56 protein-coding genes and 1 tRNA gene (2 of these 57 only partly in view) are annotated in these 55,214 nt (G+C 64.3%); 44 read left to right on the top strand and 13 right to left on the bottom strand.

The features are described 5' to 3' along the window. Window positions 1-1,755 carry the 3' portion of a penicillin-binding protein 1C gene (gene pbpC / locus ACK4FZ_RS05820; RefSeq protein WP_409818765.1) on the top strand. 456 nt of this gene lie to the left of the window's left edge, so only the last 1,755 of its 2,211 coding nucleotides appear in the window; the start codon falls outside the window, past its left edge; it ends in the stop codon at window positions 1,753-1,755. 8 nt (window positions 1,756-1,763) lie between these two features. Here the strand turns inward: pbpC and wrbA are convergent, their stop codons facing one another. After that, the gene (gene wrbA, locus ACK4FZ_RS05815) at window positions 1,764-2,354 is read right to left on the bottom strand and encodes an NAD(P)H:quinone oxidoreductase (RefSeq protein WP_409818763.1); all 591 of its coding nucleotides are present in this window, start codon (window positions 2,352-2,354) and stop codon (window positions 1,764-1,766) included. A gap of 61 nt (window positions 2,355-2,415) precedes the next feature. Here wrbA and ACK4FZ_RS05810 point away from each other — a divergent pair, with 61 nt between their 5' ends. Then, window positions 2,416-3,621: a YihY family inner membrane protein gene (locus tag ACK4FZ_RS05810; RefSeq protein WP_144372740.1), complete on the top strand. Its 1,206-nt coding sequence runs from the start codon at window positions 2,416-2,418 to the stop codon at window positions 3,619-3,621. Here ACK4FZ_RS05810 and ACK4FZ_RS05805 read toward each other — a convergent pair. The 3 genes from ACK4FZ_RS05805 to ispB all read right to left on the bottom strand — a co-directional run bounded on the left by ACK4FZ_RS05805 (window position 3,567) and on the right by ispB (window position 5,657). Beyond that, window positions 3,567-4,400 carry a DUF3025 domain-containing protein gene (locus tag ACK4FZ_RS05805; protein ID WP_409818760.1) on the bottom strand — a complete coding sequence of 278 codons (834 nt, stop codon included), beginning with the start codon at window positions 4,398-4,400 and terminating at the stop codon, window positions 3,567-3,569. The genes ACK4FZ_RS05810 and ACK4FZ_RS05805 overlap by 55 nt on opposite strands. 190 nt (window positions 4,401-4,590) lie before the next feature. Then, a tRNA-Arg gene (locus ACK4FZ_RS05800) sits at window positions 4,591-4,665 on the bottom strand. A gap of 20 nt (window positions 4,666-4,685) precedes the next feature. Beyond that, window positions 4,686-5,657, bottom strand: a complete 972-nt coding sequence (gene ispB / locus ACK4FZ_RS05795; RefSeq protein ID WP_409818758.1) for an octaprenyl diphosphate synthase — start codon at window positions 5,655-5,657, stop codon at window positions 4,686-4,688. Between the two features lie 191 nt (window positions 5,658-5,848). Here ispB and rplU point away from each other — a divergent pair, with 191 nt between their 5' ends. From rplU to tpx, 12 genes are all read left to right on the top strand, one after another. Next, window positions 5,849-6,160 (top strand): 50S ribosomal protein L21, encoded by a 312-nt coding sequence (gene rplU / locus ACK4FZ_RS05790; RefSeq protein WP_144372737.1) that lies wholly within the window; start codon window positions 5,849-5,851, stop codon window positions 6,158-6,160. A 12-nt stretch (window positions 6,161-6,172) separates the two neighbouring features. Next, complete coding sequence (rpmA, locus tag ACK4FZ_RS05785; protein WP_017508668.1) at window positions 6,173-6,448, top strand: 50S ribosomal protein L27; 276 nt, start codon at window positions 6,173-6,175, stop codon at window positions 6,446-6,448. A 140-nt stretch (window positions 6,449-6,588) separates the two neighbouring features. Continuing rightward, window positions 6,589-7,791, top strand: a complete 1,203-nt coding sequence (gene obgE, locus ACK4FZ_RS05780; protein ID WP_409818754.1) for a GTPase ObgE — start codon at window positions 6,589-6,591, stop codon at window positions 7,789-7,791. A gap of 50 nt (window positions 7,792-7,841) precedes the next feature. Beyond that, window positions 7,842-9,113 (top strand): hypothetical protein, encoded by a 1,272-nt coding sequence (locus tag ACK4FZ_RS05775; RefSeq protein WP_240802194.1) that lies wholly within the window; start codon window positions 7,842-7,844, stop codon window positions 9,111-9,113. After that, window positions 9,114-9,842 (top strand): hypothetical protein, encoded by a 729-nt coding sequence (locus ACK4FZ_RS05770; protein ID WP_144372735.1) that lies wholly within the window; start codon window positions 9,114-9,116, stop codon window positions 9,840-9,842. Continuing rightward, window positions 9,842-12,652 carry an AAA family ATPase gene (locus tag ACK4FZ_RS05765; protein WP_409818751.1) on the top strand — a complete coding sequence of 937 codons (2,811 nt, stop codon included), beginning with the start codon at window positions 9,842-9,844 and terminating at the stop codon, window positions 12,650-12,652. Before ACK4FZ_RS05770 ends, ACK4FZ_RS05765 begins: the two co-directional genes overlap by 1 nt. A gap of 112 nt (window positions 12,653-12,764) precedes the next feature. Next, window positions 12,765-13,502, top strand: a complete 738-nt coding sequence (locus tag ACK4FZ_RS05760) for a M48 family metallopeptidase (RefSeq protein WP_409818749.1) — start codon at window positions 12,765-12,767, stop codon at window positions 13,500-13,502. 119 nt (window positions 13,503-13,621) lie between these two features. Next, window positions 13,622-14,491: an MBL fold metallo-hydrolase gene (locus ACK4FZ_RS05755; RefSeq protein ID WP_409818747.1), complete on the top strand. Its 870-nt coding sequence runs from the start codon at window positions 13,622-13,624 to the stop codon at window positions 14,489-14,491. 395 nt (window positions 14,492-14,886) lie between these two features. Continuing rightward, on the top strand, window positions 14,887-16,347 hold the full coding sequence (locus ACK4FZ_RS05750) for a sodium:solute symporter family protein (RefSeq protein ID WP_409818746.1): 1,461 nt from the start codon (window positions 14,887-14,889) through the stop codon (window positions 16,345-16,347). Between the two features lie 151 nt (window positions 16,348-16,498). Beyond that, window positions 16,499-17,392, top strand: coding sequence for a DMT family transporter (locus ACK4FZ_RS05745; RefSeq protein ID WP_409818743.1), 894 nt, complete (start codon window positions 16,499-16,501; stop codon window positions 17,390-17,392). Window positions 17,393-17,415: 23 nt separating this feature from the next. After that, complete coding sequence (locus ACK4FZ_RS05740; RefSeq protein WP_144372729.1) at window positions 17,416-17,817, top strand: carboxymuconolactone decarboxylase family protein; 402 nt, start codon at window positions 17,416-17,418, stop codon at window positions 17,815-17,817. A gap of 103 nt (window positions 17,818-17,920) precedes the next feature. Then, window positions 17,921-18,418: a thiol peroxidase gene (tpx, locus tag ACK4FZ_RS05735; RefSeq protein WP_144372728.1), complete on the top strand. Its 498-nt coding sequence runs from the start codon at window positions 17,921-17,923 to the stop codon at window positions 18,416-18,418. Between the two features lie 79 nt (window positions 18,419-18,497). Here tpx and ACK4FZ_RS05730 read toward each other — a convergent pair whose 3' ends face one another. Continuing rightward, entirely contained in the window at window positions 18,498-20,150 is a 1,653-nt protein-coding gene (locus ACK4FZ_RS05730) for a methyl-accepting chemotaxis protein (protein WP_409818740.1), read from the bottom strand. Between the two features lie 178 nt (window positions 20,151-20,328). Then, window positions 20,329-20,886 (bottom strand): gamma carbonic anhydrase family protein, encoded by a 558-nt coding sequence (locus ACK4FZ_RS05725; RefSeq protein WP_409818738.1) that lies wholly within the window; start codon window positions 20,884-20,886, stop codon window positions 20,329-20,331. Between the two features lie 69 nt (window positions 20,887-20,955). Here ACK4FZ_RS05725 and ACK4FZ_RS05720 point away from each other — a divergent pair, with 69 nt between their 5' ends. The 3 genes from ACK4FZ_RS05720 (at window position 20,956) to ACK4FZ_RS05710 (ending at window position 24,684) form a co-directional block, all read left to right on the top strand. After that, window positions 20,956-22,998: a M3 family metallopeptidase gene (locus tag ACK4FZ_RS05720; RefSeq protein ID WP_409818736.1), complete on the top strand. Its 2,043-nt coding sequence runs from the start codon at window positions 20,956-20,958 to the stop codon at window positions 22,996-22,998. A 223-nt stretch (window positions 22,999-23,221) separates the two neighbouring features. Further along, a complete protein-coding gene (locus ACK4FZ_RS05715) occupies window positions 23,222-24,220 on the top strand; it encodes an alpha/beta hydrolase family esterase (protein ID WP_409818733.1) in 999 nt (332 codons plus the stop codon). 86 nt (window positions 24,221-24,306) lie between these two features. Beyond that, entirely contained in the window at window positions 24,307-24,684 is a 378-nt protein-coding gene (locus ACK4FZ_RS05710) for a VOC family protein (RefSeq protein ID WP_409818731.1), read from the top strand. A 154-nt stretch (window positions 24,685-24,838) separates the two neighbouring features. On the opposite strand, the gene ACK4FZ_RS05705 is transcribed toward ACK4FZ_RS05710, so the two are convergent. Next, on the bottom strand, window positions 24,839-25,456 hold the full coding sequence (locus tag ACK4FZ_RS05705) for a LysE family translocator (protein WP_409818729.1): 618 nt from the start codon (window positions 25,454-25,456) through the stop codon (window positions 24,839-24,841). Window positions 25,457-26,017: 561 nt separating this feature from the next. Here ACK4FZ_RS05705 and xth point away from each other — a divergent pair. Both xth and ACK4FZ_RS05695 read left to right on the top strand, forming a co-directional pair. After that, window positions 26,018-26,788: an exodeoxyribonuclease III gene (gene xth / locus ACK4FZ_RS05700; RefSeq protein ID WP_409818726.1), complete on the top strand. Its 771-nt coding sequence runs from the start codon at window positions 26,018-26,020 to the stop codon at window positions 26,786-26,788. Between the two features lie 273 nt (window positions 26,789-27,061). Beyond that, window positions 27,062-27,265, top strand: coding sequence for a cold-shock protein (locus ACK4FZ_RS05695; RefSeq protein WP_144373265.1), 204 nt, complete (start codon window positions 27,062-27,064; stop codon window positions 27,263-27,265). 119 nt (window positions 27,266-27,384) lie between these two features. Here the strand turns inward: ACK4FZ_RS05695 and ACK4FZ_RS05690 are convergent, their stop codons facing one another. Continuing rightward, window positions 27,385-27,927 carry a DUF1523 family protein gene (locus ACK4FZ_RS05690; protein ID WP_409818724.1) on the bottom strand — a complete coding sequence of 181 codons (543 nt, stop codon included), beginning with the start codon at window positions 27,925-27,927 and terminating at the stop codon, window positions 27,385-27,387. A gap of 163 nt (window positions 27,928-28,090) precedes the next feature. On the opposite strand from ACK4FZ_RS05690, the gene ACK4FZ_RS05685 reads away from it, so the two are divergent. Then, complete coding sequence (locus tag ACK4FZ_RS05685; RefSeq protein ID WP_409818722.1) at window positions 28,091-28,729, top strand: ribonuclease T2 family protein; 639 nt, start codon at window positions 28,091-28,093, stop codon at window positions 28,727-28,729. Between the two features lie 9 nt (window positions 28,730-28,738). Further along, window positions 28,739-30,928 carry a patatin-like phospholipase family protein gene (locus ACK4FZ_RS05680; RefSeq protein ID WP_409818720.1) on the top strand — a complete coding sequence of 730 codons (2,190 nt, stop codon included), beginning with the start codon at window positions 28,739-28,741 and terminating at the stop codon, window positions 30,926-30,928. 20 nt (window positions 30,929-30,948) lie between these two features. On the opposite strand, the gene ACK4FZ_RS05675 is transcribed toward ACK4FZ_RS05680, so the two are convergent. Further along, window positions 30,949-32,013, bottom strand: coding sequence for a glycosyltransferase family 4 protein (locus ACK4FZ_RS05675; protein WP_409818718.1), 1,065 nt, complete (start codon window positions 32,011-32,013; stop codon window positions 30,949-30,951). Next, window positions 32,001-32,801 carry a UDP-2,3-diacylglucosamine diphosphatase gene (locus tag ACK4FZ_RS05670; RefSeq protein ID WP_409818716.1) on the bottom strand — a complete coding sequence of 267 codons (801 nt, stop codon included), beginning with the start codon at window positions 32,799-32,801 and terminating at the stop codon, window positions 32,001-32,003. Before ACK4FZ_RS05670 ends, ACK4FZ_RS05675 begins: the two co-directional genes overlap by 13 nt. A gap of 154 nt (window positions 32,802-32,955) precedes the next feature. On the opposite strand from ACK4FZ_RS05670, the gene ACK4FZ_RS05665 reads away from it, so the two are divergent. Next, on the top strand, window positions 32,956-34,608 hold the full coding sequence (locus ACK4FZ_RS05665; protein WP_409818713.1) for a phosphoethanolamine transferase: 1,653 nt from the start codon (window positions 32,956-32,958) through the stop codon (window positions 34,606-34,608). 59 nt (window positions 34,609-34,667) lie between these two features. Here the strand turns inward: ACK4FZ_RS05665 and ACK4FZ_RS05660 are convergent, their stop codons facing one another. Next, window positions 34,668-36,008 carry a sigma-54 interaction domain-containing protein gene (locus ACK4FZ_RS05660; RefSeq protein WP_409818710.1) on the bottom strand — a complete coding sequence of 447 codons (1,341 nt, stop codon included), beginning with the start codon at window positions 36,006-36,008 and terminating at the stop codon, window positions 34,668-34,670. A gap of 215 nt (window positions 36,009-36,223) precedes the next feature. Here ACK4FZ_RS05660 and cydP point away from each other — a divergent pair, with 215 nt between their 5' ends. The 14 genes from cydP (at window position 36,224) to ACK4FZ_RS05590 (ending at window position 46,851) form a co-directional block, all read left to right on the top strand. After that, the gene (gene cydP, locus ACK4FZ_RS05655) at window positions 36,224-36,415 is read left to right on the top strand and encodes a cytochrome oxidase putative small subunit CydP (RefSeq protein ID WP_144373275.1); all 192 of its coding nucleotides are present in this window, start codon (window positions 36,224-36,226) and stop codon (window positions 36,413-36,415) included. Then, complete coding sequence (locus ACK4FZ_RS05650; protein WP_409818708.1) at window positions 36,405-37,958, top strand: cytochrome ubiquinol oxidase subunit I; 1,554 nt, start codon at window positions 36,405-36,407, stop codon at window positions 37,956-37,958. Before cydP ends, ACK4FZ_RS05650 begins: the two co-directional genes overlap by 11 nt. Before the next feature lie 9 nt (window positions 37,959-37,967). Continuing rightward, entirely contained in the window at window positions 37,968-39,107 is a 1,140-nt protein-coding gene (gene cydB, locus ACK4FZ_RS05645) for a cytochrome d ubiquinol oxidase subunit II (RefSeq protein WP_409818705.1), read from the top strand. A gap of 10 nt (window positions 39,108-39,117) precedes the next feature. Further along, on the top strand, window positions 39,118-39,468 hold the full coding sequence (locus ACK4FZ_RS05640) for a NifB/NifX family molybdenum-iron cluster-binding protein (RefSeq protein ID WP_409818703.1): 351 nt from the start codon (window positions 39,118-39,120) through the stop codon (window positions 39,466-39,468). A 25-nt stretch (window positions 39,469-39,493) separates the two neighbouring features. Then, the gene (gene cydX, locus ACK4FZ_RS05635; protein ID WP_409818700.1) at window positions 39,494-39,619 is read left to right on the top strand and encodes a cytochrome bd-I oxidase subunit CydX; all 126 of its coding nucleotides are present in this window, start codon (window positions 39,494-39,496) and stop codon (window positions 39,617-39,619) included. Then, window positions 39,612-39,893 (top strand): cyd operon YbgE family protein, encoded by a 282-nt coding sequence (locus ACK4FZ_RS05630; protein WP_409818697.1) that lies wholly within the window; start codon window positions 39,612-39,614, stop codon window positions 39,891-39,893. The genes cydX and ACK4FZ_RS05630 overlap by 8 nt, the downstream gene beginning before the upstream one ends. A 30-nt stretch (window positions 39,894-39,923) precedes the next feature. Further along, window positions 39,924-40,391 (top strand): hypothetical protein, encoded by a 468-nt coding sequence (locus tag ACK4FZ_RS05625; RefSeq protein WP_409818694.1) that lies wholly within the window; start codon window positions 39,924-39,926, stop codon window positions 40,389-40,391. A gap of 123 nt (window positions 40,392-40,514) precedes the next feature. Further along, entirely contained in the window at window positions 40,515-41,516 is a 1,002-nt protein-coding gene (locus tag ACK4FZ_RS05620) for a sulfate ABC transporter substrate-binding protein (protein ID WP_409818692.1), read from the top strand. Further along, window positions 41,516-42,007 carry a hypothetical protein gene (locus tag ACK4FZ_RS05615; protein WP_409818689.1) on the top strand — a complete coding sequence of 164 codons (492 nt, stop codon included), beginning with the start codon at window positions 41,516-41,518 and terminating at the stop codon, window positions 42,005-42,007. Before ACK4FZ_RS05620 ends, ACK4FZ_RS05615 begins: the two co-directional genes overlap by 1 nt. A 186-nt stretch (window positions 42,008-42,193) precedes the next feature. Continuing rightward, complete coding sequence (gene cysT / locus ACK4FZ_RS05610; protein ID WP_409818687.1) at window positions 42,194-43,033, top strand: sulfate ABC transporter permease subunit CysT; 840 nt, start codon at window positions 42,194-42,196, stop codon at window positions 43,031-43,033. Then, on the top strand, window positions 43,033-43,923 hold the full coding sequence (gene cysW / locus ACK4FZ_RS05605) for a sulfate ABC transporter permease subunit CysW (protein ID WP_409818684.1): 891 nt from the start codon (window positions 43,033-43,035) through the stop codon (window positions 43,921-43,923). The genes cysT and cysW overlap by 1 nt, the downstream gene beginning before the upstream one ends. A gap of 1 nt (window position 43,924) precedes the next feature. Continuing rightward, a complete protein-coding gene (locus ACK4FZ_RS05600) occupies window positions 43,925-45,001 on the top strand; it encodes a sulfate/molybdate ABC transporter ATP-binding protein (protein WP_409818682.1) in 1,077 nt (358 codons plus the stop codon). Beyond that, window positions 44,998-45,927, top strand: coding sequence for a CysB family HTH-type transcriptional regulator (locus tag ACK4FZ_RS05595; protein WP_144373287.1), 930 nt, complete (start codon window positions 44,998-45,000; stop codon window positions 45,925-45,927). The genes ACK4FZ_RS05600 and ACK4FZ_RS05595 overlap by 4 nt, the downstream gene beginning before the upstream one ends. Before the next feature lie 99 nt (window positions 45,928-46,026). Next, window positions 46,027-46,851: an EAL domain-containing protein gene (locus tag ACK4FZ_RS05590; RefSeq protein WP_409818679.1), complete on the top strand. Its 825-nt coding sequence runs from the start codon at window positions 46,027-46,029 to the stop codon at window positions 46,849-46,851. A gap of 113 nt (window positions 46,852-46,964) precedes the next feature. Here ACK4FZ_RS05590 and ACK4FZ_RS05585 read toward each other — a convergent pair whose 3' ends face one another. Then, window positions 46,965-47,252 (bottom strand): hypothetical protein, encoded by a 288-nt coding sequence (locus tag ACK4FZ_RS05585; RefSeq protein WP_409818677.1) that lies wholly within the window; start codon window positions 47,250-47,252, stop codon window positions 46,965-46,967. Window positions 47,253-47,596: 344 nt separating this feature from the next. Between ACK4FZ_RS05585 and ACK4FZ_RS05580 the strand changes: the two genes are divergently transcribed. From ACK4FZ_RS05580 to ACK4FZ_RS05555, 6 genes are all read left to right on the top strand, one after another. Then, window positions 47,597-48,085 (top strand): rhodanese-like domain-containing protein, encoded by a 489-nt coding sequence (locus ACK4FZ_RS05580; protein WP_409818675.1) that lies wholly within the window; start codon window positions 47,597-47,599, stop codon window positions 48,083-48,085. 21 nt (window positions 48,086-48,106) lie between these two features. Then, a complete protein-coding gene (gene epsC / locus ACK4FZ_RS05575; RefSeq protein ID WP_409818674.1) occupies window positions 48,107-49,069 on the top strand; it encodes a serine O-acetyltransferase EpsC in 963 nt (320 codons plus the stop codon). 41 nt (window positions 49,070-49,110) lie between these two features. Beyond that, window positions 49,111-50,043 carry a family 2A encapsulin nanocompartment shell protein gene (locus tag ACK4FZ_RS05570; RefSeq protein WP_409818673.1) on the top strand — a complete coding sequence of 311 codons (933 nt, stop codon included), beginning with the start codon at window positions 49,111-49,113 and terminating at the stop codon, window positions 50,041-50,043. Next, on the top strand, window positions 50,018-50,545 hold the full coding sequence (locus tag ACK4FZ_RS05565) for a hypothetical protein (RefSeq protein WP_409818671.1): 528 nt from the start codon (window positions 50,018-50,020) through the stop codon (window positions 50,543-50,545). The genes ACK4FZ_RS05570 and ACK4FZ_RS05565 overlap by 26 nt, the downstream gene beginning before the upstream one ends. Further along, window positions 50,542-51,810, top strand: a complete 1,269-nt coding sequence (locus tag ACK4FZ_RS05560; protein WP_409818670.1) for a family 2A encapsulin nanocompartment cargo protein cysteine desulfurase — start codon at window positions 50,542-50,544, stop codon at window positions 51,808-51,810. Before ACK4FZ_RS05565 ends, ACK4FZ_RS05560 begins: the two co-directional genes overlap by 4 nt. Window positions 51,811-51,960: 150 nt before the next feature. Continuing rightward, window positions 51,961-52,959: a sulfate ABC transporter substrate-binding protein gene (locus tag ACK4FZ_RS05555; protein WP_409818669.1), complete on the top strand. Its 999-nt coding sequence runs from the start codon at window positions 51,961-51,963 to the stop codon at window positions 52,957-52,959. A gap of 77 nt (window positions 52,960-53,036) precedes the next feature. Here the strand turns inward: ACK4FZ_RS05555 and ACK4FZ_RS05550 are convergent, their stop codons facing one another. After that, entirely contained in the window at window positions 53,037-53,933 is an 897-nt protein-coding gene (locus tag ACK4FZ_RS05550) for an EAL domain-containing protein (RefSeq protein WP_409818667.1), read from the bottom strand. A 258-nt stretch (window positions 53,934-54,191) separates the two neighbouring features. Between ACK4FZ_RS05550 and tauA the strand changes: the two genes are divergently transcribed. Both tauA and tauB read left to right on the top strand, forming a co-directional pair. Next, window positions 54,192-55,172: a taurine ABC transporter substrate-binding protein gene (gene tauA, locus ACK4FZ_RS05545; RefSeq protein WP_409818666.1), complete on the top strand. Its 981-nt coding sequence runs from the start codon at window positions 54,192-54,194 to the stop codon at window positions 55,170-55,172. Window positions 55,173-55,185: 13 nt separating this feature from the next. Beyond that, window positions 55,186-55,214 carry the start of a taurine ABC transporter ATP-binding subunit gene (gene tauB, locus ACK4FZ_RS05540; RefSeq protein WP_409818665.1) on the top strand. It continues 754 nt past the right edge of the window, so the window shows 29 of its 783 coding nt (coding positions 1-29); the start codon lies at window positions 55,186-55,188; its stop codon lies beyond the right edge, outside the window.

The following is a 55,214-nucleotide window of genomic DNA, read 5'->3' as shown; positions in this document are numbered from 1 at the left end:
CGCAAGGACGAGATTCTGGAGGCCTACCTGAACCTGGTGAGCTTTCGCGGCGAGCTGGTGGGGCTGCCGGCGGTATCGCGCGCGCTGTTCGGCAAGTGGCCGCAGGGGCTGAACCGGCAGGAATCGGCCATCATCGTGGCCCTGCTGCGCGGTCCCAACGCCGGGCCGGAGCGGGTAGCCGCCCGCGCCTGCGGCATCCTGCGCGACATGGCGCTGGACACTGCCCGCCAGCAGCGCCGCCCGCCGCCACTGGACGCCACGCTGCAGCGCGATTGCGACCGCGCCAGCATCCAGACCCGCCAGGCGCTGGCGCGCCGGCTGCCGGTGGTGGACGCACAGGCGCAGCTGGCGCCGCACTTCGCACAAAAACTATTGCAACAGCAGCCACAGGCAGCTGGCAGCGTGCTGCGCAGCACGCTGGATGCGGCCTTGCAGCGCTACGCCAGCGCCTTGCTGCAGCGCCACCTGCTGGCGCTGCGCCAGCGCAATGTGCAGGACGGCGCCTTGCTGGTGCTGGACAACGCCAGCGGCGACATCCTGGCCTGGGTGGGCTCCAGCGGGGCCTTGTCGGCGGCGGCCAACGTGGACGGCGTTACCGCCTTGCGCCAGGCCGGCTCCACGCTGAAGCCTTTCCTGTACCAGCTGGCGCTGCAGCAGCATTACCTGACCGCGGCCAGCCTGCTGGACGACAGCCCGCTGGACCTGCAAACCGCCGCCGGCCTGTACGCGCCGCAAAACTACGCGCGCGACTTCAAGGGCCCGGTGTCGGTGCGCAGCGCGCTGGGCGCTTCGCTCAACATCCCTGCCGTGCGCACCATCACCATGGTCGGCCCCACTGCGCTGCGCGACCGCCTGTACGCGCTGGGGCTGCACAGCCTGCAGCAGGACGGCGACTACTACGGCTACAGCCTGGCGCTGGGCGCGGCCGACGTGCGGCTGATCGAGCTGGCCAACGCCTACCGCGCGCTGGCGCAAGGCGGGCAGTACAGCGCGCCGCGCTGGACGCTGGCGCAGCCGCCGGCCACGCTGCAACGCCAGCTGGACGCTGCGTCCAGCTTCATCGTCAGCGACATGCTGGCCGACCGCAGCGCGCGGGCGCGCACCTTCGGGCTGGAAAGCGTGCTGTCCACCCGCTACTGGAGCGCGGTGAAAACCGGCACCAGCAAGGACATGCGCGACAACTGGGCCATCGGCTACAGCCGCCACTACACGGTGGCGGTGTGGGTGGGCAACGCCAGCGGCGAACCGATGTGGGATGTGTCCGGCATGCACGGGGCGGCGCCGGTGTGGCAGGGGGTCATGGACTGGTTGCAGCGCGGCCGGCCATCGCTACCGCCCACGCCGCCGGCCGGGGTGAGCCAGCGCCGCGTGCGCTACGCCGGCGGCGAAGAAGCCGCACGGCAGGAGTACTTTTTGGCTGGCACCGAGCGCACGCTGATTACCGGCCAGCGGCGTGGCAGCGCGCAGCCGCCGGGCATCGTGTCGCCGCTGGGCGGCAGCATTTACGCGGTGGACCCGGACGTGCCGCCAGCCAACCAGCGCCTGTTGCTGCAGGCGCGCGGCGTGGCGGCGGCGCAGTGGTGGCTGGACGGCCGCCTGCTGGGGCGCGGCGAGCGCCTGCCGTGGTTCCCGTGGCCGGGCCGCCACGTGCTGGAACTGCGCGACGGCCGCGGCAAGGTGGTGGAGCGGGTGCGTTTCGAGGTGCGCGGCGCGCTGGCCAAGCCGGGCACGCAGCGCCCGGCTCGCGCAGGTTAGCGGCAGGTTTACGCGGCCAACCTTTTCGCCATCTCGGCCAGGCGTTTGCCTTGGGCGATGGCCAGCTTCTTTTCATCCTCGCTGATCGGCGCGTTGTTGCTGCCGCCCACGTGGGTCACGCCGTAGGGGCTGCCGCCGGTGGTGGTGTGGCTGAGCGCCGGCTCGCTGTACGGCAGCCCTACCAGCAGCATGCCGTGGTGCAGCAGCGGCACCATCATGGTCAGCAGCGTGCTTTCCTGGCCGCCGTGCTGGGTACTGCTGCTGGTGAACACGCAGGCCGGCTTGCCCGCCAGCGTGCCCTGCATCCACTGCGGCGCGGTGCCGTCCAGAAAGTATTTCATCGCAGCGGCCATATTGCCGAAGCGGGTGGGGCTACCCAGTGCCAGGCCGCTGCATTCGGCCAGGTCTTGCGCCTCCACGTACGGTGCGCCGCTGTCCGGCACCGCCGGGGCGGTGGCTTCGCACACGGTGGACACCTTGGGCACGGTGCGCAGGCGGGCGCGGCAGCCTTCCACACTATCGATGCCGCGGGCAATCAGGCGTGCCAGCTCGCGCGTGGCGCCGTGCTGGCTGTAGTAGAGCACCAGAATTTCCTGCATGGCCATTCCTATCGGTTAACATTGCGGATCTTAAAATTTTACCTGACATTGCAGACTTATCGTGACCAAGCCATTGTCGTTCTGGGGCTTTGCCGCCTTCCTGCGCCGCCGTCTGGCGCAACAACGCGTGATGCAGGTGGCCGGCAGCCTTACCTTTACCACGCTGCTGGCGCTGGTGCCGCTGCTGACCATCGCGCTGACGGTGATGTCGGCGTTTCCGGTGTTTTCCGACTACAGCACCCGCTTCAAGGTGATGCTGCTGTCCACGCTGGTGCCGGAATTCGCCGGCAAGGTGATTTCGGTGTACATGCGCCAGTTTGCCGACAACGCCGAAAAGCTTACCGCCGCCGGTATCGTGATGCTGGGTGCCACCTCGTTGATGCTGATGGCTACCGTGGAGCGCACCTTCAACAGCATTTGGGGCGTGCGCCGCGCGCGGCCGTGGCTGCAGCAGAGCATGGTGTACTGGACGGTGCTGACGCTGGGGCCGCTGGCGCTGGGCGGCGGCCTGCTGGGCTGGCGCTTGCTGTTCAAGCTGACGCATATCGAGCGCATTTCGCCGCTGCTGGACGAGACCCTGCAGTCAGTGGGCAGCGTCACGCTGACCATGCTGGTGCTGTCGCTGGTGTTTCGCATCGTGCCCAACCGCTACGTGCCGGTAAAGCACGCCATGCTGGGCGGCCTGCTCACCGCCATCCTGCTGGAAATCACCAAGCTGGGCTTCGGCTTTTACATCGGCCAGATCGCCAGCTACCAGCTGGTGTACGGCGCCTTTGCCAGCGTGCCGATCCTGCTGCTGTGGCTGTTCTGCCTGTGGCTGGTGGTGCTGGCGGGCGCGGTGTTGACGGCGTCGTTCTCGTACTGGGAAGGCGGGGCCTGGCAGCGCCGTAACGAGCCGCGCCGCCGTTTTCTGGATGCAGTCGAAGTGCTGGTGATGCTGGATCGCGCCCAGGACGAAGGCCGTGCGCTGCGGCCGGAAGACCTGCGCCGCGAGGTGAAGGTGGGCTACGACGAGTTGGGCAGCGTGCTGGACCGGCTGGCGCAAGCCGGTTACGTGCAGCGCGGCGCGCGCGATGGCTGGGCGCTGCTGCGTCGCGCCGAGCAGATTCCGTTGGCTGAATTGTTCCGCCTGTTTGTGTACCGGCCGGAGCAGCACGCGCAGGACGACGACATCGCTGCCGAGGTCGAGGCCTTGCTGGGCCCGGCCATGGCTCAGCTGGGCGAGGTATCGGTGGCGGCGTTTGCCCGCCGCGTGGGGCGGAAGTAAGTGGTGTTGGCGTAGAAGGCCGCATCCTGTTGCGGCCACCAGCCGGGCAGGCCCAGCAGCGGTAGCGGCAGCAGGGCGCGCGGGCGGGTCAGCCAGCTGTCGTCCTGCAGCAGGGCGGCCAGGCGGGCGTCCAGCTGTTGCTGGCGCTGCGTGTAGTCCAGCGTAAAGAAGGCCGGGTCTACCGGCAGCAGCAGCGCCTTGCCGCACCAGCCGATATGCATGGCCAGCCCCTGTTCGAATAGCGCGTGGCCCAGCACGTGGGTGTCGATGCGCGTGCCCCAGGCGCCGGCGTGCGTCACCAGCAGCGTTTGCCAATCCATGGCTTGTAGTGCAGTTGCCAGTGCCGGGTCGGCGACCGGCACGATCACCCCGCATTCATCCAGCAAGGTGGCCGCGTCGCGGAACGGGCCGCGGCCCACCTCGCCGCGCTCGATGGCGCGTACGTGGCGGGCGTTCAGCTCGGTCTTGCTGCGCGGCCACGATAGCCACGCCAGCGCGCCAAACCAGTCGTGCCAGTTTTGTGTGCGGGTGGGTACCTCGCCGTGTTCGCCGATGTGCATTTCGTAATACAGGGCGGGGTCGAGGTCGCAGGCAAAGCGCAGTCCGGGCGGCAGCGGCTGGCCCAGCTGCCGGGCGTGGGCGGTGAGGCGGTCGAAGTCGGCCTGTTGCGGCCAACCCTGCGGCTGCAGCGCCTGCCACGGCGCCAGGCTGCGGTACAGCGGGTGGTCCGGCCACGGGCGAAAGGCCGCCGGCAGGCAGCCCTGGGCGATCATGCGCATGGCGCGGGCTTACTGCGCCTGGCTGGCGGTGGCGTTGGCCGCGGCTTGCGGCTGGGTGTAATGGTGGATGGCGACGGACAGTACCACGCCGATGACGGCGAGCAGGGCAAGGCGTTGCAGCAGGTTCATGTGTATGACTCCGTGTTCGGAAAGACAAACGCCACCCGGCGGGGTGGCGTGCAGGTCGGGGTGGCGCCCCCGCCGGGAATCGAACCCAGAACTGCCCCTTAGGAGGGGGCCGTTATATCCATTTAACTACAGGGACAGCCAGAAAACGTTGCCTGGTCAGGCGTTGCGCGCTACCGACAGGCGGGCGATTTCCACCAGCGCCGCCTTGTGTTCGCTGTCGGGCAGCGGGGCCAGCACGGCCACCGCGCGCTCGGCGGCTTTTTCGGCTTCACGGCGGGCGTAGTCCAGCGCGCCGCAGGATTGTACCGCAGCCAGCACGTCATTGAAACGCTCGCGGTTGGCCGCTTCCAGCGCTTCGCGCACCACGCTGGCGGCGTCGGCCGGGCCCTGGCGCATGGTGTAAATCAGCGGCAGCGTGGGCTTGCCTTCGGCCAGGTCGTCACCCAGGCTCTTGCCGATGGTGGCGGCGTCGCCGCTGTAATCCAGCACGTCGTCGATGATCTGGAAGGCGGTGCCCAGGTGCATGCCGTACTCGGCCAGCGCTTGCTCTTGCTCCGGCGTGGCGGCGGCGATGATGGCGCCGACACGGGTAGCGGCCTCGAACAGCTTGGCGGTCTTGTACTGGATCACTTTCAGGTAGTCGTCTTCGCTGACGTCCACGTTGCCGATGTTCAGCAGCTGCAGGACCTCGCCTTCGGCGATGATGTTGGTGGCGTCGGCCATCACTTCCAGAATGCGCATGCTGCCGGTGGACACCATCATCTGGAAGGCGCGGGTGTACAGGAAGTCGCCTACCAGCACGCTGGCAGCGTTGCCGAACAGCGCGTTGGCGGTCTGGCGGCCACGGCGCATGTCGGACTCGTCCACCACGTCGTCGTGCAGCAGGGTGGCGGTGTGGATGAATTCGATCATCGCCGCCAGCTCGAACAGGTGCTTGTCGCCGTAACCCAGCGCGCGGCCGGCCAGCAGCGTCAGCATCGGACGCAGGCGTTTGCCGCCGGCCGAGATGATGTACTCGGCTACCTGGCGGATCAGGACAACATCGGAGTGCAGGCGCTGGCGGATGGCCTGATCGACCGTGTTCATGTCGCCGGCTACAAGCGTGCGGAAGTGCGGGGTAGAAGACATCGCGACCGTGTTCTTTATCGGAATTGGCTGGAAAACCGCGCGATATTAGCAGATATCACGCTGGTCTTGCCATTGCCGGCCTGTTGCGGCGTGTAGTTCTACAGAAAAAATTGACAGCAAACAGGCACTTGCGTATAGTGCTGCGTTCCTCGCGCACACCGCGCGTGGACAGAATATTAGGAGCTATACGAATGTATGCGGTCGTAAAAACTGGCGGTAAACAATACAAAGTTGCCGTTGGCGAAAAACTCAAAGTAGAACAGATACCTGCAGACATCGACAGCCAAATCGTACTGGAAGAAGTGCTGATGGTTGTGGACGGTGATCAGGTTTCCGTAGGTGCCCCGCTGGTAGCTGGCGCAAAAGTACAAGCTACCGTTGTTGCCCACGGTCGTGGCGAAAAGGTACGTATCTTCAAGATGCGTCGCCGTAAGCACTACCAGAAGCACCAAGGTCACCGTCAAAACTTCACCGAAATCCGCATCGACGCGATTTCCAAGTAAGGATAAACAGACATGGCACACAAAAAAGCAGGCGGTAGCTCCCGCAACGGTCGTGACTCCGAAGCCAAACGCCTGGGCGTTAAGGTTTACGGCGGCGAACTGATCCCGGCAGGTTCCATCATCGTGCGTCAGCGCGGTACCAAGTTCCACGCTGGCGAAAACGTCGGCATGGGCAAAGACCACACCCTGTTCGCCAAGGTGGATGGTTACGTTGAATTCGCCGTTAAAGGCTCCTTCAACCGCAAGACCATTACCGTTGTTCCGTACACCGGTGTTGACGCCGAGTAATCTCGCGTTGACGGAAAAAAGCCCTATCCTGTGATAGGGCTTTTTTGTTTGACATACCTTACTGAGGTGTGAGGCGCAAGCGGCTGCGGCCAACCTTGGCGGCTGTTTGCGCCTGACTCCTCGGCAATACTGGAGGTTCCATGAAGTTTATCGATGAAGCACGCATTGAAGTGCGTGCCGGCAAGGGCGGCAATGGCTGCTGCAGTTTCCGTCGCGAGAAGTTCGTGCCGCGCGGCGGCCCGGATGGTGGCGACGGTGGTCGTGGCGGCAGCGTGATCGCCATTGCCGATGAAAACATCAACACCCTGGTGGAATACCGCTTCGTTAAGAAGTACCTGGGTGGCCACGGCGAAAACGGCCGTGGTGCCGATTGCTACGGCAAGGGCGCCGAAGACGTGTACCTGCGCATGCCGGTGGGCACCCAGATCATCGACGCCGACAGCGAAGAAATCGTGGCCGACCTCACCCACAACGGCCAAGAAGTGATTCTGGCCAAGGGCGGCAAGGGCGGCTTGGGCAACATCCACTTCAAGAGCTCGGTTAACCGCGCCCCGCGCCAGTTCACCCGTGGCGAAGAAGGCGAGATCCGCAACCTGAAGCTGGAACTGAAAGTGCTGGCCGACGTCGGCCTGCTGGGCATGCCCAACGCCGGCAAGTCCACCTTCATCCGTTCCGTGTCCGCCGCCAAGCCGAAAGTGGCCGACTACCCGTTCACCACGCTGCACCCCAACCTGGGCGTGGTGCGCATGGATGACACCTCCAGCTTCGTCATCGCCGACATTCCGGGCCTGATCGAAGGCGCGGCCGAAGGCGCCGGCCTGGGTCACCGCTTCCTGAAGCACCTGCAGCGTACCGGCATCCTGCTGCATCTGGTGGACCTGGCCCCGTTCGACGAAGAAGTGGACCCGGTGCGCGAGGCGCGTGCCATCGTCGAAGAGCTGAAAAAGTACGACGAAGAGCTGTACCACAAGCCGCGCTGGCTGGTGCTGAACAAAGTCGACATGCTGCTGGACGAAGAGCGCGACGAGAAGGTGAAAGCCTTCCTGGAAGCCTACGACTGGCCACAACAGCAGCCGGACGACCGCTTCGGCTTCGACATGAACGCGCAGCGTTACTTTGTGATCTCCGGCCTGACCGGCGAAGGCACCCGTGACCTGGTATTCGCGATGAACGAGTACATCAAGGTACTGCGCGAACGCGAACGCAAGGCGCGCCAGGAAGCCGAAGAAGCCGCCCGCGCGCTGAAGCTGGCCAAGGCCGCTGCCGCCGTGATCCAGCCGGCCCCGGCTGACGGTGCCCCGGTGGCCGATGCCGCCGGCGATACCGTCGCCATTGACGAGTAAGTCATCCCGCTCTGACAATCCGGTCTGTTTCTGCAGACCGGATTGTTTCCTTGGATTCCCTCTCCGATTTCTTCCGCCCGGGCATGGCCCCGGACAGCCTGCCGGCGTTATCGCGCCTGAGCGCAGCCTGGCCCTACCTGGCGGTATTCGTCACGCTGTTCCGCGGCGGTGACGAAGAAGTGCTGATGCGCCTGCTGGTGCTGCGCGAGCTTGGCAACCGTGCCGATGCGCCGTACTGGACGCCGCAAGACATCGCCCAGCGCTTTGCCTACCTGAACGACACCAAACTCGGCACCATTCTCGGCCGCCTGCGCGAAGGCGAGCTGCTGGTCTACGACAGCGACGCCGGCCACTACGCGCTGAGTGAAGGCGCGCGCGTGGCCCTGGCTGCGCTGGCCACGCTGATCGACTTTGCCGGCGACGACGTGGAACTGGGCTACCTTACCAGCCAGGTGGCCGCCGGCCAGTCGGTGGGGCAGGTATCGGACGAGGCCATGCAGCATTTGCTGGCGCGCCTGAACGAGCTGCACGCCGAGTTTGCCGACGCGCTGGAAAGCCAGTCCGAATTCCGCATCCGCGCCGCCCAGCACCGGCTGGAGTCGGTATGGCGCTGGGTGGGGCGCTCCACCGACGTGGTGCGCAGCCTCACCGCCGACGACACGCTCAGCCTGGCCACGCTGAAACAGGCGCAGGCCATCGCGCTGGCGCAAAGCCGCATGCTGGCGCTTGCCGGCACCTTCGAGCGCCGCCTGGCGCAGTTGGCCGCACAGCGCGTGCACCTAGGCAGCTCCGGCCTCACCTCCACCGATATTGCCGACTGGCTGCGCCACCTGGGCAGCGCCACGCTGGCCGGCCTGCTGGACGGCGCACTGCGCTATGGCGTGGAGCCGGCGTTCCTGACCACCCCCGAGCTGGGCGACGTGGCCGAGTTCGAACTGCTGGGCCGCGAAAGGTTGGCCGCCGCTGATAATGCACTGCCGCAGGCGGCGCGTGCCGAAGACGCCGACGCGCCCGAGATGGAGCGCCTGCTGGAAGCCGAAGCGCTGTACGACACCCTGCTGCAGCTGGGGCTGGACGCGCAGCCGGCCGGCGACGGCTTCCCCATTGCCGACGCGGTACTGGCCGACAGCTACAACGAAACCGCCTACCGCCTGTCGCTGCTGTCGCTGCTGGGCGACCCGGAAAGCAGCAGCGACCAGAGCGTGGTGGCCGCGCTGGCCCGCCTGCCGCTGCAACTGGCTGGTGGCGACGCCGTCATCACCCCCGATCACCCCGAAGTCGCCACGCTGTCCGATGCGCGGCTGATAGCGCTGAAACCGTAAATGGAACAACAACTCACTACCCTCATCGCGCGCCTGCTGGCGCACCGCGTGCTGCCGCGCAGCGACGCGCTGGCGCGCCGCGCGCTGCTGGACGAAACCTTCCGCCAGGAGCTGGACCAGCGCCTGGCCGCCGCCGGCTTGCAGCTGGTAGAAAACCCCTACGCCGAGCACATCACCGTGGCGCTGCTGCCGGCGCTCACCGAGCCGGTATTCGGCAGCGGCGAGGCCTGGCTTAACAACAACCTGGCGCTGCCGCGCGATGGCGTGGCGCTGCTGGTGATCGTGTGGGCGCTGATCATCCTGCCCAAGCGCGAACGCCAGGTATCGCGCGTGGAAGCCGGCAAGGAAGGCCAGCACGACATGTTCGGCGCGCAAAAGCCGCTGGAAACCGGCGATACCGTGTCGGTGGGCGTGTCGGAAGACGCGCTGTACGCCGACTTCGGCAAGCAGCTGGGCGGCCGAACCCGCTTCAACGCCAACCTGGGCCGGCTGGTGAACCTGGGCTTCCTGCAGCGGCGTAACCGCTGGCTGGTAGAGGGCCCGCTGCTGGACGTGCTGATCGACTACAGCCAGCTGGCGCCGCGCATCATCGAAGGCGCGCTGGCCGACGTGCTGGCCCGCCGCGGCCAGCTATCGCAGCACCTTACCGCGCAGCAGCTGCAGGACGGCCCGCCGGGGTTGGCCGCAGACAGCGCAGAAACAGACAAGCCACACGAGGAGCAGGCCTGATGTTCCAGATGAAATCGGTAGAAATGGTGCACTGGGACTTCTGGCAACGGCTGACCGTGCCGCTGGACGCGCAGATCGTCACCATCATCGGCCCCAACGGCTCCGGCAAGACCACGCTGCTGGACGCGCTGCGTACGCTGCTGGCGATCAAGTGCTCCGGCAAACGCGACTACAAGCGCTATGTGCGCAACAACCGCGAACCGTACGCCTTCCTGAAAGGCGTGGTGGATAACCCGCGCAGCCTGCAGGGCGGCCTGTACCCGACGCCGTTCTTCCCGCTGCTGCAGCCGGAAGTCACCCTGCTGTGCCGTATCAAGAAACAAGGTGGCGACTGGGTGCGCCACTACGCCATCGTCGAGGGCGACCTGCCGCTGGACCAGGCCATCGGCGACGGCAGCGTGCAGTGGCTGGGTGTGCAGGAGTACCGCCGCCGCCTGGAAGGTGCCGGCCTCACCGCCGCCGTGGCCGAGGTGCTGGCGCTGGAGCAGGGCGATACCGACAAGCTCACCGAATACAGCCCGCGCCAGCTGCTGGACCTGGTGTTCCAGGTGTTTGGCGACAAGGACGTGCTGGCCAACTACCAGCACGCCCGCGACGAGCAGAAAGCCGCCGAGGCCGAGTTGGCCGCGCTGGCACGGCAGGAAGAGGCGCTGCAAGGCCGCGTCGAGATGATGAAAAGCCGCGCCGGCCGCTACCTGGAGTGGGTGGGGCTGAACAAGCGCATCACCCGCCTGCGCGACGAGGCGCTGCCGGTGCTGGGCCTGATCGATGGCCGCGCCGCCACCGGCAAGCTGTGGCAGGACTACCGCCGCCTGCAGGCCGATTACCTGGGCGTCAGCCGCCAGCACCGCGACACGCTGCAACTGGTGGCCACGCTGCGCGAGGCAGAAAGCAGCGCGCTGGCCGCGCGTAACGCCGCCGAGACCGTGCGCAAGCAGGCGCAGGACGCCTTCATGCAGGCGCGCGACGCTGAACGCGACATCGCCAGCCAGCTGAAAGAGCGCGACCGCCTGCAAGCGCTGGCCAGCCGCGAATACGGCGAAGACGCCGCCACGCTCGGCCACAAGCTGGCCGCGTTGCGCGACGGCAACGAGCGCCTGCGCGACACGCTGAAAGCGCAAAAGATCGAACGCGATGGCTACAGCGCCGAGTTGGCCGCGCTGGAAGGCGGCAAGCCGCGGGCGCCGGAAGACGTGCGCCACTTCCGTGCCGCGCTGGACGAAGCCGGCATCGGCCACCAGATGCTGGCCGACATCGTGGAAGTAACCGACAGCCGCTGGCAAGGCGCGGTAGAAGCGCTGCTCAAACCGTACCGCCACGTGGTATTGCTGCAAGACGCCGCCGACCGCCGCGCCGCCTGGCAGCTGGGCGAGAAGCTGCGCTACCGCCACTTCGTGGTGCCGGAAACCGCCAGCGCGCCGCGTGCGCGCAGCGGCAGCCTGCTGGAAGTGGTGCGCTTTGCCGCCGACGCGCCGGACTGGCTGTACCAGCAGATGAACCGCGTCAGCCGCGTGGCCAGCGTGGCCGACGGTGCCGCCGAAGACGGCGACTGGATTACGCCGGAAGGCTACTTCCGCGAGCGCCGCGGTGCGCGCCACATCGGCGTGCCTGCCCACGATTTCGCCTTTGGCGAAGCCGCGCGCCAGGCCCGCTTGCAGGCGCTGCGCGACGCGCTGAAAGCGCTGAACGTGGCCATCCTGCGCCACGAGGAACAGCTGGTGGCCGGCACCCGCGACGCGGCGCAGCTGGCCGAGTACCTGTCCGGCATGGACGCCATCCGTTTGCTGGATAGCCGCGCCGAAGAATTTGCCGCGCTGGCGGCGCAAGCCGACAGCCTGAAGCAGGCGGTGGCCGAGGCCGGCGAAAGGTTGGCCGCCGCCCAGGCAGAGCGCGACGCTGCCGAGCAGCGTTACAGCGACGCCCGCATCGCCCACGACCGCGTGTGCCAGCGCGAGCAGGACAGCCTGCAGCGCGAGCACAAGGCACGTGCCGACATGGAGCAGGCGCGTCGTGCTCTGCGCCGCCATCTGGCCGAGCTGCGCGACTGCCGCAACCATCTGCCGGCCGCCGCGCAGGACGCCGCCTTTGTAGCGCAGCTGGCCGACGAGTTCGAATCGGCCGCCGACGTGCGCCACGAGATCAACTATCTGGAAGAAAGGTTGGCCGCCGGCGACTGGGAGCGCGACGACGCGGTGCTGCAGCTGAAAGACAAGCTGCAGGAAGACCTCACCTCGCTTACCCGCGAATGCCAGCGCCGCCAGGCCGAGGTGGAGCGCGCCGCCGGCCTGACCAGCGACGCCCGCGAAGCCTATCTGGGCAAGCTGCGCGCCACGGTGCGCGCCTACGGCCACAACGTGAAGCGGCTGGGCGAGCTGGCCGGCATCGGCGTGGAAGTGGAGCTCCCGACGCTGAGCAACGACGACGCGGTGCTGGCGCAGGCCGGCCTGGTGCTGAAGTTCAACTTCGACCAGAAAGGCCTGATGGGCCTGAACGACGGCGAGGCGTCCGGCGGCCAGCAGGTGATGAAGTCGCTGATCATGCTGATCGGCCTGATGATGGACGAGGCCAACCCGTCCGGCTTCGTGTTCATCGACGAGCCGTTCGCCCACCTCGACATCTTCAACATCGATCGCGTGGCCGGCTTCCTGAAAGCCACCGAGGCGCAGTACCTGATCACTACGCCCAACACGCACAACATCAACATCTTTGCGCCATCCGGCCTGACGCTGGCCACGCGCAAGAAGCGGCCGGGCGAGCAGTGGGCGCCGGCCATCCTGCAGACGCGGCGCCGCGTTGACAGCCCTGTTTAACACCCCACCCCGGCCAGCCCGGGGTTTTTTACGGATATCTTATGGTTTTGTTGTAGACATAAATAAGCCTGGCTAATAAAATGCCGCATTTAATTGACTATGGCATATGACAATGAAAAAACTGGCTCTGGTTTCCCTGCTGTCACTGGCGATGGCTGCACCGGTAAACGCTTTCAATCTCAATAACTTGCTGAGCGCAGGCACCGATCTGGTGAAGTCGGCCACGCTGTCTGATAGCGAAGTACAGGCCATGGCTGCCGAATCCAGCAAGGTGCTGGATAAACAGGCCAAGGTGGCACCGGCTGGCAGCGCTTACGGCAAGCGTCTGGCCAAGATTGTTGCCGGTCTCAATAACGAAGACGGGCTGAAACTGAATTTCAAGGTATACCTGGATAAAGAAGTGAACGCTTTCGCCATGGCCGACGGCACCGTACGTGTGTACAGCGGCTTGCTGGACCAGATGACTGACGACGAAGTGCGCTACGTCATTGGCCACGAAATCGGCCACGTGAAGCTGGGCCACAGCAAGAAGGCGATGCAGGTGGCTTATGCTGCGTCGGCAGCGCGCAAGGCCGCCGCAGGTAGCGGCAATGCCAATGTGGCGGCATTCTCCGAGTCGGAACTGGGCGACCTCAGTGAACAGGTGTTGCACGCCCAGTTCTCGCAATCGCAAGAAAACGATGCTGATGCGTACGCGGTGGCTTTCCTCAAACGCCACAACTACAAGCCGGAAGCCGCACCGTCTGCGTTGCGCAAGTTGGCCGCGCTGTACGGCAACGGCAGCAGCGTGCTGTCCAGCCACCCGGCACCGGGCGACCGCGCCGATAAAGTGGAAAAGCTGATCAAATAAGCCACACTGTGGCGAACAGTTGCCGACCCTGCTTGCCGGGTCGGCTTTTTATCGCCCTGCAGCATGACATATTCAAGCACTTGCTCGATAATGTGACGTCATCTTTCCGGGAGAAGCCGATGCGTACCCTGACTTCCTTGCTGGGCAATTCACAAAAACTGGATGGCGGTGCCATGTTTGGCAACGCGCCGCGTGCGATGTGGGCCGGCTGGCTGGCGCCGGACGCCGACAACCGTGTGGAGCTGGCCTGTCGTTGCCTGCTGGTGCAAGAGGCCGATGGCCGCCGCATTTTGCTGGAAACCGGTATCGGCGCCTTCTTCGATCCCAAGCTGCGCGCCCGCTACGGCGTGCAGCAGGCCGAGCATGTGCTGCTGGATGCGCTGGCAGAGCAGGGCGTACGCCACGAAGATATCGATGTGGTGGTGCTGTCGCACCTGCATTTCGACCACGCCGGCGGCCTGCTGGCCGCGTGGGATGGCGGGCCGGCGCGCTTGCTGTTCCCCAATGCGCAGTTCGTGGTGGGGCGTGAAGCCTGGCAGCGGGCGCTGAACCCGCACCCGCGCGACCGGGCGTCGTTCGTGCCGGAGCTGGTCGCCTTGCTGGAAGCCAGCGGCCGCCTGGTGCTGGTCGATGGCGAACTGCCGCCGCCGTGCCTGCCGCAGGACTGGCGCTTTACCGTGTCGCACGGTCACACGCCGGGCATGCTGCTGACCGAGATTCCGATGCCGGACGGCCCGCTGCTGTTTGCCGCCGACCTGATCCCCGGTGTGCCGTGGGTACACGTGCCGATTACCATGGGCTACGACCGCTTTCCCGAACAACTGATCGATGAAAAGCGCAGCTTGCTGCAACGGTTGGCCGCCGCAGGCGGGCGCCTGTTTTTTACGCACGACCCGGCAACAGCCTGTGCCACCGTATTGCACGATGGAGAAAAGCAGCGCTTTACCACCCTGGGTGCACAGCCCCGTCTGCTGCAGCAAGCCCACTGACATGTCATGCCAAGCAGAGAAAGTGTGGCGTATGTTTAACATATTCTACGACACGTAAACGCTTGTTTGCGGCACAATAAGCCACCGTTTTGCCCCCGGTTTACCAGGGGTGAAACGGTGGCTTTCTTGTTGTTCTGGCTGGCTTATTGCCTTGTTTTTTAAGTCTTTATGACGGGGGTGTTAAGCAGCGCTTTGGCGGTTTAGTGGCAGGATCAGCGGCAGCATGGCTGCCGCTTGGTTTTTGTCGTGTTTAATAAATTGCTCGGCTTGTTGCTGCTGCTGGCTATAATAGCCCGCACAACAAAAGCAACACGCTGATTGAGCGCGGCCCGGTGTCCTGCCGGATGGTTGGCCGCACTTGCCGAAACACTGCATTAGGAGAAGGAGACTCAGACATGCTTGTCTGGTTCGTCGTCATGTATCTGGCCATTACCGTGGGGATTGGCCTGTACGCGTCTACACGCGTGAAAAACGCGAAAGATTTTGCGGCCGGTGGTCGCAGCATGCCGTTTCACATTGTGGCGGCCATGGTGTTTGCCACCTGGTTCGGTTCGGAGGCAGTACTTGGCATTCCGTCCACGTTTATCGAAGAAGGCTTCCACGGCATTGTGGAAGACCCGTTCGGTTCGTTCACCTGCCTGATGCTGGTGGGCATGTTCTTTGCCCGCCCGCTGTACCGCATGAATCTGCTGACGATGGGTGACTTCTTCCGCCAGCGCTACGGCAGCACCGTCGAGGTGATTACCAGTCTGGCCATCATGATGTCTTATCTGGGCTGGATTGCCGCCCAGCTGACCGCGCTGGGGGTAGTATTCAATGTATTGACCGACGGTAGCATCACTACCACGCAAGGCATGCTGATCGGTGCCGGCATCGTCCTGATATATACGCTGTTTGGCGGCATGTGGTCGGTAGCACTGACCGACTTTTTCCAGATGGTGATCATCGTCGGCGGCCTGCTGTACCTGGTGTGGCTGTTCAGCGGTATGGCCGGTGGTGCCGACAAGGTGATTGCCAAGGCCGCAGGCGAGGGTAAGCTGACCTTCATTACCAGTACCGAACCGCGTGATCTGGTGGCCTTCATCGGCGCGGCGGTTACCATGATGTTCGGCTCCATTCCGCAGCAGGACGTGTTCCAGCGCGTGATGTCGGCCAAGAGCGAGAAAATCGCGGTGCGTGCCACCATCGTCGGCGCCATGTTCTACCTGTGCTTCTGCCTGCTGCCGGTGTTCCTGATCTACGCCGCATCGATGATCAACCCCGAGCTGGTGCAGAAGTGGCTGGCGCAAGACTCGCAGATGATCTTGCCGCGCATGATCCTGGAAGAAACCCCGCTGTTTGCCCAGGTGATGTTCTTTGGTGCGCTGCTGTCGGCCATCATGTCTACCGCGTCGGGTACCCTGCTGGCACCGTCGGTGATTTTTGTGGAGAACATCTTCAAGCAGTTCCGCCCGAAAATGAGTGACCGCGAGTTCCTGCTGGCTACCCGTGCGGCCATCCTGATCTGCGCTATCGGTACCACGCTGTTTGCGCTGTATTCCGACGCCACCATTTACGAAATGGTAGGCAATGCCTACAAGGTGACGCTGGTGGCCGCCTTTGTACCGTTGACTGCCGGCCTGTTCTGGAAACGCGCTACGACCCAAGGTGCCATGCTGGCTATCGCGCTGGGTGTAGGTACCTGGATTCCGCTGGAACTGACCGCTACCGACGCCGACTTCTGGCCGCCACAATTGGCCGGCCTGCTGATGAGCGTACTGGGTATGCTGCTGGGTTCGCTGCTGCCGCAGTTGGTAACGCCGCAGCAGAGCCAGCAGGCAGGCCAACCGCCCAAGGTACAAGTACAGGCGGGTTGATCAACAGGCTGCTGCGGGCAGGGGACCAAGGCTTTGGGCCCGTACGCAGCCGGACACGCTTGCCGGGGTATTTACCCCGGTTTTTTTGCGTGAACAGTTTGTTGCCGTCAGCCGCTTGCCGGCGACGCCGGTGCCGTGGCATGGTGTTTTCATGAAAACCGCCTCCCCCCGTCTTGCTTACCTGCTGCTGACGCTGACCGCGCTGTTCTGGTCTGGCAATTTCGTGTTGGCGCGCGCCATGCACGCCAGCGTGGCCCCGATGACGCTTTCCTTCGCCCGCTGGGCCATTGCCCTGTGCCTGCTGCTGCCGTTCGGCCTGCGGCCGGCCTGGCAACAGCGTGCGCTGTGGCTGCCGTACTGGCGGCGCCTGCTGCTGTTGGCGCTGTTGGGCGTCACCGGCTTCAACTCGCTGGCTTATTGGGGGCTGCAGTACACCGCGGCCACCAACGCGGTGCTGCTCAACTCCTTCATTCCCATCCTGATCGTGCTGTTCGGCGCCTTGTTTTTCGGCATGAAAATCGGCCTGCGCCAGGCGCTGGCGGTGGGCATTTCCTTTATCGGCGTGTTGTTTATCGTGGCGCACGGCGACTGGCAAAGGTTGGCCGCACTGGACATCAACCGTGGCGACGCGGTGGTGTTCCTGGCCATGGTGGCGTGGGCGCTGTACACCCTGTTGCTCAAACCGTTGCCGCCGGCGCTGGACCGCATCGGCCTGCTGACGGTGCTGGTGGCCATCGGCCTGCTGGGCATCGCGCCGCTGTTTGTGGCCGAGCTGGCCAGCGGCCGCCATACCCCGCTTACTGGCGGTACGCTGGCTACCTTTGCCTACGTCGGCACCTTGCCGTCGGTGGCGGCGTACTATTTTTACAACCTGGGCGTGGCCCGTGTCGGCGCGGCGCGCGCCGGCATGTTCATCCACCTGATGCCGGGCTTCGGCGCCGTGCTGTCGATGCTGTTTCTGGGCGAGGCGCTGCAGTGGTACCACCTGGCCGGTATTGGCTTGATCCTGTCGGGTGTGGTGCTGGCGACGCGGGCGGGTAAATAGCCTATTCCCACAGGAGATAAACGATGAGCGAACAAGACAAACAGGCCGGGCTGGCGCGGCGCACGCAGGTGATGGGCGAGGCGTTTGCCACGCGGGCGATGAGCGGCCTGGACGGCTTCAGCCGCCCGCTACAAGACTGGCTGAACGAGCATGCCTGGGGCAGCACCTGGCAGCGCGACGGTATCGATCTGAAAACCCGTAGCCTGCTGACCTGTGCCATGTTGGCCGCGCTGGGCCGCAGCCAGGAGCTGAAAGGCCATATCCGCGGCGCCATCAACAACGGCGCCAGCCTGGTGGAAATCCGAGAAACGCTGTTGCACTGCGCGGTGTACGCCGGCGCGCCGGCGGCGGTAGAAGCGTTCCGCGCCGCACGCGAGGTGCTGGCCGAGCTGGGGTTGTCTCTACCGGACGAAGGCCAGCCCTGAGGCGGCACTGGCGGCCAACCCTGTTAGCAACGGGGTTGAATTTTCGCCGCCATGCCTCACACTCAGCGCATTACCCACTGTTGTTATCCAAAGGAACCCTGCAATGGCAACCGTAACCCTGAAAGGCAACCCCGTAGACGTAGCTGGCACCCTGCCGGCCGTTGGCACTGCTGCCCCGGCTTTCACCCTGACCGCTGGCGACCTGTCCGACGTGGGCCTGGCCGCTTTTGCCGGCAAGAAGAAGATCCTGAACATTTTCCCGTCGGTGGATACCCCGACCTGCGCTACCTCGGTACGCAAGTTCAACGAGAAAGCCGCTGCCCGTGACGGCGTGGCCGTACTGTGCATTTCCGCCGACCTGCCGTTCGCACAAAAGCGCTTCTGCGGCGCTGAAGGCATCGAGGGCGTGGCCAACCTGTCCACCTTCCGCAACCCGGGCTTTGCCGAAGCCTACGGCGTGAAGCTGGCATCCGGCCCGCTGGCCGGCCTGACCGCTCGCGCGGTGGTGGTACTGGATGAAAACGATCAGGTGCTGCACAGCGAGCTGGTGGCCGAGATCGCCGACGAGCCGAACTACGACGCTGCGCTGGCCGTGCTGTAAGTACTGCTGCGCCCGCCATGAAAAAACCGGTCATCAGACCGGTTTTTTTTATGGGTACGGCAGGGGAGTGGGTGGTGGCTCAGGCTGCGGACGGTAGTGCATCACCGGCGCCGGGCAAGGCCGGGGGCGGGGTGCGGCCAACCTTGGCTGGCGCCTGGGTACGGAACCAGGCCAGGTCGCGGTTCAGCTGTTGCGAGGCGTCGGTCAGCCGGCTCATGGCCGGCGCCAGTGTCTGCATCTGGCCGAAGATGCTGGCCGCCATGGCCGCCACTTCGTCGCCGTGGCCAACGATATTGTCGCTGGCGGCGTGCTGCGCCTGGCGCGCGTCTTCGATATCGCGCATGGCCAGGCGGAAGGCGGCCATGGCGTCGTCGGCCTGCAGCAGCGCCTGGTTAAGCGTTTCTTGCGCGCCGATGCTGTGCTCGCCTGCCTGGTGGGCTTCTTCCATGGTGGCGGCCAACGCCTGGCTGGCGGACTCCACCCGCAGCAGGGTGTCGAAGATGCGGGCGGTGGCATTTTCAGTGCGCTCGGACAGCTTGCGTACCTCGTCGGCCACTACGGCAAAGCCGCGCCCTTGCTCGCCGGCACGGGCGGCTTCGATGGCGGCGTTCAGCGCCAGCAGATTGGTTTGCTCTGCCACGTCGCGGATCAGCGTGCTGATCTGGGCAATGTCGCGGATGGCGGTTTTCAGTTGCTCGGCGTCGTTGACGGCGCCACGCAGGCGGCCGGACAGGTTCTGTAGCGTGTGCGCGGTGGCGGTGGCCAGCCCGCGCGCGTGGCCGGTGCGCTCGCTGCCGTGGTCGGCGTCCTGCATCGCCCGCTGCAGTGCCTGGCTGATGCGCTGGTTGCTGTCGGCAATCTGGCCGGCGGCAGCACGGGTGTTTTCGGCCTTGTCGGCCTGTTGCTGGGTAACCTGGATCACCTGGCCAGTCAGCGCCAGAATGCCGCGCGCTTCGCGTTCGCTGTCGGCGGCGGTGCGGCGCACGGTGCCCAGCAGCGTGGCCAGCTGGTCGAGGAAGCGGTTGATGTGGCGGGCGGCCTGCGACAGCTCGTCGGCGCCGGCTACCGGCAGCCGTACCGCCAGTTCGCCTTCACCCAGCTGGTCGGCAGCGCGCTGCATGGCGGCAATCTGCTGTTTCAGGCGTCTGGCCAACAGTACTTGCGACAGCACCACGATGGCACTGGCCAGGCCCAGCGGGCCCAGTACCAGCAGCACCAGCCGCCCCAGCGCGGCCTGCATGGCGGTTTCGGCTTGTGCCAGTAGCTGGCGTTCGGATGCCAGGCGCTGGTCGATCAGCCCCACCAGCGGTTGCAAGCTCATCTGGTAGGCCTGTTCGGGGATGGATAGCGCGTCTTCCGGCGCTGTTTCTGCAATCTGGATAGCTGACTGCAGGTTCTTGTGATAAGCCTGCCAGTACTGGCTGGCCTGCTTGCCGAAGCTGTCGCGCTCTGCGGCGGGCAGGGCGGCCACGATGGCGGCAATCAGCTGGCGGCTGCTGCCGTTGACGGCGGCCAGGCGGCTGGCAGTATCCGGCAGCAGCGGGTCGGCCCGCGACAGCGACAGCACCTCGGCTTTCAAGGTTTGCAGGTTGGCCGACAGCAACTGCCGGCTGCGGTATTGCTCGAAGTCGGCGCGCAGCGACCACAGCTGCTGGCTGCTCAATAGCATCACTGTCAGCAGGCAGGCGAGGGTAAGGATTACTGTAAGCCACAAGCGTTTGACCAGCGTCATTTTAAATCCATCCTTATTAAAGCTGGGCGCAGTGTAGGCGGCCAACGTTACTGGCAGATGACACTTAACCTGAATGACGCAGGCTTGTAACCGGGGCAAGGTTTACCCCTTTGGCAACAATAAGCGGCACCCGCTTTTCAGCCTAGGTGCCGCTTGTTAAGGTGCGGTGAAAGATGCGTTACAGCGCAGCGTCGGCGGCGGCGCTGGCCTTGTGCTTGTTCATTACTGTCACGTAGTGCTCGGCCGAATACTTGAAGTAGGCCAGTTCGCCGTCGGTGAGCGGGCGTACCTGTTTGACCGGGTTGCCCAGGTACAGGTAGCCGCTCTCCAGGCGCTTGTTCGGCGGCACCAGGCTGCCGGCGCCGATCAGCACGCGGTCTTCGATGACGGCGCGGTCCAGGATGATGCTGCCGATGCCGATCAGCACTTCGTCGCCGATGGTGCAGCCGTGCAGCGTGACGTGGTGGCCGATGGTGACGTGGCGGCCGATAATCAGCGGCGCGCCCTCCGGGTCGCTTTCCTTGCGATGGCTAACGTGCAGCATGGCAAAATCCTGCACATTGCTGCCTTCGCCTATGCTGATGCGGTTGACGTCGCCGCGTACCACGGCACACGGCCACACCGACACGTTGGCCGCCAGCGCTACCTCGCCGATCACCACGGCGGCATCGTCGATATAGCAGCTGGGGTCGATTTGCGGGCGGTGCCCGTCGTAGGAACGGATATTGCGATTCACGGAATTGTCCTTATCTTTTGTCTGTCTATGCGCGGATGATGCTGCGCCACTTTCCACAGGATGCCAAACATGACCACCAATCCGCTACTGGACTTTAGCGATCTGCCGCGCTTTGCCGCGATCAAACCCGAACACGTTACCCCGGCGCTGGACGTACTGCTGGCCGAAGCGCGCGCTGCGGTAGCGCAGGTGATCGCCGCCGGCGGCGACGACTGGGACTCGGTATCCGAGCCGCTGTCCGACGCCACCGAGCGCCTGTCGCGCGCCTGGGGCGTGGTGGGCCACCTCAATAGCGTGATGGGCAATACCGAAGGCCTGCGCGAGGTGTACAACGCCGAAATTCCGCGCATTTCCGCTTTCTTTACCGAGCTGGGGCAAAACCTCGACCTGTACGCGCGCTTCAAGGCGGTGGCGGCCAACCCGGCCTTTGCCAACGCCAGCGCTGCGCGCAAGAAGATTATCGACAACGACCTGCGCGACTTCCGTCTGTCCGGCGCCGAGCTGCCGGACGCGCAGAAAGCGCGCTTTGCCGAGCTGTCCAGCCGCCTGGCCGAGCTGTCCAGCCAGTTCTCGCAAAACGTAATGGACGCTACCGACAGCTTCAGCCTGTATATCGATGATGCGGCCGAGCTGGCAGGCATTCCGGAAGACACGCTGGCGCTGTACGCCGCCATGGCCGAGGCCGACGGCCAGCCGGGCAAATACAAGCTGGGCCTGCAGTTCCCGGTGTTGTTCCCGGTGCTGCAGTACGCCGACAACCGCGCGCTGCGCCAGCAGCTGTACGAAGCCAACGCCAAGCGCGCCAGCGAGTTCGGCCCGGCCGAGCAGGACAATACCGCGCTGATCCGCGAGCGCCTGGTGCTGGCCGCCGAAGAGGCGCAGCTGCTGGGCTTTGCCAACTACGCCGAGCTGTCGCTGTACACCAAGATGGCCGAAAGCCCGCAGCAGGTGATCGACTTCCTGCGCGACCTGGCCGCCCGCGCCAAGCCTTACGCGCAGCAGGATCGCGCCGAGCTGGAAGCTTTCGCCCGCGCCGAGCTGGGCCTGGACACGCTGGAAGCGTGGGACATCAGCTACGCCGCCGAAAAACTGCGCGTGGCGCGCTATGCGTTCTCCGAGCACGAAGTGAAACAGTACTTCCCCGAGCACAAGGTGCTGGCCGGCCTGTTCAGCGTGGTACACAAGCTGTACGGCATCAGCGTAGCAGCCCGCGACGCCGAAACCTGGCACCCGGACGTGCGCTACTACCAGATCCACAAGGACGGTGCGCTGCTGGGTGGTTTCTACCTCGACCTGTACGCCCGTGACGGCAAGCGCCCCGGCGCCTGGATGGACGACGTGCGCGGCCGCCGCGTAAAAGGGGGCCTGGTGCAGACGCCGGTGGCCTACCTGGTGTGCAACTTCACCCGTCCGGTGGGCGACAAGCCTGCCACCTTCAGCCACGACGAAGTGACCACGCTGTTCCACGAATTCGGCCACGGTCTGCACCATCTGCTGACGCGCGTGGACGAGCTGGGCGTGTCCGGCATCAGCGGCGTGGAGTGGGACGCGGTGGAACTGCCCAGCCAGTTCATGGAGAACTTCTGCTGGGAGTGGGACGTGCTGCAAGGCATGAGCGCCCACGTGGATAGCGGCGAGCCGTTGCCGCGCGCGCTGTACGACAAGATGCTGGCCGCCAAGAACTTCCAGAGCGGCATGCAGACTGTGCGCCAGCTGGAGTTCTCGTTGTTTGACATGCTGCTGTACAGCGCGGCCAACCCTGACAGCATCGACTGGCTGGCCCTGCTGGAACAGGTGCGCGACGAGGTGGCGGTCAACCGCCCGCCGGCGTACAACCGCTTCCCCAACAGCTTCAGCCACATCTTTGCCGGCGGCTATGCGGCGGGCTACTACAGCTACAAGTGGGCAGAAGTGCTGTCGGCTGATGCCTACGCCGCCTTCGAGGAAGCCGGCGGCGCCAACCCGGCGGTGGGCTACAAGTTCTGGGACGAGATTCTGGCCGTGGGCGGTAGCCGCCCGGCGCTGGAATCGTTCCGTGCCTTCCGTGGCCGCGACCCGCAGATTGACGCCCTGCTACGACATAGCGGGATGAGCGAACCGGCTGCAGCCTGACGCGGTATATTTTTCTGTGGCGGCCAACCTGATGAAAGGTTGGCCGCAAGACACAAGGGCAAGCCCATGGGCTTGCCCTTGTGTCATTTCATGACGGTGCTTGCGTAGCTAGCTGCCGAGTATGGTGTGCGGTCTTTGCATTTGTTAACGAAAGCCGGTTTGAAAAGCTGCTCCGGCCGCGCCAGCATGGCAAGGATCGATACTGAGCGTGAAGGTTGCCACCATGCCGCGTTTCATCCGTTTTCTGTTGCTGACTGTCTTGCCGGGGCTGGCCTGGGCTTATGGTGTTGTCGGCGTGGACAAGGCCCGTGCCGGCCCGTTGCAGGAGAGGTGGCGGCAACGCACGCAAGCGGTAACGGCATTACAGGCACCGGGTCAAAGCGCGGTGCTGACCCTCAACGGGCGGCACGTCCTGCTGCATGTGCCACCCCGTTATCAACCCGGTCAGCCCATGCCGCTGGTGCTGGCACTGCATGGTGGTGGCGGGAGTAGCGACCTCATGGCGGATGACCGTCGCTATGGCCTGATCAGTCACAGCGAGCACGCGGGTTACCTGCTGGTGTTACCCAACGGTACCGGCGCCATTGGCGACAAGCTGGCCACCTGGAATGCCGGTGCCTGCTGTGGCAGGGCGCGGGATACTGCGGTGGATGACGTGGCCTTTTTGCGTGCCGTGGTGGCTTGGGTGCAGCAACATTATGCGGTGGCGCCTGGCAGGGTGTACGCCGTGGGCATGTCCAACGGTGGCATGATGGCGTACCGGCTGGCGTGCGAGGCCGCCGATGTCTTTGCCGGTGTGGCATCGGTGGCTGGGACTGACAACACGCTGTCTTGTCAGCCGTCGCGGCCGTTGGCGGTATTGCACATCCATGCCCGGGATGACGACTACGTGCTGTTCGATGGTGGTGCCGGTGCCGGTGCTTTCCGCGACGACAGCAAGGTTGCCGATTTCACTTCTGTGCCGGTCACCGTCAGCCGCTGGCAGCAGCGCAACCAGTGCCATGCTCAGCCCCTGCGCAGTCTCGATCTGCCCGGCGCTTATTGCGAACGCTACGCCGGTTGTGCCGTCGGGGGCGCATTGCAGCTGTGCGTGACCACTAGCGGTGGTCATGGCTGGCCGGGGGGCGGTCGTGCCCGGCTGGGCAAGGCCGTCCCCAGTCAGGCGCTGGATGCCAATGCCGTGTTCTGGCGCTTTTTCAGTCAGCTGCCGCCTCGGCCATGACGCTTGATGAACAGACTGTGCGCCGCTAGGGCGCGCCGTATCGCCCGCCATGGGCTAGCATGACGTTTGTTTTTTCGGAGAGCCCCATGATTAGCCATATCGACCACGTGGTACTGACCGTTACCGACATCGAAGCGTCGGTCGCCTTTTATTGCCGTGTCTTGCAGATGGAGGCGGTGACGTTTGCCAACGGCCGCCGCGCGCTGCATTTCGGCCAGCAGAAGATCAATTTGCAGCTGCTGGGGCAGGAACCCCGCAACCGCGCGGGCGTGGGGTCGGGCGACTTATGCCTGATTACGCACTTGCCGCTCGCACACGTTATCGCGCACTTGCAGGCCGAAGGCGTAGCGATTGTCGAAGGACCGGTGGCCAAAACCGGTGCACAAGGGCCGATCCAGTCGGTGTATTTCCTTGACCTGGACCAGAACCTGATTGAAGTTAGCGTTTACCCGCCTGCCGTGTGACAAATAAATGTGGGCTGAGGGAACCAAGTGCCCCGTGTTCTGCTCCCACAAAGACTGTATGTCACCCTGACAGGACAGCGAGCGAACTTGACTGTGTTTGCCCCCGCCAGCGCGGGGGCATTTTTTTTACTGCAAGTTGGTCGCAGTGCCGCGATCAGCGCTGTACGGCGGCCAGCATCACGCCTGTCAGCACGAACAGGCCGCCCGAGGTGCGCGAAAAGCGCTGCAGGCGCTGGCCGTGTGCCAGCCAGCCACCGAGGCGGCCACCGGCGGCGGCCAACATCACGGCGATGACCATGTCGGCCACCACCCAGGTGGCGGCCATCGCCAGGTACTGCGGCCACAGCTCGCGCGCCGGGTCGAGAAAGCGTGGCAGCAGTGCCGAGAAGAACACGGTGTCTTCCGGGTTGCTGACCGCCAGCAGGAAGGCCGGGCGGAAGCCGCTCCACAGCCGGGTGCTGCTTTGGCCGCTACCGTCTTGCAGGCTGAACGGCTTGCGCCACAGCGTGACACCCAGCCACACCAGGTAGCCGGCGCCCAGCATCTTGACGATATTGAACGCGGTAGGCGACGCGAACAGCAGGGCGCTGATGCCCAGCGCCGATAGTGCCATCAGGGTAAGCGCGCCGGCAGAAAAGCCCAGCGCATTGGGAATGCCGCCACGGGCGCCGTGTTGTGCGCCGTGCGACAGGGTCAGCAGCGGGCCGGGGCCCGGTGCCAGCATCAAGAGCACGATGGTGCCCAGGTACATCATCCAGTTGTGAAAATCCATGGTCATGTCTCGTTCTGCCCCGGCGCCACGCGCAGGCAGGCGGCAAACGTCAGGGGACGCTTACAAGCAGGGAAAGCGGGCGGCGGCAAGGCGATGCGCTGCTACCGGTCAGGGCCGGTGGCAGACAGAAATCGGGTATTGACAGCGAGGCAGGCAGCGAGGGGCGCTAACGCGGCGGTTCGGACTGGGTGTCCGGTTCGGCGGCAGCATTCAGGCTATGACGATGGGCGTAGCTTGGGGTGCGCAGGGCAAAGCTTTGGGCCAGGGGGGCCAGGCGGCCGCGATGAGCGGCTTGGGTGGGGCACTGGGTACCCATTTGGGGCGCGTTGACACGCGGTTTGCGGGAAAGCAATTTGAACATCCGGTAATGGCGACCTGGCCATTCTAGGGGGGCCAACAGCGGCTTGGCAAGTTTTGTGTCTAATTTATTAATCACTGCCATGCGCTAAGTGCCGGTTTTCAGGCACTGTTTTGTGATGGGGTGTTTGTGATTTTAGCCGCGTTGCCAGCCAGCCGCCTGCGCGCTAAGGTGTCGGCCTGTTATCTACCGGAGTACCTGCCATGCAACTTGCCACCTGGAACGTCAACTCGCTGAAAGTGCGCCTGCCGCACGTGCTGCAATGGCTGGCCGATAACCCGGTAGAGGTGTTGTGCCTGCAGGAACTGAAGCTGGATCAGCCGGCGTTTCCGCAAGCCGAGATCGAGGCCGCCGGCTACCAGGCGGTGTGGCTGGGGCAGAAAACCTATAACGGCGTGGCCATCCTGGTAAAGAACGGCTGCCAGCTGAGCGATGTGGTGACCGGCATGCCCGGCTATGAAGACGAGCAGCGCCGCGTGATTACCGCCACTGTGGATGGCGTGCGCGTGATTTGTGCCTACTTCGTCAACGGCGAAGCGGTGGATTCGCCCAAGTACCAGTACAAACTGGGCTGGTTGGCCGCGATGGAGCGCCACGTGGCCGCCGAGCTGCAGCAGCATACCGAGCTGGCGCTGCTGGGCGATTACAACATCGCGCCGGAAGACATCGACGTCTACGACCCGGCAGGCTGGCACGAGCAGGTGCTGTGCACCACGCCGGAGCGCGACAGCTTCCGCCGCCTGCTGGGCCTGGGCCTGCACGACAGCTTCCGCCTGTTCAACCAGGAGGCCAAACAGTACAGCTGGTGGGATTACCGCGCCATGATGTTCCGCCGCAATATGGGTGTGCGTATCGACCACATCCTGATCACCGACAGCCTGAAGGCGCGCGCCACCGCGTGTGTCATCGACAAGACGCCGCGCAAGTGGGAGCGCCCGTCTGACCACACGCCGGTGGTACTGACGCTGGGCTAGCGCCAAGCGGCGGGAGAGGGGGTGGCAAGTGGTGAAAGGTAGGCATTTTTAATGCATATTTCATGCTTTCCACCCCTTTGATGCAGAAAGTGCTTGCAGCACAGCGACTTGGTGCGTATAACGTGCCCAGCAAGATTTCAAGCTGTCGATCCAAAGTTTCAACGTTGTTCCCCTGCACAAGCGGTACGCCATTGTTTCCAGCGGTCTCTTCTTGATGATTTCGCTCCTTAGGGCATAGCCCGATTTTTCACGTTTTTTCAAAAGGAAACCTTCATGGAAACCGGTACCGTTAAATGGTTCAACGACGCTAAAGGCTTTGGCTTCATCACTCCGGACGCTGGTGGCAACGACCTGTTCGCCCACTTCTCCGAAATCCAGAGCAACGGCTTCAAATCCCTGGCCGAAGGTCAGAAAGTAAGCTACGTATCTGGCATGGGCAAAAAAGGCCCGCAAGCTACCCAGATCAAGCCGCTGTAATTTCAGCGCGATCAGGTACTGCCTGTAGCAAAAAACCCCGCGTCAGCGGGGTTTTTTCATGGAAAAGCCCCCGTTGCGGTAGCAAAGCGGGGGCTTTTTGCTGGCGGGTGCGGTAGTGGCTAGCCAATGACGTCAGGGTCTTTCTCCGTTACCCGGGTCCAGCGCCACACCAGGCGCGCCAACAAGACCAGGGCAATGCCCCACAGGCCGAAGACCAGCCAGCGTACCGCACTCCAGGTGCTCTCGTCGGCCTGGGCCAGCCGGATGTTGGTGATGTTGGGGTATAGCGAGAACATGTTGATGCGCCAGCCGTAGCTGCGGATGTAGGCAGGCTGGCGTGCGTTTTCCAGCGCGCGGGCGGTGGCCTGCACGTCAGACGAGTCGAACTTCAGGTACGGCGGCCAACCCCAGCCGGTGTCCTCGTTGCGGTAGACGCGCACGTCGTCGATCGCATGCTGGGTATAGATCAGGTACATGTCGCGCACCGGCTGGTCGGCCGGGTTCTGTTTGCTGATCGGGCCATCCTTGTCCGCCAGTTTCACTTCCACCCCGGTAATGGTGGTGATGGCGTTTTCCGGCAGGAAGTAATCCAGCACCGCACTACCGGCCAGGGCGACTAGCGCCAGCAGCGTGAAGGCAAACTTGCGTAATTTTTGCTTCATTTGATATTTTCCCTTTGCAAATCTGGCACTTAGCCACGCGACACATTATGGGCACAAACCGGCTCTGCCCGGTCGGAATTTTGCTGCGCGCCAGCAAAGGCTTATGGCATGGCACCCCTTGGCGCCGGTACACTAGCAGCCAGTGATTCATTGGAGCCCGCCCATGCGCCGCCTGCTTGCCTTGCTGTTGCCCCTGTTGCTGTTGCCCGCCGCCCGCGCTGCGGGGACGCCCGGTCAGTTCGATTACTACGTGATGGCGCTGTCGTGGTCGCCCGACTACTGCGCCGCGCGTCCGGACGACCGCGAGCAATGCAGCCGCCAGTTCGGCTTTGTATTGCACGGTCTGTGGCCGCAATACCAGCGCGGCTACCCGGCCGATTGCAGCGCCGAACGCCTGGACGGCCGCATCGAGCAGCAGTTTGCCGGCCTCTACCCCAGTCGCAAGCTGTACCGCCACGAATGGGAAAAGCACGGCACCTGCAGCGGCCTGGGCCAGACGGCCTATCACCAGTTGGCCGCCAGCCTGAAGGCCCGCTTCCAGGTGCCCGCCAGCTACCAGGCGCCGGCGCAGCCGCTGCGCAAGACCGTGGCCGTACTGAAGGCCGAACTGGCTGCGGCCAACCCCTGGCTGGGGCGTGATGCGCTGGCCGTCGCCTGCAGTGGTGGTGGCCGCTTCCTGAAAGAGGTTTACGTTTGCATCGACAAGCAAGGCCGGCAGGGCCAGCCCTGTGGCGCTGACGTGCTGGCCGGCGAGCGCCGCAGCTGCCGCCAGCCGGACGTGCTGATCCGCAGTGTGCGCTAGGAGCCAACCATGATGCGATCTGCCTGGCTGGCGTGCTGCCTGCTGTGTTTCAGTGCGCTGGCCACCGCGGCCGACGCCGTAGCGCCACGCATCGGCGTGGTGCTCGGCGGGGGCGGGGCACGCGGTTTTGCCCATCTGGGCGTGCTGCAAGAGCTGGAAAAACTGCACGTACCGATTGCCTGCATCGCCGGCACCTCGGCCGGCGCGCTGATCGGCGGTGCCTACGCCAGCGGCCAGCCGCTGGACGAACTGGAGCGCCAGTTTGCCGCTGCCGACTGGGAAACCCTGCTGTCCGGCAAGCCGCGGCGCCAGGACGTGCCCTACAGCCGCAAGCAGAGCGATAGCCGCAATTATTTCGACCTCACCATCGGTTTTCGCGATGGCAAATGGCGTTTGCCCAAGGCGGCCATCAATGCCCAGGGGATTGACCTGTTCATCCGCCAGCTCACCCGCGCCCGCAGCGAAGCCAGCTTCGACCAGCTGGCCATCCCGTTCCGCGCGGTTGCCACCGATCTGGAAAGTGGCGAGCCGGTGGTATTCGACGGCGGCGACCTCAGCCTGGCGATGCGCGCCAGCATGGCGGTACCCGGCATGTTCGCCCCGGTGGAAGACCGCGACCGCATCCTGGTAGATGGTGGCCTGGCACGGCAGCTGCCGGTAGAAGAGCTGCAAGGCCGTTGTGCCGACGTGCTGATCGTCATCGATGTCGGCACGCCGCCGGTGCCGCGCGAGCAGCTGGGCAGCTTTCTGGACGTGCTGGACCAGACCACCTACCTGATGGTGGCGCGTAACAGCCGCGAATCGCTGGCCCGGCTGGGGCCGCAGGACATCCTGATCCGGCCGCAGCTGGATGGCGTCTCGCCGGCCGATTTTGGCGATAACACCCGTATTATCGAGGCCGGTCGCCAGGCGGCACGGGCACTGGCACCTCAGTTGGCCTTGCTGGGCGTAGGGGCCGAGCAATACGCCAGTTGGCAACAAGCGCGCCAGCCCGGCGAGCGGCCGCGCATTGATCGCATCAACCTGGCTGGCGATTTCAATTTTGTCGACCCGCAGGCTATGCAGCAAAAACTGTCCATTAGCAGCCGTCTGGGCTTGAGCGCGCTGCACCAGAAGCTGGACGACGTGTTTGCTGAAGGTGATCTGGACAAACTGGACTACACGCTACGTCGCGACAACGGCAGCCACGTGGCTGACGTACACCTGCAAGAGCGTCATACCGGCCCCAACTACATCCGGGGCGGGCTGGAGCTGCGCAGTAGCTCGCAGGGCGACGCCACCTTTTCGTTGCTGGGCGAATACAAGCGCAGCTGGCTGAATAGCGCGGGTGGCAGCCTGCTGGGTGAGGCCAAGCTGGGCGAGGAGCCGACTTTCCGTGCCGAATGGCAGCAGCCGCTGTCTGCCAGCTCACCGTTCTTTCTGAGTGCGGGGGCCAGTTGGCGCGAAAAACGCTACAACCTGTACATCGATAGTCATCAGCCTACAGCAGAGCTGATCCGCCAGACCAATACCGTCAATCTGGATACCGGCCTGGGGCTGGGCAAGCTGGGCGAGTGGCGTAACGGCTGGTATGCCAGCCGCGACAGTCTGGCGCTGGGGACCGGTTTTCGTGATCTTTTAGACCTGAGCGATGCCAAATCCCGCGAGCAGGGCTTGCGCAGCAAGCTGATACTGGACCAGCTCGATAACCCGCGTTGGCCGCGCAACGGTTTTGCCGTACAGCTGGAGGCGCGCAAACCCTTGCATCGTACCGATGACCCCAGCCCGCAACCCAGTGCTTCGTTCATGATCGATACCGTCAGTACCGATCGTCACGACATTAGCTGGCGGCTGACCCTGCGTGGTGGCTACAGCGACAAGAACGACGCGGCCGAGGTGTTCGAGCTGGGCGGTTTCCGTAATCTGTCCGGCTACCAGCCGGGCGAATTGCTGGGGCACCAGATGGCATTCGCCCGTGGCATGGTGTCGTGGCGGGTGTCCAGTTTGCCGTCTGCGCTGGGTTCCGGCCTGTATGTGGGGGCTTCGGCCGAACTGGGCCGCATGTGGTCAACCTTGCCGTTGGATCGCAGCACCCGCTGGCTGCCAGCAGGCTCGGTGTTCATGGGTGCCGACACCTTGCTGGGCCCGGTATTCATGGGGATTGGCCACGGCAAGCAGGGCCAGCTCACCGGCTACTTCAACCTGGGGGTAGAGTACTGAGCCGGCTAACTGGTAGCGGATTAACGTCCCCCCGTCGTAAACGCCATGCCTTCCTGTTCGCCTATCGGCCGCGGGTGCAGGTGGGCTTCAAACTGTACCGTGGCCGCAGCCCAGGAAAACCCTTCTGCGACGCGGCGCACGTGGTTGCGGTCCAGCTGCAGTGCTTGCTGGCAGGCGGTGGCCAGGTCGTCGTGCAACACGCCGCCGCCGCTATTGCCTACCACGTCCAGCGGCCCGGGCACCGGGTAGGCGGCCACCGGGGTGCCGCAGGCCATCGCCTCCAGTAGTACCAGGCCGAAGGTGTCGGTGCGGCTGGGGAACACGAACACATCTGCGGCGCGGTAAATGCGCGCCAGCTCGGCCTGCGGAAACACGCCGGCAAAGTGCACGTCCGGGTAGCGTGCCTGCAGCGCCGCCAGCTGCGGGCCTTCGCCCACCACCCACTTGCTGCCGGGCAGGTCCAGTTGCAGGAAGGCTTCGATGTTCTTTTCTACCGCCACGCGGCCAACGTAAACAAAGCGGGGTGGCGTGCTGTCCAGCCGGTCGCGCGCGCCGGGGCTGAAGGTGTCAATGTCCACGCCGCGGCTCCACAGCACCACGTTGTGAAAACCGCGTGCTTTCAGGTCGGCCACGATGGCCGGGGTGGGGGCCATCACCGCCTGGGCGGCGTTGTGGAAGCGCCGCATCCAGGCGTAGCTGACCGCCAGCGGCAGCCGGGTGCGGGCGTGGATGTATTCCGGAAAGCGGGTGTGGTAGGCGGTGCTGAACGGTTGGCGGTGGCGGCGGCACCAGCGCCGCGCTGCCAGCCCCAGCGGGCCTTCTGTGGCGATGTGCACCGCGTGCGGCGCGAATGCGGCCAACCTGGCCGCCGCCTTGCGGTAGGGGAATAGCGACAGGCGGATATCGGGGTAGGTAGGGCAGGGTACGGTGAGGAAACCGTCGCCGTCGTCGTGCTCGCCGCCCAAGGGTGTCAGCAGCGCCACCTGGTGGCCCAGCAGGCGCAGCTCGCGCACGGTTTCCACGATACTGCGTACCACGCCGTTGACCTGCGGCGCCCAGGCATCGGTGACGATCATGATGCGCATGCTTCGGTCTCCTCTTCGCGGACGGGTACGGCCTGGGCGGCTAGGACGCCGGCCTGCCGTGTCCAGTACACCACCTCCAGCCGGCCGTCGTGGTGCTCCACCAGCGCGCTCAGGCTTTCCACCCAGTCGCCGCAGTTGCCGTAGACGATGCCGTCGATGTCTTTGACCTCGGCCTTGTGGATGTGGCCACAGATCACGCCGTCGTAGCCGCGGCGGCGCGCTTCATCGGCCAGGATTTTTTCGAAATCACTGATGAAGTTCACCGCGTTTTTCACCTTGTGTTTCAGGTACTGCGACAGCGACCAGTACGGCCGCCCCAGCTTCTGGCGCAGCCAGTTGTAGTGGCGGTTCAGGTGCAGGATCACCGTGTACAGGCTGTCGCCGACGTAGGCCAGCCACTTCACGTGCTGGATCACGCCGTCGAACTCGTCGCCGTGGATGATCAGCAGGCGCTTGCCGTCGGCGGTGAGATGTTCGGCTTCCTGCCGGATGGCGATGCCGCCGAAGTCCAGCCCGCAGTACTGTCGCGCTGCCTCGTCGTGGTTGCCGGGGACGTACACCACGCGGGTGCCGCGCCGCGCCTTGCGCAGCACTTTCTGCACCACGTCGTTGTGGCTCTGCTTCCAGCCCCACGACTTTTTTAGCTGCCAGCCGTCGATGATGTCGCCCACCAGGTACAGCGTGTCCGACTCGTTGTGGCGCAGGAAATCCAGCAGGAAAGGGGCCTGGCAGCCGCTGGTGCCCAGATGGACATCCGACAGCCAGATGGTGCGGTAGCGTTGGTTCATGGGGCGCTCCGGCGGGGCAGATGCTTGCCATGCTGCGTGGCTGTCGTGACAGCAGGATGTGTGATTGATGACGCTGATGTGACGCTGTTGTGCATGCCGCGAGTCAGCAATAAGTTTGGCTTAAGGCTGGCTTGCTTCACTGTGCGGCCAACCTTTGTCTGATAGCCCGCTCACCATGTTCCGCTTCCTGTTACGACCGCAACGGCCCGAATGGCTGGCACTTAGGCTGGCACTGCTGCTGGTGTTGTTGTTTAACGTGCCGTTCTGGGGGCGGCTGTACGCCATCGTATCGCCGCTTGATAGCCACGGCGTGAAGATGCTGGGGCTGGCTTTCCTGCTGCTGACCGCGCTTTTCAGCCTGCTGCTGCAGCTGCTGGTGTGGCCGTGGCTGGGCAAGCCACTGCTGACCGCGCTGTTGCTGACCACGGCCGGCGTCACCTATTTCATGAGCCAGTACGGCGTGCTGATCGACATGAACATGGTGCGTAACGCCATGCAGACCGATGGCGCCGAGGTGCGTGACCTGATCACGCTGAAGATGATACTCACCGTGTTGCTGCTGGGCGGCCTGCCCAGCTTGTGGCTGTGGAAAACCCCGGTCAGCTACCGTGCACCGCTGCGCGAACTGGGCGTGCGCGTGGTGGCCTTGCTGGTCAGCGCCGGCGTACTGCTGGCGGTGGCGATGGCCGGTTACCAGGATTTTGCCTCGCTGTTCCGCAACAACCGCGAGCTGCGCTTTGCGCTGACCCCCACCAACTACTTGCAAGCCACCAGTTCTTACCTGAAGCGTGCCTACGCCAAGCCGATGCCGCTGCAGAAAGTGGGCGAGGACGCTGCCCGTAGTGGTGCCTGGCCGGCCGGCAGCAAGCCGCGGGTACTGGTGATCGTGGTGGGCGAAACCGCCCGCGCCGACCACTTCTCGCTGAACGGTTATGCGCGCCCCACCAACCCGCAGCTGGCCAAGGTAGCGGGGCTGGTAAATTACCGTGACGCCTGGTCCTGTGGTACCGAAACCGCCATCTCGGTGCCGTGCATGTTCTCGTCGCTGCCGCGTGAGCAGTTCGACGCCGAGCAGGCCAAACACCGCGAAAACCTGCTGGATATCCTGCAGCGCACCGGCATCAGCGTGTACTGGCGCGACAACAACTCCGGCTGCAAGGAAGTTTGCAACCGCGTGCCCAGCGATAGGGTGTTTGGCGACAAAAACCCGGCCTGGTGTGCCGATGGCGAGTGTTTTGACGATATCCTGCTGGACGGGCTGCCGCAGCGCCTGAAGGCGTTGAAAGGCGACGCCGTGATCGTACTGCACCAGAAAGGCAGCCACGGCCCGGCCTACTACAAGCGCTACCCCAAGCCGTACGAGCGCTTCACGCCGGTGTGCCGTACCAGCGAACTGCAGAAGTGCAGCCGCGAAGACATCATCAACGCCTTCGACAACACCATCCTGTACACCGACGCCATCCTGGCCAAAACCATTGCCACGCTGCAGGCCGAGCCGGCGGTGGCCAGCAGCATGATCTACCTGTCCGATCATGGCGAATCGCTGGGCGAAAACAATATGTACCTGCACGCCACGCCCTACCTGCTGGCACCGGACGCGCAGAAGCACATTCCGATGCTGGCCTGGTTCTCGCCGGACTGGCTGCAGGCGTCCGGCATGCAGCCTGCCTGTCTGCAGCAGGGCAGCAAGCAGAAGGTAAGCCAGGACAATCTGTTCCACAGCGTGCTGGGCGTGATGGGGGTAAAAACCTCGGTCTACGACAAGTCGCTGGACCTGTACGCCCCTTGCCGCGCCACTGCCGTGTAGCGGGCAAAAAAACGCCCGCCACGATAGGGGCGGGCCAAGGCAAACTTGGAGGTTTGTCGCTAGCTTGTAGCATCTGTCGTGCCAGCTGACAGATCAGCCAGCGTGGCCAGCTTGCGGTACAGCGTGCGCTCGGTGATGCCCAGCGCCGCCGCCAGGCTGGCACGGTCGCCGGCGTGGCTGGCCAGAGCCCACGCCAGGTAGCGCTGTTCCAGCGCCGCCAGCGGCAGCAAGGGGCTGTGAAAGTGGCCGTCAGGGTTGGCCGCAGGCTGCGCCAGCGCGTCCAGCCACAGGTGTTCCGGCTGGATGCGGTCGCCGTCGCACAGCAGGCTGGCGCGCTCCAGCAGATTGCGCAGCTCGCGGATATTGCCGGGGAACGGGTGCTGCAGCAGCCAGGCCAGCGCGTCGGGCGCCAGCGTCAGGCCGCGCCCCGGCGCCACCCGTGCCAGCAGCGCCTCCGCCAGCAGCGGGATGTCTTCCTGCCGTTCGCGTAGCGGCGGCAGGCGCAGCGGAAACACCGCCAGCCGGTAGTACAGGTCGGCGCGGAAGCTGCCGTCGCGCACCATCTGCGCCAGGTCGCGGTGGGTGGCGGCAATCACCCGGAAGCGCGCCGGTATGCTGCTGATGCCGCCCACGCGGCGGAAGGTGCCGCTTTCCAGCAGCCGCAGCAGCTTTACCTGCTGGCTGGGCGGTAGGTCGCCGATTTCGTCCAGGAACAGCGTGCCGCCGTTGGCCGCTTCCACCAGGCCCTGCTTGCGCTGCGTAGCGCCGGTAAAGGCGCCTTTTTCGTAGCCGAACAGCTCGCTCTCCAGCAGCGTTTCGGTGAGGCTGGCGCAATCCACCGCCACAAACGGCCGCGCTGCGCCGCCGCCGTCGTGAATGGCGCGTGCCAGACCTTCCTTGCCGGTACCCGACTCCCCCTGCAACAACACCGCCACCGTCGACGGTGCCGCCCGCTGCGCCAGCAACAGCATGCGGCGAAACGCCGCACTGCGGCCCACCATGCGGTCCGGCACCGCCTGGCTGCTGGCCAGCGCCAGCGGTTTCATCTTTTCCACAAATAATAGCGGGTAGCCGCTGACGTCTGACATGGGTGACAGTTCCACGTCCACGTGTTCGTCGCCGTGGCGGCTGCGGTGGATGTGCAGCACGCGCTCTGGCTGGCCGCTTTCCAGTGTGGCTTTCAGCGGGCAGCTTTCGCCTTCCTCGTCGCAGGGGCGGGCGTAGCCGTGCGACATCGCGAAGCAGGCGCGGCCAACGGCGTCGTCGCCATAGGCGGCACGGTAGGCCGGGTTGGCGTGACGGATGGTGTAGTCGGGGGTGATGACGATGCGCGGGTCGGGCACGGCGTCCAGCATGGCGGCGATGGTGGCCAGCGTGGATTGCGGCGGGATGGGTGACATTTGTGTCAGTCCTGACATGACAGTATTGGCTAATTATGCCGCCAAAACGGCACCTGGGGGTGCATTTTGCCGGCTTCGGGCATGGCATGCGGCTTGCGATAAGCCGGGCAGGCTGCGGCAACGTGTCACATTCCGGCGGGTTGGCCGCAGCAGCACACTTTAACCCTGTTGCTGGCATGGTTTGCCGGCGGCCTTTGCTCAGGGAGGGCTGCATCGTGTTACCGGAAGACCGCCGCCTGCGCCGCGAACTGGCGTGGGTGATCGTACTGAAACTGGCCGTGCTGTACGGCTTGTGGCATGCCTTCATCGCCCCGCAGCGGGTGCAGGTGGATACGCAGGCGATGGCCAGTATGGTCGCGGCGCCGGCCACGGCCGCCCGTCAATCAGGAGAAGAACATGCTCGATAATGTTGTGGACCTGTCGCGGCTGCAGTTTGCCGCCACGGCGATGTACCACTTTCTGTTTGTGCCGCTCACGCTGGGGATGGTGTGGCTGCTGGTGATCATGGAAACGGTGTGGGTGATGACCGGCAAGCAGGTGTACCAGGACATGACCAAGTTCTGGGGCAAGCTGTTCGGCATCAACTTTGCGCTGGGGGTGACCACCGGCATCACCATGGAATTCCAGTTCGGTACCAACTGGGCCTACTACTCGCACTACGTGGGCGATATCTTCGGCGCGCCGCTGGCCATCGAAGGCCTGATGGCCTTCTTCCTCGAATCTACGATGATCGGCCTGTTCTTTTTTGGCTGGGACCGCCTGTCGCGCAAGCAGCATTTGCTGGTGACGCTGCTGATGGCGATTGGTACCAACCTGTCGGCGCTGTGGATTCTCATCGCCAACGGCTGGATGCAAAACCCGGTGGGCGCCGAGTTCAGCTACCACACCATGCGCATGGAAATGACCGACTTCTGGGCAGTGGTGTTCAACCCGGTGGCACAGGCCAAGTTCGTGCACACCGTGTCGGCCGGCTACGTTACCGGTGCCATGTTCGTGCTGTCGATTTCCAGCTGGTACCTGCTGCGCGGCCGTGACGTGGAATTTGCCAAGAAGAGCTTCCGCATTGCCGCCGCGTTCGGTTTTGCCAGCGTGTGCTCGGTGATCGTGCTGGGCGACGAGTCCGGCTATTCGGTAGGCGAATCGCAACAGACCAAGCTGGCCGCCATGGAAGCGATGTGGCACACCGAGCCGGCCCCCGCCGCCTTCAACGTGATTGCCTGGCCGAACGAGGCCGAAATGAAAAACGACTGGGCCATCGAAATACCGTGGGTCATGGGCCTGATCGGTACCCGCTCGGTGAGCAAGGAAATCCCCGGTATTCACGACATCATGGCGGCCAACCGTGCCCGTATTGTGTCCGGCCAGCAGGCAGTGGTGGCGCTGGACGCACTGCGCGTCAACCGCCACGACACAGCGGCACAGGCACAGCTGAAAGCGCACCAGGCCGACTTGGGCTTTGGCCTGCTGCTGAAGAAATATACCGACGATGTGGCGCAGGCTACGCCGGCGATGATTGACGCCGCCGCGCGCGACACCATCCCGAAAGTGGCGCCGATGTTCTGGAGCTTCCGCCTGATGGTGGCGCTGGGCGTGGCCATGCTGGGCCTGTTTGGCTGGGCGCTGTGGGCGTCGATCCGCGGCAGCTTTGCGGCCAACCGTCGCCTGCTGAAGTTCGCGCTGTACAGCCTGCCGCTGCCGTGGGTGGCCTGCGAGGTGGGCTGGTTTGTGGCCGAGTACGGCCGCCAGCCGTGGACGATCTACGGCGTGCTGCCGACGCGGCTGTCGGTGTCCACCTTGTCTGAAGCGTCGCTGTACGGCTCGCTGGCCGGTTTTGTCGGCTTCTACACCGTACTGCTGTGCGTGGAGATGTACCTGATGGTGCGCTTTGCCCGCCAGGGCCCCGGCAGCCTGGGTACCGGCCGCTACGCCAACGAAGCCCCCGCTCACTAAGGAGTCATCATGCTGGATTACACAACCCTGAAAATCATCTGGTGGGGGCTGGTCGGCGTGCTGCTGGTCGGTTTCGCCATCATGGACGGCCACGATATGGGCGTGGGCACGCTGCTGCCTTTTGTCGGGCAGGACGACGTGGAGCGCCGCGTGGTGATCAACACCGTCGGCCCGCACTGGGACGGCAACCAGGTGTGGTTCATCACCGGTGGCGGCGCCATCTTTGCCGCCTGGCCGCTGGTGTACGCCACCGCGTTCAGCGGTTTTTACTGGGCCATGCTGGCGGTGCTGTGGGCGCTGTTCTTCCGCCCGGTGGGTTTTGACTACCGCAGCAAGATCGATAACCCCGCCTGGCGCAAGGTGTGGGACTGGGGCCTGTTCATCGGCGGTTTTGTGCCGCCGCTGATCTTCGGCGTGGCTTTCGGCAACCTGTTCCAGGGGGTGCCGTTCCATTTCGATAACAACCTGGTGCCGTACTATGAGGGCAGCTTCTGGGCCTTGCTGAACCCGTTTGGGCTGCTGTGCGGCGTGGTGTCCAGCGCCATGATTACCGCCCACGGTGCGGTTTACCTGATGCACCGTACCGAAGGCGCCATCCAGGCCCGCGCCAGCCGTGCGTTGCACGGCAGCGTGCTGGTAGCGCTGCTGGCGTTTAGCGGCGCCGGCATTTGGCTGGCCATGGGCATCGATGGTTACGCCATCACCTCGGCGGTACAAACCGGCGCGCTGCCGGACCCGCTGGCCAAAACCGTGGCGCGTGAAGCCGGTGCCTGGCTGGCCAACTACCAGCGCTGGCCGCTCACCATGCTGCTGCCGCTGCTGGGCTACGCCGGCCTGATCGGCGCGCTGTTGCTGGCCAGGGTTGGCCGCACCTTTGCCGGCTTCTGGGCCAGTGCGCTGGGGCTGACCGGCATTATCGGTACTGCCGGCATCTCGCTGTTCCCTTTCATCATGCCGTCCTCCAGCCATCTGGCGTCCAGCCTCACGGTGTGGGATAGCGTGTCCAGCCACCTGACGCTGGGGCTGATGCTGGGGGCAACCTTGATCTTCATGCCCATCATCATCCTGTATACGCGCTGGGCTTACCGCGTGATGGCCGGCAAAGTCACCGCCGACTATGTGCGTGAAAACAGCCATAGCGCCTACTGAGAGGGTAGCCATGAAGATCGCCGTGTGTTGTCAGAACGGGCGCGAGGTGAGTGCCCACCCTGGCAAGTGCACCCGCTTTGTGCTGGTGGACAGCCGCGGGCTGGCGGAACCGCAGCTGCTGTTACTGCCGGCCAGCGCCATGTTGCGCCAGGCCAGTCTGCTCGGTCACCCGCTGGCCGACTGTCAGGTCATCCTGGCCGCCGGTGGCGGGCAGGGGCTGGCGCAAAGGTTGGCCGCAGCCGGCATTACGCTGGCGCAAACGCAGGAACGCGAGCCGCTGCTGGCGGTAGCGGCCTGGCTTGCCGGGCAGTGCCAGCCGGTGGCGCAGCCGGGCAAGCAGCTTTGCCAGGCACTGGATTAAGAACGCTGGATCGAAAGGAAACATCATGTGGTATTTCGCCTGGGTACTGGGCATCGGCTTTGCGGTGCTGTTGGGGGTGTTGAACGCGATGTGGGGCGAGTACGAGCAAGACCGCACCCAGCGCGGCGTGCCGGAGCAGGGCGGTGTCTGAGCCGGCGCGCACCCGGCCGCTGGCCTTGCTGCTGGGGGTAGGGCTGATGCTGGGCATCAGCCTGCAGCCGCAGTGGCTCACCACGCCAGAAGGGCTGGCCGACCACCCGGCGGCCATGTTGCTGATGTGGGCGATGTCGGCGGGGCTGGTGCGCGGCGTCGGCTTTGTGCCGCAGCACTGGCTGCCGCGCTGGTTGCTGGGCCTGCCGGCGATGGCGCTGGCCTTGCTGGCGGCGCTGTGGCGGATGGCCAGCCTGCACGGTTTGGCGATATGATGCGAGCCATTCTCATCTGAAAGCCCTGCCATGCTGCGCCGCCTGTTTGCCCTGTTGTCGCTGTGCCTGTTGCTGAACCCTGCTGCCATGGCGGCCAAGCTTGCGGTGGGCGATACGCTGCCGCCGCTGGCGCTGGCCGACCAGTTCGATAAAAACCACACCTTAAGTAGCGACACGCGCTGGCTGCTGTTCAGCCACGACCGCGCCGTCAGCGACGCGCTGCACCCGGTGTTGGCTGCCTTGCCGGCGGCGCAGCACGATGGCGTGGTGTACGTGGCCGACATCAGCCGCATGCCGGCGCTGGTGTCGCGGCTGTTTGCGGTGCCGGCCATGCGCGAGCTGCCGTTTGCGGTGTGGCTCGCGCGCGATGCGGCCAACGTAGCAATGTTGCCGCGGGAAGCCGGTAAGCTCACGGTATTGGCACTGCAAAACGGCAAGGTGATGGCGGTGCACTACCTGGCCGATGTGGGCGCCTTGCCGGCCTTGTTGCAGCGCTAGTTGGCCGCAAGCTGCATTGCTTATCGAAGCATGCGTGATAAGCAATGCAGATTTTCTTGGTTCAGGCTGGCGCCTGGTTTGGCTAGATTTGCCCCATCGCACTCTCACTGATGGGGATACACCATGACGCGCCTTACCCGCCTTGCTACTGCCACCACCCTGCTGTTTGCCCTGGCCGGCCACGCTCTGGCCGACGTGACCCTGCTCAACGTGTCCTACGACCCGACCCGCGAGCTGTACCAGGACTTCAACGCTGCCTTCGCCAAGCAGTGGAAAGCCAAGACCGGTGAAACCGTCACCATCAAGCAATCGCACGGTGGCTCCGGCAAGCAGGGGCGCGCCGTGATCGACGGCCTGGAGGCCGATGTGGTGACGCTGGCGCTGGGCTACGACGTGGACGCGCTGAACACCGAAGCCAAGCTGATTTCGTCGACCTGGCAAAAGCGCCTGCCCAACAACTCGGCACCATACACCTCCACCATCGTGTTCCTGGTGCGCAAGGGCAACCCCAAAGCCATCAAGGACTGGAAAGACCTGGTCCGCCCGGGCGTGGAAGTGGTGACGCCGAACCCGAAAACCTCCGGCGGCGCGCGCTGGAACTACCTGGCGGCCTGGGGCTACGCGCTGAAACAGCCGGGTGGCAACGATGCTAAGGCCAAGGACTTCGTGAAGAAAGTCTTCCAGAACGTGAAGGTGCTGGATTCTGGTGCCCGCGGTTCGCTGGTGAGTTTTACCCAACGCGGCATTGGTGACGTACTGCTGGCGTGGGAAAACGAAGCCTATCTGGCAGCCAAGGAGCTGGGCCCGGACAAGTTCGACATCGTTACCCCGTCGCTGTCGATTCTGGCCGAGCCGCCGGTGAGTGTGGTAGACAAGGTGGTAGACAAACGCGGCACCCGCAAGGTGGCCGAAGCCTACCTGCAGTATCTGTACAGCCCGGAAGGCCAAGAGATTGCTGCGGCCAACTATTACCGCCCGCGTGACGCCAAGGTGGCTGCCAAGTACGCCGCCAAGTTCAGCAAGGTCAACCTGTTCACCATCGACCAGGTGTTTGGCGGCTGGGCAAAGGCACAGAAGACCCACTTTGACGATGGTGGCGTGTTCGACCAGATTCTGGTGCGCTGATGCCCTCATCCTTGCCCTTGCTGGTACTGGCTGAGCCTGGCCAGCCAGATGGACACACCCTGCTGGCGCTGGCGCGCCGGCAGGGTGTTTTGCTGGATGCTGCGCTGGCTACTGCTGGGCAGGGGGCGCCAGCAGCAGCCTTACCCCTTGCTTTGCCACCTGGCAGTACACCGTCCTTCATCTTGCTGGCGCACGGGCAAGCTTGCCTGCCGGCCTTACGGGCCGTACAAGCCGACCCGCGTTGCCGTGCCGCCTTGCTGCTTTCTCCCGACGGCGACGCCCGTCTTGAAAGGCCGTTGCCGTTCCCCGCACTGGTGGCCTGCCATCGTCCTGACGCCCGCCAACCACGTTTGACGCTGGCGGCCTCGCTGGCAGCAGCATGGCAGGCGCGCCTGTATGTGCTGCAAGGCCGCGATGCCCTGGCCGAGTTGGCGCCTTTACTGGCTGCATTGGCACGGCTGGCGGCGCAGCTGCCGCTTGGCGATTGCTAGGCAACTGCACTTTGCAGCGCAGCCTGGATCATCCGTGTCGCCTGCCAGTACCCGCCTTGTCTTTGCTGTTTATTGAATAAGTAACGAAGAAATCTTTATTTCTGGAATAAGGCAGCGGCCAATATGCTGTCTCTCGTTATATCAACCACCGGATACCACCATGTTGCTACTGCAAGGACATTGCCCATGAGCCGCGCCGCTACGCTACCCCGCGTGTTGCCCGGCTTCGGTCTGACGCTAGGTTACACCCTGACTTATCTGTCGCTGATTGTGCTGATCCCACTGTCAGCCGTGTTCATTCGCGCTAGCAGTATGCCGCTGGAGGCGTTCTGGGAGGCCGTTACCGCGCCGCGCGTGCTGGCCTCGTACCGGCTGAGCTTCGGCATGGCGCTGTTGGCCGCCGCCATCAACAGCGTGTTCGGCCTGCTGCTGGCGTGGGCGCTGGTGCGCTACCGCTTTCCCGGCAAGAAGCTGGTGGACGCGCTGGTGGACCTGCCATTTGCACTGCCGACCGCAGTAGCCGGCATTGCGCTGACCGCGCTGTACGCCGGTAACGGCTGGCTGGGCCAGTACCTGGAGCCGCTGGGCATCAAGGTGGCGTTCGGCCCGCTAGGCGTGCTGGTGGCGCTGGTGTTCATTGGCCTGCCGTTTGTGGTGCGTACCGTGCAGCCGGTGCTGGAAGACATGGAAACCGAGCTGGAAGAAGCCGCTACCAGCCTGGGCGCGCACCGCTGGCAGACCTTCCGCCACGTGATCCTGCCGGTGTTGCAGCCGGCAATGATGACCGGTTTTGCGCTGGCTTTTGCCCGCGCCGTGGGCGAGTACGGTTCGGTGATCTTCATTGCTGGCAACATCCCGATGGTGTCGGAAATTACCCCGCTGATGATCATCAGCAAGCTGGAGCAGTACGATTACGCCGGCGCGACGGCCATTGCCAGCGTGATGCTGGTGGTGTCGTTCCTGTTGCTGCTGGCCATTAACGGTTTGCAGGCGTGGCAGGCACGCCGCCACGGAAGGAGTGCATGATGGCTGGTGCCGTATCCAAGCTGGGCGCGCAGCATGACAAGGCTGCGCTGCTGGAAAGCCGCCAGGCCACGCGTGAGGCGCCCTGGGTTAAAGCCGCCATTCTTACCGTGGCGCTGGCTTTCTTTGTGGTGTTCTTGCTGCTGCCGCTGATTGTGGTGTTTGTCGAAGCGCTGGCCAAAGGCTGGGACACTTATCTTACCGCGCTGGTAGAGCCGGACGCGCTGTCGGCGGTGAAGCTGACGCTGTTGGCCGCCGCCATCTCGGTACCGCTGAACCTGGTATTCGGTGTGGCCGCTGCCTGGGCCATCACCCGCTTTGACTTCCGCGGCAAACAACTGCTGATTACGCTGATCGACCTGCCGTTTTCGGTGTCGCCGGTGGTGGCCGGCCTGATCTACGTGCTGGTGTTCAGCAGCCACGGCTGGGTTGGCCCCTGGTTGCTGGCGTACGATATCAAGGTGATTTTTGCCGTGCCCGGCATTGTGCTGGCCACCGTGTTTGTGACCGTGCCGTTCGTGGCGCGCGAGCTGATTCCGCTGCTGCAGGCGCAGGGGCGGGAGGAAGAAGAAGCCGCTGTGGTACTGGGCGCCCGTGGCTGGCAGGTGTTCTGGCACGTAACGCTGCCCAATGTGCGCTGGGCGCTGCTGTACGGCGTGATCCTCAGCAATGCACGGGCGATGGGCGAGTTCGGCGCGGTATCGGTGGTATCCGGCCACATTCGTGGCGAAACCAACACCCTGCCGCTGCATGTGGAAATTCTTTACAACGAGTACAACTTCGCGGCTGCCTTTGCCGTGGCGTCGCTGCTGGCCCTGTTGGCGCTGGTGACGCTGGCGGTGAAGAGCTGGGTGGAATGGCGTGCCAGCAACAGCCTGGTGCAGGAGGATTGAGATGAGCATTCAGGTACAAAACATTCACAAGGCGTTCGGCAACTTCGTGGCGCTGGACAATCTGACCCTGGACTTCCCCGCCGGCGAGCTGGTGGCGCTGCTGGGCCCGTCCGGTTGCGGCAAGACCACGCTGCTGCGCGTCATCGCCGGCCTGGAACAAGCCGACAGCGGCAAGGTGCTGCTGGACGGTGAAGATGCCTCCGACACCCATGTGCGCGAGCGCCAGGTGGGCTTTGTGTTCCAGCACTACGCGCTGTTCCGCCACATGACCGTGTTCGACAACGTGGCCTTCGGCCTGCGCATGAAGCCGCGCGGCCAACGTCCGTCCACAGCCGAGATCAAGCGCAAGGTGCATGAGCTGTTGAACCTGGTACAGCTGGACTGGCTGGCCGACCGCTTTCCGGCGCAGCTGTCCGGCGGCCAGCGCCAGCGTATTGCACTGGCCCGTGCACTGGCGGTAGAGCCGCGCGTACTGCTGCTGGACGAGCCGTTCGGCGCACTGGACGCCAAGGTGCGCAAAGAGCTGCGCCGCTGGCTGCGCCGCCTGCACGACGAGCTGCACATCACCTCTATTTTCGTGACCCACGACCAGGAAGAAGCGCTGGAAGTGGCCGACCGCGTGGTGCTGATGAACCACGGACGCGTCGAGCAGATCGGCAGCCCGGCCGAAGTGTATCGCCATCCGGCCACGCCGTTCGTGTACGGCTTTCTGGGCGCGGCCAACCGCTTTGAAGGCAGCAGCAGCGCCGGCGGCATCGCCGTGGGCGCCAGTACCCTTACCGGTGAGGCGCAGCCGGCGCACGACAAGGTCGTTGCCTTCGTACGCCCGCATGAGCTGGACATCGTGCTGCAGGCGGACGCCAGCGGTATTCCGGCGCGTATCAGCCGCGTGCTGACACTGGGCGCGCTGACCCGCGTCGAACTAGATGGCCTGGCCGACGTGGCCGGCCAGCATTTTGATGTAGAACTGCACGCGGCCAACCCGCTTGTGGCACAGTTGGCCGCAGGCCAGACCGTGCGCCTGCAACCGCGCGCCGTGCGCGTGTTTGCCCAACCCGACACCGCAGGTGCCGCATGAACTTTCAGCAACTTCGCATCATCCGTGAAACGGTGCGCCAGAACTTCAACCTGACCGAGGTGGCCAACGCGCTGTTTACCTCGCAGTCTGGCGTATCCAAACACATCAAGGACCTGGAAGACGAGCTGGGCGTGGAGCTGTTCATCCGCAAGGGCAAGCGCTTCCTGGGCCTGACCGACCCCGGCAAGGAGCTGCTGGTGATCGTGGAACGCATGCTGCTGGACGCCGGCAACATCAAGCGCCTGGCCGAGCAGTTCAGCCTGCGCGACGAGGGCCAGCTCACCATCGCCACCACCCACACCCAGGCGCGCTACGCGCTGCCCAAGGTGGTGACCGCGTTCAAGAAAGCCTTCCCCAAAGTGCACCTGGTGCTGCACCAGGCCAGCCCGGACGAGCTGGTGCGCCTGCTGCTGGCCGGCGAGGCCGACATCGGCATCGCCACCGAAGCGGTGGCCGAGGTGCCGGAGCTGGTGTCCTTCCCGTACTACAGCTGGCACCACGCGGTGATCGCACCGCCCGAGCACCCGCTGCACGGGCAAACGCTGTCGCTGGACACGCTGGCCGAGTACCCGATCGTCACCTACCACCAGGGCTTTACCGGGCGCGCCCAGATCGACCGCGCCTTTGCCGACGCTGGCTTGGCGCCGGACATCGTGATGGCGGCGCTGGACGCCGACGTGATCAAGACCTATGTGGAGCTGGAGCTGGGCGTCGGCATCATCGCCTCGATGGCGGTGGACGCGCAGCGCGACAGCCAGGTACGCGTGGTAGAAGGCGCGCCGCTGTTTGGCCACCAGACCACCCGCGTGGCCATTCGGCGCGGCCACTACCTGCGCAGCTACGCCTACCGCTTTATCGAGCTGTGCTCGGCCGCGCTGGACGAAGACAGCGTGCGCCAGGCGCTGCTGCCGGCAGTGCAGGACTGAGTACCTGCATAAGGCACAGCATGGCTCCCGCCTGCCAGCGGGCGGGGCAGCCCTTGCGGCCAACCGTGGCCGCTTTCCTTTTTTCTTGCGAGGCATGGCGTGAATCTGCAACGGCTGGTCAGCTATTTCGAGATCTGGGGCCGTTCGCAGCACGGCGTCGGGCCGCAGCTGGCCTTTGACGACGACGGTGCCTTCGGTCGTCTGGGCCAGCTGCGGCTGGACAGCCACTACCAGCCCTTGTTCGACCGCCAGCAACGCGCGGTGGCCTACGAAGCATTGCTGCGCGTCAGCGACCCGCAGGGGCGGCGCATCGCGCCGGACCGCTTTTTTGCCGCGCTGGACGACAGCCACAACGTGATCGGCGTGGACCGGCTGTGCCGCGTCATCCACAGCGTCAACTTCCTGACCCAGCAGCCGCAACTGCAGGCTTTGTACCTGAACGTCAACGGCCGCCATCTGCTGGGCATTGCCAGCGGCCGCCACGGCGCTACCTTCGAAGCGTTGCTGGCTTACTGCGGGCTGGCGCCGCAACAGGTGGTGCTGGAGATCATCGAATCCAGCGTCGATGACCTGGCCTTGCTGCAGCAGGCCATTACCGCGTACAAGGCCAAGGGTTTCCGCATTGCCATCGATGATTTCGGTGCCCGCCATTCCAACTTCGACCGCCTGTGGGCGCTGGAGCCGGACATCGTCAAGCTCGATCGCAGCCTGACGGCGCAGGCAGCGCAGAACCCGCGTGCGGCCAAGGTGCTGCCGGTGCTGGTGCGGCTGATCCAGGACCTGGGCGCCCAAGTGGTGTGCGAGGGCATCGAAACGCCGGTGCAGCAGGCGCTGGCGCTGGACGCTGGCGCCGACCTGCTGCAGGGCTATCTGTACGGTGTGCCGTCGCCGCGCTTACTGGCGGCGCAGGCGCTGCCGGCCTGAAGCGCGCCGCATGCAAGCAGACAGATGGCGTGCTTGCCAGCCATCAGCAGCACGCCCTGGCCGTTAAACGGGCAGGGCGCTTTTGCATGCCAGCGTCAGGTGCGCTACCGGCTTTAATTCAAGGTTGGCCGCAGGCGTGTGGCCACCTCGCTATCCAGGCCCTTGCGCCCGATATAGGCCACACTGATGCGCTGCGTGCGGGCCACCTGCTTCATGCGGCGCGCCAGGTTATGGTTCACGAACTCCAGCATGATGACCATGTGGCCGATGCCTGCCGGCACGGCACGTTTCAGGTCGCTGTGCTTGCGCCCGCTCCAGTGCACCACTTCACTAAAGCCGTCCGCCAGCAAGGCACGACGGGTCGCATCGACATTGTCCCCACCTACAATCATGGCGCGCATGGCATGGCTCCTTTCATGGCTACCAGGCCAGTCTACGGGGGACATTTTTCGCCTCAAACCAAATAAAACCGCAGAGCTTATGCACTATCGCGTGCTAGCCATATGCCATTTGGCACCCTTCGCACTGCGGCACCTTGCATACCCCCACGCCACCGCGTCCGCCCGCCACCGGCACGCCCGCCTACGATGTTGCCCCGCACGACGGGCACTGGCCAATCGCCTGCGCCCTCGGTTTGCCCTTATGAGAAATAGCGGAAATGACAGCTGATTTTCTTGGTTAGGCTGGCTGAACGGCCGCCGTATAGTGGCTCTGCAACCGAAACACGCCCTGCACGGAGAACACCATGACACAAGCTGTCAGCACCCAGATCACCTCCCTGCCCGTCAACCCCGACACCCTGCTGGCTACCGGCCGCGAACGCGCCCAGCAAGCCGGCCTGGCCTACCCGGGCTGCCTGTACCCGCAAGAAGCCTGGGCGCTGGTCGAGGCAGGCGTCGCCGCACTGGTAGACGTACGCACGGTGGAGGAACGCAAGTTTGTCGGCCACGTGCCCGGCTCGCTGCACGTGGCGTGGCAAACCGGTACTGCCCTGATCAAAAACCCGCGCTTCCTGCGCGAGCTGGAAAGCAAGGCCGGTGGCAAAGACCGCGTCATCGTGCTGCTGTGTCGCAGCGGCAAGCGCTCGGCGGCTGCCGCCGAAGCCGCCGCCGCTGCCGGTTTCAGCCAGGTTTTCAATGTACTGGAAGGCCTCGAGGGCGACCTGGATACACAGCAACGCCGTGGCGACCTAGGTGGCTGGCGGCTGCGTGGCCTGCCATGGCAACAGGATTAACCCACTGCGGGAGCAGATCACATGAATGACCGAGCAAAAAGCTGGCTGTCGTTTGGCGGCCAACAGCAAAACTGGGATATCGAAGGCGTGGTGCGCGAGCTGCGTAACGCCCGCCAGGACTGGCGCAAGGCGCATGGCCGCACCCGCGAGCTGGGCGGGCGCGAGTTTCCGTCGCGCGAGGCACTGCGCGACATCGTGGAGGCGCTGTCCGGCGTGCTGTTTCCGATGCGGCTGGGGCCGCCGGACCTGAACGAAAGCGGCGAGGATTTCTACGTTGGCCACACGCTGGCGCAGGTGCTGGACGCGCTGGTAAAGCAGCTGCAGCTGGAACTGAGCTATAGCGCCCGGCTGCAAGGCCTGAGCGACGCCAAGAGCGAGCAGAACGCGGTGATCATCGCCCGTGGCCTGGCCGCCGAGCTGCCCCGGCTGCGCCGCATTCTGGATGCCGACGTGCACGCCGCCTATATCGGCGACCCGGCCGCGCGCAGCGTGGACGAGGTGCTGCTGTGCTACCCCGGCATCAGCGCCATTCTTTATCACCGCCTGGCGCACTACCTGTACCGCGCCGGGGCCACGCTGGTGGCACGCATCATTGCCGAAATCGCGCACTCCGACACCGGCATCGACATCCACCCCGGCGCGCAGATCGGCAAGGGCTTTTTCATCGACCACGGCACCGGCGTGGTGATTGGCGAAACCGCCATCATCGGCGAGCGGGTACGGCTGTACCAGGCCGTTACGCTGGGCGCCAAGCGCTTTGCCAGCGACGCCGACGGCAAGCTGGAAAAAGGCCAGCCGCGCCACCCCATCGTGGAAGACGACGTGGTGATCTACGCCGGCGCCACGCTGCTGGGCCGCATCACCATCGGCCAGGGCGCCACTATCGGCGGCAACGTCTGGCTGACGCGCGACGCGCTGCCGGGCAGTCACATAACCCAGGCCAATAGCCAGAACATCACCGGGACGCCGCAAGCCGTGCGCTAACGCGCCCCATTCTTTCCCGCAACCCGTAACAAGGAACCATCATGGCTGAACATCAGGATGTCAAACAGGCACTGGGCGACAACGCCGCCCGCCAGCTGGCGAATGCCACCAAAACCGTACCGCAGCTGTCCACCATCAGCCCGCGCTGGCTGGTACACCTGCTGCAATGGACGCCGGTAGAGGCTGGTATCTTCCGCCTGAACCGCGTGAAGAACGCCGCCGGCGTGCGCGTGGCGTGCTCGCAGCGCGACGAGTCCGAACTGCCGCAAACCTTCGTTGATTACGAAGAGCAGCCGCGTGAGCTGTTCCTGAACGCAGTAACCACCGTGCTGGACGTGCACACCCGTGTGTCCGACCTGTACAGCAGCCCGCACGACCAGATCAAGGAACAACTGCGCCTGACCATCGAAACCATCAAGGAGCGTCAGGAATCCGAGCTGATCAACAACCCGGAATACGGCCTGCTGGCCAACGTGGACGACAGCCAGCGCATCAGCACGCTGACCGGCGCCCCGACCCCGGACGACTTTGACGAGCTGCTGACCAAGGTGTGGAAAGAGCCGGGCTTCTTCCTGGCCCACCCGCTGGCCATTGCCGCCTTCGGCCGCGAGTGCACCCGCCGTGGCGTTCCGCCGCCGACTGTCAGCCTGTTCGGTTCCCAGTTCATCACCTGGCGCGGCGTGCCCATCATTCCGTCCGACAAACTGCCGATCGACGAAAACGGTAAAACCAAGATCCTGCTGCTGCGCGTTGGCGACAAGCGCCAGGGCGTGGTAGGCCTGTACCAGCCGGGCTTGGCCGGCGAACAGAGCCCGGGCCTGTCGGTACGCTTCATGGGCATCAACCGCAACGCCATCGCCTCCTACCTGATTTCGCTGTATTGCTCGCTGGCCGTGCTGACCGAAGATGCGCTGGCCGTGCTCGAAGACGTGGAGATTGGCAAGTACCATGACTATCCAGACACTTACAAGTAAACCGGATGGCCTGCCGGACGTTGCCGACCTGGCGCGGCTGGCCAACGCCTTCTTCAGCGCACTGCCGGGTGAAACACCGCCGGACACCGGCAGCCTGACGCCGCCATCGCCTGCTGCTGCACCGGCCATACAGCCGTTGCCGGCAAGCGCACCCGCGCCAGCAGCCGGTAGCGGCCTGCGCGACGACGCTGCCTACGCGGTGCCGCAAGGCTACGCCGCTGCCATGCCGCAGTTGGCCGCAGCGCAGCCGTCGGCTCCGTCGGCGGGTGGTGCACCAGCCTCGTCGCCGTACTACTTCGTTAGCGAAGCAGGCCGTTACGGTGAGCTGGCCGGCAGCACCCAGGCCGCGCCGCTGCCCGGTGTGGACGACCGTGTTACCGCACAGTCGTTCGGCCTGCCCGGCGAAGACTTCCTGCGTAGCCTGCTGCTGGCCGCCAGCCGGCAGCGCCGGCCAGCCCGGCCGCCGCCCCCACCAGCCAGTACTACTTTCTGGAACCGGTGACGCGGCTGGACAAGGCACCGGACTTCGACCGCCAGGTGGCCAGCCACCAGCACGGCTTTGATGTGAATGCGGTACGCCGCGACTTTCCCATCCTGGCCGAGCGCGTCAACGGCAAGCCGCTGATCTGGCTGGACAACGCCGCCACCACGCACAAGCCGCAATCGGTGATCGACCGTATCTCGTACTTCTATCAGCACGAGAACTCCAACATCCACCGTGCCGCCCACGAGTTGGCCGCACGCGCTACCGACGCCTACGAAGCCGCCCGCAACAAAGTGGCACGCTTCATCGGCGCCGGCAGCCCGGACGAGATCATCTTTGTGCGTGGCGCCACCGAGGCCATCAACCTGGTAGCCAATACCTGGGGCCAGCAGAACATCGGGGCCGGCGACGAGATCATCGTGTCCAACCTGGAGCACCACGCCAACATCGTGCCGTGGCAGCAACTGGCGGCACGGGTGGGCGCGCGTATCCGCGTGATTCCGGTAGATGACAGCGGCCAGCTGCTGCTGGACGAGTACCGCAAGCTGCTGAACAGCCGTACCAAGCTGGTGGCCATCACCCAGGTGTCCAACGCGCTGGGCACGGTCACCCCGGTGGCCGAGGTCATCGCGCTGGCGCACGCTGCCGGTGCCCGTGTGCTGGTGGACGGCGCACAGTCGGTATCGCACCTGCGCGTCAATGTGCAGGCGCTGGACGCAGACTTCTTCGTGTTCTCCGGGCACAAGGTGTTTGCCCCCACCGGCATCGGCGTGGTGTACGGCAAGGCGGCGCTGCTGGACAGCATGCCGCCGTGGCAGGGCGGCGGTAACATGATTGCCGACGTCACCTTCGAGAAGACGCTGTACCAGCCGGCGCCCAACAAGTTCGAAGCCGGCACCGGCAACATTGCCGACGCTGTGGGCCTGGGCGCCGCCATCGACTACGTGGAGCGCATTGGCCTGGACAATATCGCGCGCTACGAGCATGACCTGCTGGTGTACGCCACGCACGGCCTGCAAGGCGTGCCGGGCCTGCGGCTGATCGGTACCGCGGCCAACAAGGCCAGCGTGCTGTCCTTCGTGCTGCCGGGTTACCGCACCGAAGAGGTTGGCCGCGCGCTGAACCAGGAAGGCATCGCGGTACGATCCGGCCACCACTGCGCGCAGCCCATCCTGCGCCGCTTCGGCCTGGAAGCCACCGTGCGCCCGTCGCTGGCGTTCTACAACACCTGCGAAGAAGTCGACACCCTGGTGGCCGTGCTGCACCGTCTGGCACGCCGCTAAGCAACGCTGCGTGCTCCGCCCGGCCACTTAGTGGCCGGGCTTTTTTGTTCCGCTTCTTTTGCCGGCTAATCGATATGCAAATCAGCTTTAATTGGTTCGGTGTGGCGAGGCCGGTCCGTACACTGCCAGCATCACCATAAGGAGTACACCATGACGCTACGCCGTACGCTTGTTTCTACCCTGCTGGTTTCCCTGCTGTCACCGTTGGCGCTGGCGGATGTCAGCCTGCTGAACGTGTCCTATGACCCTACCCGCGAGCTATACCAGGACTTCAACGTGGCTTTTGCCAAATACTGGAAAGCCAAAACCGGCGAAACCGTGAGCGTGAAGCAATCGCATGGTGGCTCCGGCAAGCAGGCACGCTCGGTGATAGACGGCCTGGAAGCCGACGTGGTGACGCTGGCGTTGTCCAACGATATCGACGAGCTGCACAAGAACGGCGGCCTGGTGCCGGCCAACTGGCAAAGCCGCCTGCCACACAACAGCACGCCATACACCTCCACCATCGTGTTCCTGGTGCACAAGGGCAACCCGAAAGCCATCAGGGACTGGAACGACCTCGCCCGTCCGGGCGTAGAGGTCATCGCGCCTAACCCGAAAACCGGTGGCGGTGCGCGCTGGAACTACCTGGCGGCCTGGGGCTATGCCTTGAAACAGCCTGGTAGTAATGACGCCAAGGCTCGTGAGCTGGTGAAGCAGATTTACCAGAACGTCAAAGTGCTGGATTCCGGTGCCCGCGGCTCTTTGATCACTTTTGCGCAGCGCAGCATAGGCGATGTACTGATTTCGTGGGAAAACGAAGCTTACCTGGCTAGCAGGGAGCTGGGCCCGGACAAGTTCGACATCGTGGTACCGTCCATTTCCATCCTGGCCGAGCCCTCAGTCAGCATCGTGGACAAGGTGGTAGACAAGCGCGGTACGCGCAAGGTGGCAGAAGCCTATCTGCAATACCTGTACAGCCCGGAAGGCCAGGAACTGGCTGCGGCCAACTATTACCGCCCGCGCGACCCGAAAGTAGCGGCCAAATACGCCGGCAAGTTTGCCAAAGTGAAACTGTTTACCATCGACCAGGTTTTTGGTGGCTGGGCCAAGGCGCAAAAAGTGCATTTTGACGATGGTGCCATTTTTGACCAGATCATTACCCGCTAAATACATTTGCCAGTGCCCGCTGCGGGCGCTAAATAAATCAACCCCGGCACGCCGGGGTTGATTATTTGGCAGCGTGATCAGGCTGCTGGTGGTGGGGTGATAATGGCAGGCTCGACGGTTTCTATTGGTAGTGGTGCCGTATCTGTTACCAATTGCCTTGTCACCCACTGCCCGGCATAAAAGCGGGCGCGCATTTGACGGGCGATGCCCAGCATATTGCCGCAGACGATTTCCTCCACCCCCAGCACATAGCCCTGCTCTACCAGCTGTGGCATCAGCTGCAGCAGCTGCTCGCGCACCTGCGGGTACATGATGGCGCGCCGGATGAAACGCGGTGCCAGGCAGACAAAGTCCGGCTCCAGCAACCACAGCCGGTGCAGGTCGTGCTGGCTTTCGCCAAAACCGCCCAGCCCTACGTGATGGGCGTGCTCGCGGTAACGCTGCATCAGGGCGCGGCCAACGTCGGTGGTATCGCGGTCGATGAACAGTAAAAACAGCACCTGGCTGCTGGCCAGGCCCAGGCCTTGCAGCAGCTGGGTAGTGAAGTCGACGATGCGGTCGCTGAAGGCGTGGCAGATGCGCGGGTCCAGGTCGATACGTAGCGGTAGCGCCCGACCGTTGCGGCCCAGATGATTGAGCAGATGCAGGATACGGATCAGCTTCAGCAGCGCCACCGCCTTGCTTTCGGCGTAGTTCATGGCAAACAGCCAGTCCGCCGGCAAGGTCTGCCCGAACTGGCCGTGAATGCGCAGCCGTGCCGCCATATACACCGCCTGGTAGCCATCGGCCTGCGGCTGCGCCACCGGGAAGCACTCGCTGGTGAGCCACCAACCGTCAAAAGCCGCAAACACCTCGCGATCATTCCAGCCCAGCCGATGGCCACCTGGCTGATTGGCCAGCAAGGTCTGACAGTACTGCAGTAATGCCGGATCAAAACCGGCCGGCACCACTTTGCTTTGTTTAAAGCGTTTCATTCTCGGTATTCAATAAGCGCGCAATGCACCCACTGTAGGCGCTTTTATCCATAACCTATATAAGCAATTCCGATAAGTTCTGCGCCAATAAGAAAATCCGGCATTTTATCTTTGCAAAACAAGCCCCTGCACTTTATTCAAATACCTGGATAGCTTTATAAAAAAGCATAGATATCGATTGCGGCATTCCTTATTTCCAGCAGCGCTGGCTTTTCTTTTTAATGGTGCCATCACACCAGCACACACAAGGATATTGCCATGACCCGCCCGACCCTCACCGCGCTGTTCGTTTCGCTTGCCTTTGCTTCCGGCCTGGCCGTGGCCGAAGACGTTACCATCGCCTACCAGACCGGCGTCGACCCGTCCAAGGTGCCGCAAGCCAATGGCGAGTACGAGAAAGCCACCGGCGCCAAGATCAACTGGCGCAAGTTTGAAAGCGGCGCCGAAGTGGTGGCGGCCGTGGCGTCCGGCGACGTACCGATCGGCAATATCGGCAGCAGCCCGCTGGCCGCCGCCGCCAGCCGTGGCCTGCCGATCCAGACCTTCCTGATCACCGGCGTTATCGGCGAATCAGAAGCGCTGGTAGTGCGCAATGGCAGCAATATCAACAAGCCGGCCGACCTGATCGGCAAAAAAGTGGCCGTACCGTACGTGTCCACCACCCACTACAGCCTGCTCGCCGCGCTGAAACACTGGAAAGTGGACGCCAGCAAGGTGAACATCCTCAACCTGCGCCCCAGCGAGATTGCTGCTGCCTGGCAGCGTGGCGATATCGATGCCGCCTATGTGTGGGAACCGGCGCTGGGCAAAGTGAAAGCCAGCGGCAAGGTGCTGACCAGCTCGGCTGAAGTCAGCAAATGGGGCGCCCCCACCTACGACCTGTGGATCGTGCGCAAGGACTTTGCAGAGAAAAACCCGGCCTTCCTGAAGCAGTTCGCCAAGGTTACCGGTGCCGTATTCGACCGCTACAACAAAGACCCGAAAGCGTTTGCCAATGATGCGGCCAACGTCGAGAAGATTGCCCGCCTCACCGGCAGCAAGCCGGAAGAAGTGGCCGCCTTGCTGCCTGGCAACAAATACCCGTCGCTGAAAGAGCAAAGCGCGCTGCTGCAAAAACCGTTCGTGAAAGCGGTGGCCGATACCGCCGCCTTCCTGAAGTCGCAAGGCAAGGTAGACAGCCTGCAGCCGGATTACACCCCGTTTGTGACCAACCAGTTCGTCACTGCGGCGCAAAAGTAAGCGGGGAACCGGCATGAGCCTGCTACAAGCACACAATCTGGG

It is taken from the genome of Vogesella sp. (genome assembly GCF_046297735.1).
GTDB classification, from domain to species: domain Bacteria; phylum Pseudomonadota; class Gammaproteobacteria; order Burkholderiales; family Chromobacteriaceae; genus Vogesella; species Vogesella urethralis.
This window is presented reverse-complemented; position numbering and strand designations above follow the sequence as displayed.

Coding starts and splice junctions, on each gene's coding strand:
- ACK4FZ_RS05690 (WP_409818724.1), bottom strand. CDS start 27,927: ATGAAGCAAAAATTACGCAAGTTTGCCTTCACGCTGCTGGCGCTAGTC.
- tpx (WP_144372728.1), top strand. CDS start 17,921: ATGGCAACCGTAACCCTGAAAGGCAACCCCGTAGACGTAGCTGGCACC.
- ACK4FZ_RS05685 (WP_409818722.1), top strand. CDS start 28,091: ATGCGCCGCCTGCTTGCCTTGCTGTTGCCCCTGTTGCTGTTGCCCGCC.
- cydX (WP_409818700.1), top strand. CDS start 39,494: ATGTGGTATTTCGCCTGGGTACTGGGCATCGGCTTTGCGGTGCTGTTG.
- cydB (WP_409818705.1), top strand. CDS start 37,968: ATGCTGGATTACACAACCCTGAAAATCATCTGGTGGGGGCTGGTCGGC.
- cysT (WP_409818687.1), top strand. CDS start 42,194: ATGAGCCGCGCCGCTACGCTACCCCGCGTGTTGCCCGGCTTCGGTCTG.
- ACK4FZ_RS05680 (WP_409818720.1), top strand. CDS start 28,739: ATGATGCGATCTGCCTGGCTGGCGTGCTGCCTGCTGTGTTTCAGTGCG.
- ACK4FZ_RS05615 (WP_409818689.1), top strand. CDS start 41,516: ATGCCCTCATCCTTGCCCTTGCTGGTACTGGCTGAGCCTGGCCAGCCA.
- cysW (WP_409818684.1), top strand. CDS start 43,033: ATGGCTGGTGCCGTATCCAAGCTGGGCGCGCAGCATGACAAGGCTGCG.
- ACK4FZ_RS05550 (WP_409818667.1), bottom strand. CDS start 53,933: ATGAAACGCTTTAAACAAAGCAAAGTGGTGCCGGCCGGTTTTGATCCG.
- obgE (WP_409818754.1), top strand. CDS start 6,589: ATGAAGTTTATCGATGAAGCACGCATTGAAGTGCGTGCCGGCAAGGGC.
- ACK4FZ_RS05580 (WP_409818675.1), top strand. CDS start 47,597: ATGACACAAGCTGTCAGCACCCAGATCACCTCCCTGCCCGTCAACCCC.
- ACK4FZ_RS05740 (WP_144372729.1), top strand. CDS start 17,416: ATGAGCGAACAAGACAAACAGGCCGGGCTGGCGCGGCGCACGCAGGTG.
- ACK4FZ_RS05755 (WP_409818747.1), top strand. CDS start 13,622: ATGCGTACCCTGACTTCCTTGCTGGGCAATTCACAAAAACTGGATGGC.
- ACK4FZ_RS05750 (WP_409818746.1), top strand. CDS start 14,887: ATGCTTGTCTGGTTCGTCGTCATGTATCTGGCCATTACCGTGGGGATT.
- ACK4FZ_RS05595 (WP_144373287.1), top strand. CDS start 44,998: ATGAACTTTCAGCAACTTCGCATCATCCGTGAAACGGTGCGCCAGAAC.
- ACK4FZ_RS05675 (WP_409818718.1), bottom strand. CDS start 32,013: ATGCGCATCATGATCGTCACCGATGCCTGGGCGCCGCAGGTCAACGGC.
- xth (WP_409818726.1), top strand. CDS start 26,018: ATGCAACTTGCCACCTGGAACGTCAACTCGCTGAAAGTGCGCCTGCCG.
- ispB (WP_409818758.1), bottom strand. CDS start 5,657: ATGTCTTCTACCCCGCACTTCCGCACGCTTGTAGCCGGCGACATGAAC.
- ACK4FZ_RS05555 (WP_409818669.1), top strand. CDS start 51,961: ATGACGCTACGCCGTACGCTTGTTTCTACCCTGCTGGTTTCCCTGCTG.
- rplU (WP_144372737.1), top strand. CDS start 5,849: ATGTATGCGGTCGTAAAAACTGGCGGTAAACAATACAAAGTTGCCGTT.
- ACK4FZ_RS05625 (WP_409818694.1), top strand. CDS start 39,924: ATGCTGCGCCGCCTGTTTGCCCTGTTGTCGCTGTGCCTGTTGCTGAAC.
- ACK4FZ_RS05720 (WP_409818736.1), top strand. CDS start 20,956: ATGACCACCAATCCGCTACTGGACTTTAGCGATCTGCCGCGCTTTGCC.
- ACK4FZ_RS05770 (WP_144372735.1), top strand. CDS start 9,114: ATGGAACAACAACTCACTACCCTCATCGCGCGCCTGCTGGCGCACCGC.
- ACK4FZ_RS05670 (WP_409818716.1), bottom strand. CDS start 32,801: ATGAACCAACGCTACCGCACCATCTGGCTGTCGGATGTCCATCTGGGC.
- ACK4FZ_RS05650 (WP_409818708.1), top strand. CDS start 36,405: ATGCTCGATAATGTTGTGGACCTGTCGCGGCTGCAGTTTGCCGCCACG.
- ACK4FZ_RS05695 (WP_144373265.1), top strand. CDS start 27,062: ATGGAAACCGGTACCGTTAAATGGTTCAACGACGCTAAAGGCTTTGGC.
- epsC (WP_409818674.1), top strand. CDS start 48,107: ATGAATGACCGAGCAAAAAGCTGGCTGTCGTTTGGCGGCCAACAGCAA.
- wrbA (WP_409818763.1), bottom strand. CDS start 2,354: ATGCAGGAAATTCTGGTGCTCTACTACAGCCAGCACGGCGCCACGCGC.
- ACK4FZ_RS05710 (WP_409818731.1), top strand. CDS start 24,307: ATGATTAGCCATATCGACCACGTGGTACTGACCGTTACCGACATCGAA.
- ACK4FZ_RS05660 (WP_409818710.1), bottom strand. CDS start 36,008: ATGTCACCCATCCCGCCGCAATCCACGCTGGCCACCATCGCCGCCATG.
- ACK4FZ_RS05585 (WP_409818677.1), bottom strand. CDS start 47,252: ATGCGCGCCATGATTGTAGGTGGGGACAATGTCGATGCGACCCGTCGT.
- ACK4FZ_RS05705 (WP_409818729.1), bottom strand. CDS start 25,456: ATGGATTTTCACAACTGGATGATGTACCTGGGCACCATCGTGCTCTTG.
- ACK4FZ_RS05570 (WP_409818673.1), top strand. CDS start 49,111: ATGGCTGAACATCAGGATGTCAAACAGGCACTGGGCGACAACGCCGCC.
- ACK4FZ_RS05765 (WP_409818751.1), top strand. CDS start 9,842: ATGTTCCAGATGAAATCGGTAGAAATGGTGCACTGGGACTTCTGGCAA.
- ACK4FZ_RS05640 (WP_409818703.1), top strand. CDS start 39,118: ATGAAGATCGCCGTGTGTTGTCAGAACGGGCGCGAGGTGAGTGCCCAC.
- ACK4FZ_RS05715 (WP_409818733.1), top strand. CDS start 23,222: ATGCCGCGTTTCATCCGTTTTCTGTTGCTGACTGTCTTGCCGGGGCTG.
- ACK4FZ_RS05730 (WP_409818740.1), bottom strand. CDS start 20,150: ATGACGCTGGTCAAACGCTTGTGGCTTACAGTAATCCTTACCCTCGCC.
- ACK4FZ_RS05620 (WP_409818692.1), top strand. CDS start 40,515: ATGACGCGCCTTACCCGCCTTGCTACTGCCACCACCCTGCTGTTTGCC.
- ACK4FZ_RS05760 (WP_409818749.1), top strand. CDS start 12,765: ATGAAAAAACTGGCTCTGGTTTCCCTGCTGTCACTGGCGATGGCTGCA.
- tauA (WP_409818666.1), top strand. CDS start 54,192: ATGACCCGCCCGACCCTCACCGCGCTGTTCGTTTCGCTTGCCTTTGCT.
- ACK4FZ_RS05745 (WP_409818743.1), top strand. CDS start 16,499: ATGAAAACCGCCTCCCCCCGTCTTGCTTACCTGCTGCTGACGCTGACC.
- ACK4FZ_RS05805 (WP_409818760.1), bottom strand. CDS start 4,400: ATGCGCATGATCGCCCAGGGCTGCCTGCCGGCGGCCTTTCGCCCGTGG.
- ACK4FZ_RS05600 (WP_409818682.1), top strand. CDS start 43,925: ATGAGCATTCAGGTACAAAACATTCACAAGGCGTTCGGCAACTTCGTG.
- rpmA (WP_017508668.1), top strand. CDS start 6,173: ATGGCACACAAAAAAGCAGGCGGTAGCTCCCGCAACGGTCGTGACTCC.
- ACK4FZ_RS05565 (WP_409818671.1), top strand. CDS start 50,018: ATGACTATCCAGACACTTACAAGTAAACCGGATGGCCTGCCGGACGTT.